74 protein-coding genes and 1 tRNA gene are annotated in these 50975 nt (G+C 63.3%); 47 read left to right on the top strand and 28 right to left on the bottom strand.

The window, feature by feature from the left end:
- The first annotated feature begins 28 nt into the window (after positions 1-28).
- The 7 genes from frr to IQ24_RS13295 all read left to right on the top strand — a co-directional run bounded on the left by frr (position 29) and on the right by IQ24_RS13295 (position 7878).
- Entirely contained in the window at positions 29-595 is a 567-nt protein-coding gene (gene frr, locus IQ24_RS13320; protein ID WP_145398607.1) for a ribosome recycling factor, read from the top strand.
- Between the two features lie 3 nt (positions 596-598).
- Positions 599-1336 (top strand): polyprenyl diphosphate synthase, encoded by a 738-nt coding sequence (gene uppS / locus IQ24_RS13315; protein ID WP_145398605.1) that lies wholly within the window; start codon positions 599-601, stop codon positions 1334-1336.
- Positions 1333-2175, top strand: a complete 843-nt coding sequence (locus IQ24_RS20265) for a phosphatidate cytidylyltransferase (RefSeq protein WP_199756576.1) — start codon at positions 1333-1335, stop codon at positions 2173-2175. Before uppS ends, IQ24_RS20265 begins: the two co-directional genes overlap by 4 nt.
- A gap of 3 nt (positions 2176-2178) precedes the next feature.
- Positions 2179-3351 carry a 1-deoxy-D-xylulose-5-phosphate reductoisomerase gene (gene dxr, locus IQ24_RS20260; protein WP_199756575.1) on the top strand — a complete coding sequence of 391 codons (1173 nt, stop codon included), beginning with the start codon at positions 2179-2181 and terminating at the stop codon, positions 3349-3351.
- The gene (gene rseP, locus IQ24_RS13305; protein ID WP_145398603.1) at positions 3351-4673 is read left to right on the top strand and encodes an RIP metalloprotease RseP; all 1323 of its coding nucleotides are present in this window, start codon (positions 3351-3353) and stop codon (positions 4671-4673) included. Before dxr ends, rseP begins: the two co-directional genes overlap by 1 nt.
- A gap of 101 nt (positions 4674-4774) precedes the next feature.
- Positions 4775-7135 (top strand): outer membrane protein assembly factor BamA, encoded by a 2361-nt coding sequence (bamA, locus tag IQ24_RS13300; RefSeq protein ID WP_145398601.1) that lies wholly within the window; start codon positions 4775-4777, stop codon positions 7133-7135.
- A 2-nt stretch (positions 7136-7137) separates the two neighbouring features.
- Positions 7138-7878 (top strand): OmpH/Skp family outer membrane protein, encoded by a 741-nt coding sequence (locus IQ24_RS13295; RefSeq protein ID WP_242008168.1) that lies wholly within the window; start codon positions 7138-7140, stop codon positions 7876-7878.
- Between the two features lie 3 nt (positions 7879-7881).
- Here the strand turns inward: IQ24_RS13295 and IQ24_RS13290 are convergent, their stop codons facing one another.
- Positions 7882-8832 (bottom strand): nucleoside hydrolase, encoded by a 951-nt coding sequence (locus IQ24_RS13290; RefSeq protein ID WP_145398597.1) that lies wholly within the window; start codon positions 8830-8832, stop codon positions 7882-7884.
- A 74-nt stretch (positions 8833-8906) separates the two neighbouring features.
- Positions 8907-11366, bottom strand: coding sequence for a penicillin acylase family protein (locus IQ24_RS13285; RefSeq protein WP_145398595.1), 2460 nt, complete (start codon positions 11364-11366; stop codon positions 8907-8909).
- A gap of 129 nt (positions 11367-11495) precedes the next feature.
- On the opposite strand from IQ24_RS13285, the gene IQ24_RS13280 reads away from it, so the two are divergent.
- Both IQ24_RS13280 and IQ24_RS13275 read left to right on the top strand, forming a co-directional pair.
- Complete coding sequence (locus tag IQ24_RS13280) at positions 11496-12362, top strand: NAD(P)-dependent oxidoreductase (protein ID WP_145398594.1); 867 nt, start codon at positions 11496-11498, stop codon at positions 12360-12362.
- A gap of 52 nt (positions 12363-12414) precedes the next feature.
- A tRNA-Val gene (locus IQ24_RS13275) sits at positions 12415-12490 on the top strand.
- Positions 12491-12566: 76 nt separating this feature from the next.
- Here the strand turns inward: IQ24_RS13275 and IQ24_RS13270 are convergent.
- The 21 genes from IQ24_RS13270 to IQ24_RS13180 all read right to left on the bottom strand — a co-directional run bounded on the left by IQ24_RS13270 (position 12567) and on the right by IQ24_RS13180 (position 21844).
- Entirely contained in the window at positions 12567-13346 is a 780-nt protein-coding gene (locus IQ24_RS13270; protein WP_422386279.1) for a tyrosine-type recombinase/integrase, read from the bottom strand.
- A gap of 101 nt (positions 13347-13447) precedes the next feature.
- Positions 13448-13720, bottom strand: a complete 273-nt coding sequence (locus IQ24_RS20605) for a helix-turn-helix domain-containing protein (RefSeq protein ID WP_145398590.1) — start codon at positions 13718-13720, stop codon at positions 13448-13450.
- Positions 13721-13804: 84 nt separating this feature from the next.
- On the bottom strand, positions 13805-14149 hold the full coding sequence (locus IQ24_RS13260; protein ID WP_145398588.1) for a DUF968 domain-containing protein: 345 nt from the start codon (positions 14147-14149) through the stop codon (positions 13805-13807).
- A complete protein-coding gene (locus IQ24_RS13255) occupies positions 14146-14334 on the bottom strand; it encodes a hypothetical protein (RefSeq protein WP_145398586.1) in 189 nt (62 codons plus the stop codon). Before IQ24_RS13255 ends, IQ24_RS13260 begins: the two co-directional genes overlap by 4 nt.
- The gene (locus tag IQ24_RS13250; RefSeq protein WP_145398585.1) at positions 14331-14753 is read right to left on the bottom strand and encodes a hypothetical protein; all 423 of its coding nucleotides are present in this window, start codon (positions 14751-14753) and stop codon (positions 14331-14333) included. The genes IQ24_RS13255 and IQ24_RS13250 overlap by 4 nt, the downstream gene beginning before the upstream one ends.
- On the bottom strand, positions 14753-14929 hold the full coding sequence (locus IQ24_RS20135) for a hypothetical protein (RefSeq protein ID WP_158637526.1): 177 nt from the start codon (positions 14927-14929) through the stop codon (positions 14753-14755). Before IQ24_RS20135 ends, IQ24_RS13250 begins: the two co-directional genes overlap by 1 nt.
- A 559-nt stretch (positions 14930-15488) precedes the next feature.
- Entirely contained in the window at positions 15489-15782 is a 294-nt protein-coding gene (locus IQ24_RS20255; protein WP_199756574.1) for a hypothetical protein, read from the bottom strand.
- On the bottom strand, positions 15782-16426 hold the full coding sequence (locus tag IQ24_RS13235) for an RAD52 family DNA repair protein (protein WP_145398583.1): 645 nt from the start codon (positions 16424-16426) through the stop codon (positions 15782-15784). The genes IQ24_RS20255 and IQ24_RS13235 overlap by 1 nt, the downstream gene beginning before the upstream one ends.
- Entirely contained in the window at positions 16426-17112 is a 687-nt protein-coding gene (locus tag IQ24_RS13230) for a hypothetical protein (protein ID WP_145398581.1), read from the bottom strand. The genes IQ24_RS13235 and IQ24_RS13230 overlap by 1 nt, the downstream gene beginning before the upstream one ends.
- A complete protein-coding gene (locus tag IQ24_RS13225) occupies positions 17109-17312 on the bottom strand; it encodes a hypothetical protein (protein ID WP_145398579.1) in 204 nt (67 codons plus the stop codon). The genes IQ24_RS13230 and IQ24_RS13225 overlap by 4 nt, the downstream gene beginning before the upstream one ends.
- The gene (locus IQ24_RS13220; RefSeq protein WP_145398578.1) at positions 17309-17656 is read right to left on the bottom strand and encodes a hypothetical protein; all 348 of its coding nucleotides are present in this window, start codon (positions 17654-17656) and stop codon (positions 17309-17311) included. The genes IQ24_RS13225 and IQ24_RS13220 overlap by 4 nt, the downstream gene beginning before the upstream one ends.
- 63 nt (positions 17657-17719) lie before the next feature.
- Complete coding sequence (locus IQ24_RS13215; protein WP_145398576.1) at positions 17720-18055, bottom strand: DUF7296 family protein; 336 nt, start codon at positions 18053-18055, stop codon at positions 17720-17722.
- Positions 18055-18180, bottom strand: a complete 126-nt coding sequence (locus tag IQ24_RS20515) for a hypothetical protein (RefSeq protein ID WP_277872886.1) — start codon at positions 18178-18180, stop codon at positions 18055-18057. Before IQ24_RS20515 ends, IQ24_RS13215 begins: the two co-directional genes overlap by 1 nt.
- Positions 18177-18431, bottom strand: a complete 255-nt coding sequence (locus tag IQ24_RS13210; RefSeq protein WP_145398575.1) for a hypothetical protein — start codon at positions 18429-18431, stop codon at positions 18177-18179. Before IQ24_RS13210 ends, IQ24_RS20515 begins: the two co-directional genes overlap by 4 nt.
- Positions 18428-19168 carry a hypothetical protein gene (locus IQ24_RS13205; RefSeq protein ID WP_145398573.1) on the bottom strand — a complete coding sequence of 247 codons (741 nt, stop codon included), beginning with the start codon at positions 19166-19168 and terminating at the stop codon, positions 18428-18430. The genes IQ24_RS13210 and IQ24_RS13205 overlap by 4 nt, the downstream gene beginning before the upstream one ends.
- 61 nt (positions 19169-19229) lie before the next feature.
- On the bottom strand, positions 19230-19457 hold the full coding sequence (locus IQ24_RS13200; RefSeq protein WP_145398572.1) for a hypothetical protein: 228 nt from the start codon (positions 19455-19457) through the stop codon (positions 19230-19232).
- Positions 19454-19636 carry a hypothetical protein gene (locus IQ24_RS13195; RefSeq protein ID WP_145398570.1) on the bottom strand — a complete coding sequence of 61 codons (183 nt, stop codon included), beginning with the start codon at positions 19634-19636 and terminating at the stop codon, positions 19454-19456. The genes IQ24_RS13200 and IQ24_RS13195 overlap by 4 nt, the downstream gene beginning before the upstream one ends.
- Positions 19636-19809, bottom strand: a complete 174-nt coding sequence (locus tag IQ24_RS20130; RefSeq protein WP_158637525.1) for a hypothetical protein — start codon at positions 19807-19809, stop codon at positions 19636-19638. The genes IQ24_RS13195 and IQ24_RS20130 overlap by 1 nt, the downstream gene beginning before the upstream one ends.
- Positions 19810-20148: 339 nt before the next feature.
- The gene (locus IQ24_RS20600; protein ID WP_145398569.1) at positions 20149-20952 is read right to left on the bottom strand and encodes a DUF3800 domain-containing protein; all 804 of its coding nucleotides are present in this window, start codon (positions 20950-20952) and stop codon (positions 20149-20151) included.
- Between the two features lie 33 nt (positions 20953-20985).
- Positions 20986-21210 carry a hypothetical protein gene (locus tag IQ24_RS13185; protein ID WP_145398568.1) on the bottom strand — a complete coding sequence of 75 codons (225 nt, stop codon included), beginning with the start codon at positions 21208-21210 and terminating at the stop codon, positions 20986-20988.
- A gap of 247 nt (positions 21211-21457) precedes the next feature.
- Positions 21458-21844 carry a helix-turn-helix domain-containing protein gene (locus IQ24_RS13180; protein WP_145398567.1) on the bottom strand — a complete coding sequence of 129 codons (387 nt, stop codon included), beginning with the start codon at positions 21842-21844 and terminating at the stop codon, positions 21458-21460.
- Here IQ24_RS13180 and IQ24_RS13175 point away from each other — a divergent pair.
- From IQ24_RS13175 to IQ24_RS13065, 25 genes are all read left to right on the top strand, one after another.
- The gene (locus IQ24_RS13175; protein WP_145398566.1) at positions 21824-22132 is read left to right on the top strand and encodes a hypothetical protein; all 309 of its coding nucleotides are present in this window, start codon (positions 21824-21826) and stop codon (positions 22130-22132) included. The genes IQ24_RS13180 and IQ24_RS13175 overlap by 21 nt on opposite strands.
- Before the next feature lie 14 nt (positions 22133-22146).
- Positions 22147-22305 (top strand): hypothetical protein, encoded by a 159-nt coding sequence (locus tag IQ24_RS20125; RefSeq protein WP_158637524.1) that lies wholly within the window; start codon positions 22147-22149, stop codon positions 22303-22305.
- Positions 22289-22486, top strand: coding sequence for a hypothetical protein (locus IQ24_RS13170; protein ID WP_145398565.1), 198 nt, complete (start codon positions 22289-22291; stop codon positions 22484-22486). The genes IQ24_RS20125 and IQ24_RS13170 overlap by 17 nt, the downstream gene beginning before the upstream one ends.
- On the top strand, positions 22483-22857 hold the full coding sequence (locus IQ24_RS13165; protein ID WP_145398564.1) for a hypothetical protein: 375 nt from the start codon (positions 22483-22485) through the stop codon (positions 22855-22857). Before IQ24_RS13170 ends, IQ24_RS13165 begins: the two co-directional genes overlap by 4 nt.
- On the top strand, positions 22854-22991 hold the full coding sequence (locus IQ24_RS20120) for a hypothetical protein (protein ID WP_158637523.1): 138 nt from the start codon (positions 22854-22856) through the stop codon (positions 22989-22991). The genes IQ24_RS13165 and IQ24_RS20120 overlap by 4 nt, the downstream gene beginning before the upstream one ends.
- Positions 22984-23469 (top strand): hypothetical protein, encoded by a 486-nt coding sequence (locus IQ24_RS13160; protein ID WP_145398563.1) that lies wholly within the window; start codon positions 22984-22986, stop codon positions 23467-23469. Before IQ24_RS20120 ends, IQ24_RS13160 begins: the two co-directional genes overlap by 8 nt.
- Positions 23466-24287: a hypothetical protein gene (locus IQ24_RS13155; protein WP_145398562.1), complete on the top strand. Its 822-nt coding sequence runs from the start codon at positions 23466-23468 to the stop codon at positions 24285-24287. Before IQ24_RS13160 ends, IQ24_RS13155 begins: the two co-directional genes overlap by 4 nt.
- Positions 24280-24630: a hypothetical protein gene (locus IQ24_RS13150; RefSeq protein WP_199756573.1), complete on the top strand. Its 351-nt coding sequence runs from the start codon at positions 24280-24282 to the stop codon at positions 24628-24630. The genes IQ24_RS13155 and IQ24_RS13150 overlap by 8 nt, the downstream gene beginning before the upstream one ends.
- Positions 24627-26075, top strand: a complete 1449-nt coding sequence (locus IQ24_RS13145) for an AAA family ATPase (protein ID WP_145398560.1) — start codon at positions 24627-24629, stop codon at positions 26073-26075. Before IQ24_RS13150 ends, IQ24_RS13145 begins: the two co-directional genes overlap by 4 nt.
- Positions 26072-26440, top strand: a complete 369-nt coding sequence (locus IQ24_RS13140; RefSeq protein ID WP_145398559.1) for a helix-turn-helix domain-containing protein — start codon at positions 26072-26074, stop codon at positions 26438-26440. Before IQ24_RS13145 ends, IQ24_RS13140 begins: the two co-directional genes overlap by 4 nt.
- 70 nt (positions 26441-26510) lie before the next feature.
- Complete coding sequence (locus IQ24_RS13135) at positions 26511-26864, top strand: hypothetical protein (RefSeq protein ID WP_145398557.1); 354 nt, start codon at positions 26511-26513, stop codon at positions 26862-26864.
- Positions 26861-27214 carry a hypothetical protein gene (locus tag IQ24_RS13130; RefSeq protein WP_145398555.1) on the top strand — a complete coding sequence of 118 codons (354 nt, stop codon included), beginning with the start codon at positions 26861-26863 and terminating at the stop codon, positions 27212-27214. The genes IQ24_RS13135 and IQ24_RS13130 overlap by 4 nt, the downstream gene beginning before the upstream one ends.
- Positions 27211-27756, top strand: coding sequence for a hypothetical protein (locus IQ24_RS13125; RefSeq protein ID WP_145398553.1), 546 nt, complete (start codon positions 27211-27213; stop codon positions 27754-27756). Before IQ24_RS13130 ends, IQ24_RS13125 begins: the two co-directional genes overlap by 4 nt.
- 569 nt (positions 27757-28325) lie before the next feature.
- The gene (locus IQ24_RS13120) at positions 28326-28814 is read left to right on the top strand and encodes a helix-turn-helix domain-containing protein (protein WP_199756572.1); all 489 of its coding nucleotides are present in this window, start codon (positions 28326-28328) and stop codon (positions 28812-28814) included.
- Positions 28795-30258 (top strand): terminase large subunit, encoded by a 1464-nt coding sequence (locus IQ24_RS13115; protein ID WP_199756571.1) that lies wholly within the window; start codon positions 28795-28797, stop codon positions 30256-30258. The genes IQ24_RS13120 and IQ24_RS13115 overlap by 20 nt, the downstream gene beginning before the upstream one ends.
- Positions 30258-30722: a phage adaptor protein gene (locus tag IQ24_RS13110; RefSeq protein WP_145398551.1), complete on the top strand. Its 465-nt coding sequence runs from the start codon at positions 30258-30260 to the stop codon at positions 30720-30722. The genes IQ24_RS13115 and IQ24_RS13110 overlap by 1 nt, the downstream gene beginning before the upstream one ends.
- Positions 30719-32290 (top strand): hypothetical protein, encoded by a 1572-nt coding sequence (locus tag IQ24_RS13105; protein WP_145398549.1) that lies wholly within the window; start codon positions 30719-30721, stop codon positions 32288-32290. Before IQ24_RS13110 ends, IQ24_RS13105 begins: the two co-directional genes overlap by 4 nt.
- Before the next feature lie 33 nt (positions 32291-32323).
- Complete coding sequence (locus IQ24_RS13100; RefSeq protein WP_145398548.1) at positions 32324-32971, top strand: hypothetical protein; 648 nt, start codon at positions 32324-32326, stop codon at positions 32969-32971.
- Positions 32971-34437, top strand: a complete 1467-nt coding sequence (locus IQ24_RS13095; RefSeq protein WP_145398546.1) for a hypothetical protein — start codon at positions 32971-32973, stop codon at positions 34435-34437. Before IQ24_RS13100 ends, IQ24_RS13095 begins: the two co-directional genes overlap by 1 nt.
- The gene (locus tag IQ24_RS13090; RefSeq protein WP_145398544.1) at positions 34434-34664 is read left to right on the top strand and encodes a hypothetical protein; all 231 of its coding nucleotides are present in this window, start codon (positions 34434-34436) and stop codon (positions 34662-34664) included. The genes IQ24_RS13095 and IQ24_RS13090 overlap by 4 nt, the downstream gene beginning before the upstream one ends.
- Positions 34661-35050: a hypothetical protein gene (locus IQ24_RS13085; RefSeq protein WP_145398542.1), complete on the top strand. Its 390-nt coding sequence runs from the start codon at positions 34661-34663 to the stop codon at positions 35048-35050. Before IQ24_RS13090 ends, IQ24_RS13085 begins: the two co-directional genes overlap by 4 nt.
- Positions 35022-35510 carry a hypothetical protein gene (locus tag IQ24_RS13080; protein ID WP_145398540.1) on the top strand — a complete coding sequence of 163 codons (489 nt, stop codon included), beginning with the start codon at positions 35022-35024 and terminating at the stop codon, positions 35508-35510. Before IQ24_RS13085 ends, IQ24_RS13080 begins: the two co-directional genes overlap by 29 nt.
- Positions 35510-36547 (top strand): hypothetical protein, encoded by a 1038-nt coding sequence (locus tag IQ24_RS13075; RefSeq protein ID WP_145398538.1) that lies wholly within the window; start codon positions 35510-35512, stop codon positions 36545-36547. Before IQ24_RS13080 ends, IQ24_RS13075 begins: the two co-directional genes overlap by 1 nt.
- Positions 36547-38148 carry a hypothetical protein gene (locus tag IQ24_RS13070; protein WP_145398536.1) on the top strand — a complete coding sequence of 534 codons (1602 nt, stop codon included), beginning with the start codon at positions 36547-36549 and terminating at the stop codon, positions 38146-38148. Before IQ24_RS13075 ends, IQ24_RS13070 begins: the two co-directional genes overlap by 1 nt.
- Entirely contained in the window at positions 38145-39818 is a 1674-nt protein-coding gene (locus IQ24_RS13065; protein WP_145398534.1) for a hypothetical protein, read from the top strand. The genes IQ24_RS13070 and IQ24_RS13065 overlap by 4 nt, the downstream gene beginning before the upstream one ends.
- A 142-nt stretch (positions 39819-39960) precedes the next feature.
- On the opposite strand, the gene IQ24_RS13060 is transcribed toward IQ24_RS13065, so the two are convergent.
- Together IQ24_RS13060 and IQ24_RS13055 are read right to left on the bottom strand one after the other, a co-directional pair.
- Positions 39961-40323 carry a hypothetical protein gene (locus tag IQ24_RS13060; protein ID WP_145398532.1) on the bottom strand — a complete coding sequence of 121 codons (363 nt, stop codon included), beginning with the start codon at positions 40321-40323 and terminating at the stop codon, positions 39961-39963.
- A 21-nt stretch (positions 40324-40344) separates the two neighbouring features.
- The gene (locus tag IQ24_RS13055) at positions 40345-40656 is read right to left on the bottom strand and encodes a hypothetical protein (RefSeq protein ID WP_145398530.1); all 312 of its coding nucleotides are present in this window, start codon (positions 40654-40656) and stop codon (positions 40345-40347) included.
- A 79-nt stretch (positions 40657-40735) separates the two neighbouring features.
- Between IQ24_RS13055 and IQ24_RS13050 the strand changes: the two genes are divergently transcribed.
- The 13 genes from IQ24_RS13050 (at position 40736) to IQ24_RS20110 (ending at position 49547) form a co-directional block, all read left to right on the top strand.
- On the top strand, positions 40736-42796 hold the full coding sequence (locus IQ24_RS13050; protein ID WP_145398528.1) for a portal protein: 2061 nt from the start codon (positions 40736-40738) through the stop codon (positions 42794-42796).
- Positions 42796-43047 carry a hypothetical protein gene (locus tag IQ24_RS13045; RefSeq protein WP_145398526.1) on the top strand — a complete coding sequence of 84 codons (252 nt, stop codon included), beginning with the start codon at positions 42796-42798 and terminating at the stop codon, positions 43045-43047. Before IQ24_RS13050 ends, IQ24_RS13045 begins: the two co-directional genes overlap by 1 nt.
- Entirely contained in the window at positions 43034-43960 is a 927-nt protein-coding gene (locus IQ24_RS13040; protein ID WP_158637522.1) for a hypothetical protein, read from the top strand. The genes IQ24_RS13045 and IQ24_RS13040 overlap by 14 nt, the downstream gene beginning before the upstream one ends.
- 13 nt (positions 43961-43973) lie before the next feature.
- Positions 43974-44951, top strand: coding sequence for an SU10 major capsid protein (locus IQ24_RS13035; RefSeq protein ID WP_145398523.1), 978 nt, complete (start codon positions 43974-43976; stop codon positions 44949-44951).
- 49 nt (positions 44952-45000) lie between these two features.
- Positions 45001-45159, top strand: a complete 159-nt coding sequence (locus IQ24_RS20115) for a hypothetical protein (RefSeq protein ID WP_158637521.1) — start codon at positions 45001-45003, stop codon at positions 45157-45159.
- Between the two features lie 66 nt (positions 45160-45225).
- Positions 45226-45495 carry a hypothetical protein gene (locus IQ24_RS13030; RefSeq protein ID WP_145398521.1) on the top strand — a complete coding sequence of 90 codons (270 nt, stop codon included), beginning with the start codon at positions 45226-45228 and terminating at the stop codon, positions 45493-45495.
- A 1-nt stretch (position 45496) separates the two neighbouring features.
- A complete protein-coding gene (locus IQ24_RS13025; protein ID WP_145398519.1) occupies positions 45497-46492 on the top strand; it encodes a hypothetical protein in 996 nt (331 codons plus the stop codon).
- Entirely contained in the window at positions 46489-46818 is a 330-nt protein-coding gene (locus tag IQ24_RS13020; RefSeq protein WP_145398517.1) for a hypothetical protein, read from the top strand. Before IQ24_RS13025 ends, IQ24_RS13020 begins: the two co-directional genes overlap by 4 nt.
- Positions 46815-47234 (top strand): hypothetical protein, encoded by a 420-nt coding sequence (locus IQ24_RS13015; protein WP_145398515.1) that lies wholly within the window; start codon positions 46815-46817, stop codon positions 47232-47234. Before IQ24_RS13020 ends, IQ24_RS13015 begins: the two co-directional genes overlap by 4 nt.
- Positions 47224-47514 carry a hypothetical protein gene (locus IQ24_RS13010; RefSeq protein WP_145398512.1) on the top strand — a complete coding sequence of 97 codons (291 nt, stop codon included), beginning with the start codon at positions 47224-47226 and terminating at the stop codon, positions 47512-47514. Before IQ24_RS13015 ends, IQ24_RS13010 begins: the two co-directional genes overlap by 11 nt.
- Before the next feature lie 292 nt (positions 47515-47806).
- The gene (locus tag IQ24_RS13005; protein ID WP_145398510.1) at positions 47807-48403 is read left to right on the top strand and encodes a glycoside hydrolase family 108 protein; all 597 of its coding nucleotides are present in this window, start codon (positions 47807-47809) and stop codon (positions 48401-48403) included.
- Between the two features lie 3 nt (positions 48404-48406).
- Entirely contained in the window at positions 48407-48805 is a 399-nt protein-coding gene (locus tag IQ24_RS13000; RefSeq protein ID WP_145398508.1) for a hypothetical protein, read from the top strand.
- 583 nt (positions 48806-49388) lie between these two features.
- Positions 49389-49547: a hypothetical protein gene (locus IQ24_RS20110; protein ID WP_158637520.1), complete on the top strand. Its 159-nt coding sequence runs from the start codon at positions 49389-49391 to the stop codon at positions 49545-49547.
- A 293-nt stretch (positions 49548-49840) separates the two neighbouring features.
- On the opposite strand, the gene IQ24_RS12995 is transcribed toward IQ24_RS20110, so the two are convergent.
- From IQ24_RS12995 to IQ24_RS12985, 3 genes are read right to left on the bottom strand one after another with little or no spacing between them, the layout of a single operon-like run.
- On the bottom strand, positions 49841-50029 hold the full coding sequence (locus tag IQ24_RS12995) for a hypothetical protein (RefSeq protein WP_145398506.1): 189 nt from the start codon (positions 50027-50029) through the stop codon (positions 49841-49843).
- On the bottom strand, positions 50026-50256 hold the full coding sequence (locus tag IQ24_RS12990) for a hypothetical protein (RefSeq protein WP_145398504.1): 231 nt from the start codon (positions 50254-50256) through the stop codon (positions 50026-50028). The genes IQ24_RS12995 and IQ24_RS12990 overlap by 4 nt, the downstream gene beginning before the upstream one ends.
- Positions 50253-50804: a hypothetical protein gene (locus IQ24_RS12985; RefSeq protein WP_145396112.1), complete on the bottom strand. Its 552-nt coding sequence runs from the start codon at positions 50802-50804 to the stop codon at positions 50253-50255. The genes IQ24_RS12990 and IQ24_RS12985 overlap by 4 nt, the downstream gene beginning before the upstream one ends.
- Positions 50805-50975 lie beyond the last annotated feature (171 nt).

Genomic DNA, 50975 nt, shown 5'->3' with positions numbered 1-50975 from the left:
ATACACAACATAGAGGCCATGAGCGAGCATGTCCGACGACATTGAAATCGACACTGACGATCTTGAACGGCGCATGAAGGGGGCGATGGATTCGCTGCGACACGAATTCGCCTCTCTCCGGACGGGCCGCGCATCCGCCAGCATGGTCGAGCCGATCATGGTCGAAGCTTACGGCTCTCCCACGCCGATCAACCAGATCGGCACGGTGAACGTGCCCGAGCCGCGCATGGTCACCATCAACGTCTGGGACAAGGCGCTGGTCGGCAAGGCCGAGAAGGCGATCCGCGAATCGGGGCTGGGCATCAACCCGCAGACGAACGGCACCATCATCATGCTGCCGATCCCGGAACTGAACGAAGAGCGTCGCCGCGAACTCACCAAGGTCGCTGCGCAATATGCCGAAAGCGCCCGCGTCGCGATCCGCAACGTGCGCCGCGACGGCATGGACCAGATCAAGAAGGCCAAGACCGGCGGCGGCATGTCGGAAGACGACCAGAAGTTCTGGGAAAGCGCCGTTCAGGACCTGACCGACAAGATGATTTCGCACGTGGACCAGGCGCTTGAGAGCAAGCAGGCCGAGATCATGCAGGTCTGATGAATGGCAGAAAGTGCAGCGAATCTGTTCGGTTTCGCGGGCCAGGAAACGCGCCCCCGTCATGTCGCCATCATCATGGATGGCAACGGCCGATGGGCCGTCAACAAAGGCTGGCCGCGGCTGGTCGGCCATCGTCGCGGCGCTGAAAGGGTCAAGCAGATCGTCCGGGCCTGCCCGGATCTGGGTGTGAACTGGCTGACGGTCTATGCCTTCTCGACCGAGAACTGGAAGCGCTCGACCGAAGAGGTGCTGGGCCTGATGGGCATCTTTGCCCGCTATATCGAGCGTGAGGCCGATGGCCTTTCCGCCGAAGGGGTGCGCCTGCGCTTCATCGGCGGGCGCGAGAAGCTTACCGCCAAGCTGCGCCGCCTGATGGAGGGCATCGAGACGCGCACGGCCATGAACACGCGGCTGAACCTGACCGTCGCCATCAACTATGGTGGCCGGGATGAGATCGTCCGCGCCTCGCGCCTGCTGGCCGAGCGGGTGGTGAAGGGCGAAGTGGCCGCGCCGCCGACCGAGGCGGATTTCGTGCAATGTCTGGACACCGCAGGCCATCCCGATCCGGATCTGGTGATCCGCACCTCGGGTGAGACGCGGACCTCGAATTTCCTGCCGTTTCAGGCCGCCTATTCGGAATATGAGTTCACCCAGACCCTGTGGCCGGACTTCACCCCCGAACATCTGGCCGAGATTCTGGATCGTTTCGGTCTGCGCGACCGGCGTTTCGGCGGCGCATGACGGGCGACGGCCACTCAGCGCAGAAGCGGGCTGCGGGCTCGGTCAAATGGGCGGATCTGGGCCGAAGGTTCGGCTCGGCTGTCGTGCTGGTGATTCTGGCGACGATTCTGATCCTGTCCTCGGGGCTGTGGCTGCGCTTCGGCATTTCCATCGTCGCGGGGCTGCTGATGTGGGAGCTGGCGCGGCTGACCGGCTGGCGTCACCCTGAATATCACAGCCCCCGCCACCCCGAGCTGATCGGGTTTCTGGGCGGGCTGACCGCGCTTGCGATGCTGACCCTGCCGGGCGACTGGCCAATGGCCTTGGTTCTGGTGCCGGTTCTGGCCGGTCTGCCGGGCACCAACCGACACGAGCGTGTGGCCTATGTCGCCTTCACCATCGCCATGTTGGTCGCCCCCTATGCTTTCGTCGTCATTCACGAGGTGATGGGCCTGCCCACGATCCTCTGGATCGTCGGCACGGTGATCCTGTCGGATGTGCTGGGCTATTTCGTAGGGCGCCGTCTGGGCGGCCCGCGTTTCTGGCCGGCCATCAGCCCGAAAAAGACCTGGAGCGGTACGATTGCCGGTTGGGTTGGGGCGGTTCTTCTGGCGCTGGCCCTCTGGGCCACGGGCCTTGCGGGCTGGGGCGTGCTGATCGCAGGGCCACTGCTGGCCGTCGCGGGTCAGTTCGGCGATATTGCGGAAAGCTGGCTGAAGCGCCGGGTCGACGTCAAGGACAGCTCGAACCTGATCCCCGGCCACGGCGGCGTCATGGACCGTTTCGACGCCATGTCGGGGGCGCTGCTGGCCGCCTTGATCATGATGATCGCGGGCCTGTTGCCGGTGATCGGAGGCTAGAGAATGCGCACCGTTTCTGTCTTTGGCGCGACCGGTTCGGTCGGTGAAAGCGCGTTCGATCTGTTGATCCGGGCCGGTGGCCCCGCGACCTATCGCACGGTCGCCTTGACCGGGGGCCGCAACATCCGCCGTCTGGCCGAGATGGCGAAGGCGCTGCGGGCCGAGATCGCCGTCACCGCCCATGCAGAGCTGCTGCCCGACCTGCGCGAGGCGCTGGCGGGAACCGGGACCGAGGTTGCCGCCGGGGCCGAGGCCATCGCCGAGGCGGCCGAGCGTCCGGCCGACTGGAACCTTTCCGCCATCGTGGGCGCGGCAGGGCTGCCGCCCGGGCTGCGCGTGCTGCGTCGGGGCGGCATGCTGGCGCTCGCCAACAAGGAAACGCTGGTCGCGGCGGGCCCGCTTGTGCGCCGCACGGCGCGCGAAGGGCAGGCGACGATCCTGCCCGTGGATTCCGAACATTCCGCCATTTTCCAATGCCTTATTGAGGCTGATCTCGAAACTGTCGAGCGTGTGACCATCACCGCTTCGGGCGGGGCATTCCGTGACTGGCCGTTGGAGCGGCTGGCCCGCGCCACCGTGGCCGAGGCCTCGTGCCATCCGAACTGGGACATGGGTCAGCGGATCACCATCGACAGCGCCTCGATGTTCAATAAAGCTCTTGAAGTCATTGAGGCGCATGAGCTTTTCGGGATCGGCCTGGATCGCCTGAAGGTCGTGGTGCATCCTCAATCGATCATCCACGCCATGGTCACGCATCGCGACGGCGCGACGATTGCGCATCTGGGGCCGCCCGACATGCGCCATGCCATCGGATTCGCGCTGAACTGGCCATCACGCGCGGCCTTGCCGGTGGCGAAGCTGGACCTCGCCAGCATTGGCAGCCTGACCTTCGCCGAGCCCGATGAGACGCGCTGGCCCGCGCTGCGTCTGGCCCGCGAGGTCATCGCGGCGGGCGGGGCGGCGGGCGCGGTCTTCAACGCCGCCAAGGAGCAGGCGCTGGATGATTTCATCGCCGGGCGCATCCGCTTCCCCGATATGGCGGCGGCGGTCGAGCATGCGCTTTCGGTCGCGGCGGGTCAGCCGGGCTTTGCCCAAAGCCCCGAGAGCCTTGAGGATGTGCTGGCCTGGGACGCGTTGGCCCGAATGAATGCGGCGGAATGGAAAGGAGCGGCCTGATGGAGATGCTGGCAAATCTGGGCGGTCTGCTCTGGACGGTTGCGGCCTTTCTGGTGGCGCTGTCGATCATCGTCGCCGTGCATGAATACGGCCATTACATCATCGGTCGCCTGTCGGGCATCAAGGCCGAGGTGTTTTCGCTGGGCTTCGGGCCGCGCATCTTCTCGCGCCGCGACCGGCGCGGCACGCTGTGGCAGGTCGCGCTGCTGCCTCTGGGCGGCTATGTCCGCTTTCTGGGCGACGGCAATGCCGCAAGCGCAGGGGCCGGGGAAGAGGTCGATCCCGCGCTGCGCAGGCAGACGCTGTCCGGCGCGCCGCTTTGGGCGCGGTTTGCGACGGTGGCGGCGGGTCCGGTTTTCAACTTCATTCTTTCGATCCTCGTCTTCGGCGCCATCCTGATCTGGCAGGGCGTGCCGGTCGACCGGCTGGAGATCGGGCGCATCTCCGCCATGCCGCCGCAGGTCGTCAACGAATTGCGCGAGGGCGATGAGATCCTGGCCATCGGCGGCCAGCCGGTCACGACCTACCGGGAACTGGGCGAGGTCGCCGACAAGCTCGAGGCCTCGGCCCAGCAGCAATGGACCGTGCGCCGCGACGGGCAGGAGGTCACGCTGACCGGGCCCGAGCCGATGCCGCCCATGGTCAGCGGCGTCGCGCCGCGCAGCCCGGCGCTTGCGGCGGGGCTGAAGGGCGGCGACGTGATCGAGGCCATCGACGGTCGCCCCGTGACGCGCTTTGCCGATCTGCGCTCCGCCGTTGACGCGGCACAAGGACGCCCGGTCCTGCTGACCATCTGGCGCGAGGGCGAGGGCAGCGCCGATTATGCGCTGGTCCCGCGCGAACAGGACCTGCCGACCGAGAACGGGTTCGAAAAGCGCTGGCTGATCGGCGTGACTGGCGGCAGTTTCTTTGACCCTGCAACCCGCCCGGCCGGTGTGGGCGAGGCGCTTGGTGCAGGCGTCCAGCAGACCTGGGGCGTCATCAGCTCTTCGGTCAGTGGGATTTGGGCGATGGTCACCGGGCAGATCGGCTCGTGCAATCTGGGCGGGGCCATTTCCATCGCCGAGACGACGGGGCAGGCGGCTGCGGCGGGCGGCGCGAATTTCCTGTGGTGGATCGCGGTCCTCTCGGCCGCCATCGGTTTTCTGAACCTGCTGCCGATCCCGGTTCTGGACGGCGGGCACCTGATGTTTTTCACCTATGAGGCGATTTTCCGGCGTCCCGCCTCGGAACGGGTGATGAACCTGCTCAGCATGCTGGGCCTTGCTATGGTGCTGTCACTGATGATTTTCGGTCTCTCGAACGATCTTTTCTGCCCATGACGGCCCTTCTGTTTTGACACTGCCGCCGCGTTCGCTGTATCCATCCAAGCAAACCCGGCGGGATGAATCTGCCGGGACTTCACAAGTTCTGAGGGGCGGCCATGAAGGACCGGAAACTGGGCAAGGGCGCGTTGGCGCTGATTTCAGCGCTGGCGGTGGCAACACCCGTTGGCTTCGTGGCAACCTCGGCTTCGGCCTTCGTGTTCAATAACGTCCGGATCGAGGGCAATCAGCGGATCGAGCCCGAGACGATCCTGTCCTATCTGAACCTGCCGCGCGGCAGCAACGTCTCGGCAGGTCAGCTGAACGACGCCATGCAGCGGCTGCAAAATTCCGGCCTGTTCGAAACGGTCGAGGTCGCGCCGCAGGGCGGCACGCTGGTCGTGCGCGTGGCCGAATATCCGACCATCAACTCGGTCGTGTTCGAGGGCAATCGCCGCGTCAAGGACGAGCAGGCCTCCGAGATCGTGCAGTCGCGCGCGAACCGCGTCTTCTCGCCCGCGCAGGCCGAGGCGGACGCCGCCGCGCTGTCGCAGGTCTATGCCTCGCAAGGGCGTCTGGCCGCCCGCGTCGACCCGCGCGTCATCCGCCGTCCCGGCAATCGCGTCGATCTAGTCTTCGAGGTCCGCGAGGGCAAGGCGACCGAGATCGAGCGTATCGGTTTCGTCGGCAACCGCGCCTTTTCGGATCGCCGTCTGCGCAACGTGCTCGACTCGAAACAGGCGGGCCTTCTGCGCCAGTTCATCCGCCGCGACACCTTCGCGCCCGAGCGGATCGCCGTCGACGAAAAGCTGCTGACCGATTTCTATCGCGCGAATGGCTATGCCGATTTCAAGGTGCAGACCATCGCCCCCGAGGTCGCGCAACAGCGTGACGCCTTCTACATCACCTTCCAGGTGCAGGAAGGCCCGCGCTTCAAATTCGGCAATGTGACCACCATCAGCGAGATCCCGGGCGTCGACGCGACCGAGTTCCAGCAGCAGAACCGCGTCCGCCGTGGCGAGATCTACAACCCCACGATCATCGACACCTCGATCCGCCGGATGGAGGCGCTGGCGCTGCGCAAGGGTCTGGACTTCGTCTCGATCGAGCCGCGCATCACCCGCAACATGCGCGACCAGACGCTGGACCTGACCTTCGCCCTGACCCGCGGTCAGCGTGTCTTCGTCGAGCGTATCGACATCGAAGGCAACACGACCACGCTGGATGAGGTGATCCGGCGTCAGTTCTCGACCGTCGAAGGCGACCCCTTCAACCCGCGCGAGATCCGTAACGCCGCCGAGCGTCTGCGCGCGCTTGGCTATTTCGCCGATGTGCAGGCCGAAAGCCGTGCGGGCACCACGGGCGAGCAGGTGATCGTCGACGTCAACGTCGAGGAACAGCCGACCGGCTCGCTGAACTTCGGCGTCAGCTATGGCGTGAACGCCGGTGTCGGCTTCAACATGTCGCTGTCGGAAAAGAACTTCCTGGGCCGTGGCCAGCAGGTCGATCTGTCCTTCTCGACCGGCAAGGGCAACCAGCAGTCGGGCCTCACCTTCATCGAGCCCTATCTGTTCGGCCGCGATCTGAAGGGCCGTTTCCAGACCTGGTACAACACCACCGACCGTCTGAACTCGGATTACAACACCCGCAGCATCGGCATCCAGACCGGGCTGGAGTTCCCGGTGTCGGAAAACGGGCGGCTGGAGCTGCGCTACAAGCTGAGCAAAGACACGCTTTATGACGTCGACGGGATTCATGTCGACGATGAGATTGACGAGCTGGTCGGCTCGTCGCCGATCCTCGTGGCCGAGCAGGGCGGGTATTTCACCTCCGCTTTGGGGTATACCTATACCTACGACAGCCGGATCAACGGGCTGGATCCGCTGACCAGCTATCGTCTGCGCTTCAGCCAGGATTTCGCCGGGCTGGGTGGCGACGTCGACTCGATCACCTCGTCGCTTTACGCGGGGATCGAAAGCAACGCCTGGCGCAAGGAGGTCACCTTCCTCGCCGAATTCGAGGCTGGTGCGGTTCACATGCTGAACGATCAGAACAGCCGTTTCCTTGATCGCTTCAGCGGCAACGGCAAGATCCGTGGCTTCGATTCGAACGGCTATGGTCCGCGTGACCGCAACGCGCCGAACGAGGACGCGCTTGGCGGCAACTACTTCTGGGCGCTTCGGACCGAGATGCAGTTCCCCATCGGCCTGCCCGAGGAATATGGCGTTAAGGGCGGCCTTTTTGCCGATGCCGGTTCGGTCTGGGGGCTGGACAACAAGATTGGCCAACCAGGGCCCTACGGTGACGGTGCCAACGGTGAGATCGTCGACGACAGGATGCATGTGCGTGCGGCGGTCGGGGCATCGCTCTTCTGGACGACGCCGATCGGTCCGCTGCGCTTCAACTTCTCGAAGGCGGTCGTCAAGGAAGACTATGACGAAGAGCAGAACTTCGACCTGACCATCTCGACCAAGTTCTGATGATGCGGCGCGCGACAGCGGCGGTTCTGGGGCTGATGATGCCCTGGGCCGCAGCGGCTCAGGATGCGTCGTCGACGCCAGAGCCTCAGCCAGTGGCGCCTGCGGTGCAGGTGCCGTCGCAGCCGTCTTCGAACAATGCGGCCACCGCGATCATGACGATCAATCGCGATGAGCTGTTCATGAACTCGGCCTGGGGCAAGCGTGCGCAGGTCGAGATCGAGGCGCGCCGCACCGAGATCGAGGCCGAGAATGACCGTCTTGCCGATCTTCTGGCCACCGAGGAGCAGGAGCTGACCGGCCTGCGCCAGACCCTGCCACCAGAGGAATTCCGCAAACGCGCGGATGAATTCGACAAGCGCGTGATCGAAGTCCGGCGTGAGCGGGATGTCGTCGTGCGCGAGTTGCAAAGTCAGGCGGATGAAGAGCGGACGGCCTTCTTTCGCGGCTTGCTGCCGGTGTTGACCCAGTTGATGGATGAACGCGGCGCGGTCGCGGTGCTTGATCAGCAGGCGATCTTTGTCGCGGCGGAATCGATCAATGTGACAGATGAGCTGATCCGGCGCGTTGACATCGCGCTTGGGGCAGGGCCCGCCGAGCCTGCGCCCGAGGGGACGGTACCCCCGCCCGTCGAGACCATGCCTGCGCCCGAAGGGGCCGAGCCTGCTCCGCAAGATCCGCTGCCGGAAGGGACGGCACCCGCACCTGTCGAGCCGGTCCCCGCGCCTCAGCCGGACGCGAACTAGGGCCTAGCCGGTCACCCTGCGATCAAGCTGGGTGATCCGCTGCGTCAGCAGGTCGAAGAACGCGCCCGCATCGACATCGCGAATGAACAGCGCGTTCGGCTTGCGGTCGGTGACGCGCCACCAGTCGGCCACGGTCATGCCGGTGGTGTACTGGCCCGCAGTCTCGATGACGACGTTGATTTCCCGACCCGAGAAGATCTGCGGCGCCAGCAGCCATGCAATCGTGCAGGGGTCGTGCAAAGGCGCGCCTTCGCTGCCATATTTCTCGCGGTCGAAGCGTTCGAAGAAATCCGTCCAGCTGGCGACAGCCTGACCGACCGGGCCAAGCGCCTGCATTTTCCCGACCCAGGCGCGGCTGGTCAGCACCTTATGCGTCACGTCCAGAGGCATGACGACCAGCCGCACGCCGCTGTCGAAGACGATCGCTGCGGCCTCGGGGTCGACATAGATGTTGAACTCGGCGGTGGGGGTGATGTTGCCGACCTCGAAATAGGCGCCGCCCATCAGGACGATTTCCTGCACGCGAGGGATGATGTCGGGGGCTTTCTGGAAGGCGGTCGCGATGTTCGTCAGCGGCCCGATGGGGACCAGCGTCACCGTGCCGGCAGGCTCGCGGCGCAGCGTCTCGATGATGAAATCGACGGCATGGCCGGGCGTCAAGGTCATGGTCGGTTCGGGCAGGTCCACGCCGTCAAGCCCGGTCTTGCCATGCACATGTTCGGCCGTGACGAGGGGACGGCTGAGGGGCGCGTCGCAGCCCGCGATGACCGGCAGGTCGGGGCGCCCGGCCAGTTCCGCCAGCATCAGCGCGTTGCGCTGCGTGTGGGGCAGCGGGACGTTTCCGGCCACGACCGTCAGGCCCAGCACCTCAAGCTCGGGGCTGGCCAGCGCCAGCAGGATCGCCACGGCGTCATCCTGACCGGGATCGGTGTCGATAATGATCTTGCGCGCCATGCTGTTCCCCTGATTGCCTTTGCGGCAGGGAACCCTGTTCCGCCCGGTTGCGCAAGCCCCTCGGGCGGAACGGATTACTCGGTGCGGGGCAGAAGCTGCGTGACGCCCGCTGCCGCCGCGCGTGCCAGCGCCGGGTCCAGCGACATGCCCACATATTCGCCCCGCCGCCACAGCTCGGCCATGTCGTCATAATGGCGCGAGAGCGGATGCCCGGACTGACCCGTCGAGATGATGAAGACCGAACTGTCGGGATCGGCCAGATCATAGACGCCGCGATAGACCGCGCCCGTCACGTTGAGCCAGGGGTTGCGGCCGTGGCCCAGCAGCCCCGCCCGCGCCACGGTCGAGCCATCACCGGAAGTCGATTGCAGCAGATTCACGATATAGGAGAGCCCGCGCATATCCCCAAGCGCCGGATGGACGTGACGTGCGTGATGCAGATCGCCCCACCGCCAGCTCGCAAGATCGGGGCCATAGCGGCCGCTGAGGTCCAGAATCGCCTGGTCGAGCGCCTGCCGGGCGATGACGTCGCAGGTCTCGGTCTGCGCCGATTGCACCACGTCGCACCAGGCCCCCGCGCCGTTCACATCGCGGAAGACCCGCTCGATGAACTGCGGGAACAACTCGTCAAGGTCATCGGCCAGCGGGCCAAGCTCATCGCGGACGATGCGGTCCTGAAGCGCGCGCATCCAGGCGGCATAGATCAGCGGCTCGGGCAGGTGCTCGCTCATCGCGCCGTCCCATTTGCCGAGCAGCGCAAGGGCGTCCTGACGCTGACGTTCGGGCGTGCCTGCGGCGGCGGGCTCGCCCGAATACCACAGGTTCGCGCCGACCAGCGGTAGCAGCGCGCGCGCCACCGGGCTGACGATGTCGTTCTGGGCGGCGATGAAGCTGTCGCGGGAATGCACCTCTCGGCTGTCGAGCTGATGGCGCAGACGGTCCAGACGATAGGCGCTTTGCCAGTCCTGCCCCATGGGGCTGTCGAGACCGGGCAGCGCGGCCCCGGTCGTCGCGACCACGCCGCTGGCGGGGGACAGATCCGAAAGCGTCGCGGGAATGGGCTGGATGCCGGTCCATGCGGCCTCGGCCAGCCAGCCGGGGGTCGGCACGCGGCCCTGCGTCGGGCTTTGAGGGTTGCGGATGGGCTGGCTGCCCGCCAGCACCTGCGCCACGCCCTCGCGATCGGCCAGCGTCACGGCGACGGTGGGCGCGGTGACATCGGCCAGCGCCGTCGCGGCGGCGCGGCGGTCCGTGGCCGTCATCAGGCCCATCAGTGCGCTCATCGTGCGGTCACCGGCATGGCCGCCGGTCCAGGAGAGGGTCGCCACGTGACCGGCAGGCAGGATCGCTGCAATGTCCATCTGGGCACCGGGGATGACCGGGCCGTTCGCGGTTTCATGCAGCGTGATGGTGCGGTCGTCGGCACCGCGAATGCGCAGCACCTCTTGCCTTGTGGTGAAGGGCACCCAGCCGGTCGGGCTGCGATAGCGCGTGGCGTCGCCCGGCTGGACTTCCTCGATGAACAGGTCCTGATCGTCGATCTGTGCGGGCGTGATGCCCCATGCCAGCCCGGTGTTGCGGCCCGACAGCACCAGCGGCAGGCCGGGGATCGTGCCCCCGATGACCCCGCCCGACGAAAGATCGATCCGCGCCAGATACCAGAGGCTGGGCGCGGTCAGTGCAAATTGCGGGTCATTGGCCAGAAGCGCGCCGCCTGCCGCCGTGCGCTGGCCCGCTGCGGCAAAGCCATTGGCGCTGGAGCCTGCGCCGGGGGCCAGAAAGCCCGCCAGCGCCGTTTCCCAGCGACGCCCGGCCGAGGTGCTTTCGGTCGGCAGGAACCGCGCGCCGGGGAAAAGCGAAGTGTAGTTTGGCACCCGTGCCCCGGTGCCGGCCGAAATCAGATCGCTTCCCCGTTCAGGATAGGCCATCGACAGCCGGGCGCGCAGCACCTCATGCCGGATCTGCGTGGTCGAGGTTGCGGCGATCAGCTTCAGGATGGCCAGCGAATCCGCAGGCTCCCAGTACGAGATATCGTCGGGATAAAGGAAGAATTCGGGCGCGCCGCGTCCGCGTGCGCCCAGGTTGATCTGCTCGATCCAGGCGTTGACGCCATTCGCATAGGCCTTGAGCGCGGCCTGCGTCTGAGGCGTCTGCGCCTCCAGCGAATCGCGAGCGTTGCGGTAAAGGCCCAGCCTGCGGGTCAGGTCATCGGCGCGGACCGCGCCGGGGCCATAGATCTCGGCCAGCTTGCCCTGCGCGGCGCGGCGCAGCACCGTCATCTGGAACAGTCGGTCCTGCGCATGGGCAAGGCCCAGGGCGAAGAAGGCGTCCTCGTCAGTCTGGCCGAAGATATGGGGCACGCCCTCGGTGGTGCGCACGATCTCGACCGGGGCCGAGATGCCTTGCACCGCATAGCTCGCCTCATAATCCGGCAGCGAGCGGATGGCGAAATACCAGGCCAGCGAAACGATCGCCACGCCGACGAGAATCAAGGCGACCGTCAGCCGCACCAGCCAGCGAAAAAATGTCAGCATGGTCCCGGCGCATTTCCCGAACTTGAGCGCAGAGGTTGACCCTAGCGGCGCGTGATGAAATTCATCGGGTTGATAGGGCAGCGCGCGCGCCGGATCAACGCGCGTTTCGCAACAAGGGGGGACAATCCGATGGCGAAAGTGGCATTTCTGGGACTGGGCGTGATGGGCTTTCCCATGGCGGGGCATCTGGCGGCGGCCGGACATGAGGTCACGGTCTGGAACCGCTCGCCCGCCAAGGCCGAGGCCTGGGTCGCAAAACACGGGGGCCGCAGCGCCCCGACGGCGGCGGAAGCGGCGCGGGATGCCGAATTCGTCATGGCCTGCGTCGGCAATGACGATGATTTGCGGCAGGTCTGCCTGGGCGAAAGCGGCGCATTTGCAGGCATGGCGAAGGGCGCGATCTTTGTCGATCACACCACCGTTTCGGCTGCCGTGACGCGCGAGCTTTCAGCTTTGGCCACGAAGGCGGGGTTCGGCTTTGTCGACGCGCCGGTCTCGGGCGGGCAGGCGGGGGCCGAGAATGGACAGCTGTCGGTGATGTGCGGCGGCGCCGAGGCCGACTATGCCAGAGCCGAGCCGGTGATCGCCGCCTATGCCAAGATCTGCCGCTTGATGGGCCCCTCGGGTGCCGGGCAGATCACCAAGATGTGCAACCAGATCGCGATTGCCGGGCTGGTTCAGGGCCTCTCGGAATCGCTGCATTTCGCCGAGAAGGCCGGGCTTTCGATCCCCGAGGTGGTCGAGGTGATCAGCCAGGGCGCCGCGGGCAGCTGGCAGATGCAGAACCGCTATCAGACCATGGCCGAGAACCGCTTCGACTTCGGCTTCGCCGTTGACTGGATGCGCAAGGACCTTGGCATCTGCCTGGCGACCGCAGACGAGACCGGCGCGAGCCTTCCGGTCACCGCGCTGGTCGATCAGTTCTACAAGGATGTGCAGGGCATGGGCGGCGGTCGCTGGGACACCTCGTCGCTGATCGCCCGGCTGCGGAAATGATCGCCCGAGGTTCTTGCCAAGGCGAATGAAAGCGCGCTATCAGCGCTGAGGCGGGCGGTTAGCTCAGTTGGTAGAGCGCTTCGTTTACACCGAAGATGTCGGGGGTTCGAGTCCCTCACCGCCCACCAGTCTTTTCGTAACTATTACAATCCGTTGCCTCTGATTATACCATCTGTTTACGTTATGCGCTACAGTTCATTGAACCTAACGCGACTTTTCCGAACCGACTGAGAAGTCCAGAATCGATGCCGCGCGGCGCAGGTGCGTTGGTGAGTACCGGGCGTAGACGCGGAATGTGATCGACGGGTTCGAGTGCCCGAGAAACTGCGCAACCTCGGCAATGTCCGTGCCTCCCTCGACCATGTGCACAGCGGCTGTGTGGCGCAAGGTGTGCATGCCCACGTCCTTCAGCCCGGCATTCGCAACCGCGCGCGAGAAGCCCTTTCGGATGCTCTGCACCTTCTTGCCGTGCCACTCGATCACGTAGTCTGACAGCGCCGCTGCCTTGGCCTCGGTGAGCGCCTCGTGCAGCATTGGATTCATCGGGACCAGCGCCCGGCCCTTTCGGGGGCCGCCGCCCTCGACGCGCAGGTCAATGGTGTGACGGCGGAAGTCCACCCGGTCCCATGTCAGGTCCAAGATGGCACCCTGCCGCCCGGCGGTGCCCAGCATGAGCTTGATCGCCAGTTGTACATGCGGCTCGGCCTCCGCGTTCACCAGCCGGATTGCCTCGGCGCGCGTGAGGTACCGATCCTTCGGCGCGGGCTTCGGCGGTAACTCGATCAGCGGGGCCTTCTCGATCAGCCCTTTCTTCGCCGCCCAATTCAGCACGATCCGAAGGTGCCCAAGCTCGGTCCAGACCGTACCCTGAGATTTGCCCGCGTCCATCCGCTGCTGCCCGTAGTCCCGGCAGTCCTGCACGGTGATCTGATCCGGGCGCAGGTGGCCGAATGCGGGCAGCAGGGTCTTCCCGGTCGAACGCATTGTAGACGATGCGCTGCGGCCCTCGCGTTCAGCGAGATAGAGCGGCCACATATCAGCAACCGTTCCCTCGCTGGCTGTCATCGTCTCTTTGCGAATGACGTCTAGTGCTTCCGCCTCAGCTTCCTTTCGTGTGCGTGCTTCAAGACGAAATCGCCGCCGCCGACCGTCCGCGAGGTTCCAGGCAACGGTGTAGCGCCCGTTGAGCCTGCCAATTCTGAACTGTTGCATTCGTATTCCTCAACTGCGTCCACGGGGATGCGGTAGTGCTTGCCAATCTTGAAGTAGCGTAGCGTCCCGGCGTTGCACATCTGCCGGATCTTTTCGTCGCTGCATCCCCAATGCTCTGCAAGCCCTGCGGGGGTGTACGGCCTCATTCATCCCTCCTTAAAAGCGCCCCGATGGCCGAAACCACCGGGGCCAGTTGTCCGCGCCCGAGACAGGCAGGGCGCGGCGAGCAATCAAAACCAATGGCTCAAGCGGTCGTCCTCGTCCGCTCGCAGCATCTTCGACACCCGCAGCAGCAGGGCCTCGCTCGATCCGTGGGCGGCGTAGAAAGCGCCCTTGGAATAGTGATATGCGCCCGGCCCGTATTCGCGGCGATGGTGGCGCGGGCAGAGAGGCAGGACGCGCATGTTGCTGCGCGGTGTCCCCTCGTGGTGGACCTCCACCGGCCACGCCCCGCAGACCAGGCAGGGCAGCCCGGCAACCGCCTCCATGTGCTTGCGTTCGGCCCGCGTCTTGGGGTCGCGGCGGGTCTTGCCTTTGCCCTCTTTCAGCCCGAGCGGGACGCGGTGGAAGCTCATGCGGGCCTCCCGATATGGTAAGCGCGGCAATAGGGGCAACGGTAGACGTCCTGCGGGCCTTTCAGCCGCCGCCGGCGCTTGCAGACCTCATGCGCCAGCTTGGGGCTGTCGAACGCCTCCTTGCCGACGCAGGCCGCCGCGATGGGCGCTGGATCTTCGACATGACGCGACGGTCGGGGCATCATGCTTCTTCCATCCATGCTAGGGCGTCGTACCCGATTGCTTCTGAAAGCGCGGCCATCGCCTCATCGAAGAAGCCGCGAAACTCTTGCTGTGTCATTGCGTCGAAAGCCGTGCTGTCTGGCTTCATGCCGATGACATTGCCGCGCAGGTCGAAGATCGGCTCCACGCGCCCCAGCTTGACCTTTAGCGCCGTGTGCAGGGCCTCCCGCGACTGCCAGCGGCCCGTTGCCTTGACGGCCTTGTCGAGCGCCCGCCAATAGGTCCGGTGATGCGGCAGACTGCGCTTGGTATTCGCGGTCAGCGTGAACTCTGTGCCCTGCGGAAACGCCCCCAATGCCTCAGCGTCGAAAGCCGTCAGGGGCATCAGCCGACCAGCGAAAATGTGGGCCATTGGCTTCGGGGGCGCGTCCATGCGGGCCATCAGCACGCCCCCGAGATACGCAGGCGCTGGTCATAGACCCGGCGCGCGGCCTTGGGATCGATGCCATGCGTGTCGCCCGCCTCGGCGGCCAGCCAGTCCACATCGTCGGCCCGCTCGGGATACATCGCGATCAGCCCGTGCAGCACCTGCAGGATATCGTCGGTCTTGTGGGTCATTTGGAAAGCCTCTTGTTCGAGCCTTCAGTCTCGGGAAAAGCGGCATGCAGCCGGTGGTGGCACTTCGGACACAGCCAGATCACATCCAGCGGGCGCGCATAGTCCCGGTGATGGGCGTGCACCCGATCCGTGCCGCAAAACAGGCAAGGCTCACGCTTCAATCTTCCGTCGCGAATAGCGTTAGACACAGCGCTGTGGGCCTTGTACCCATCCGGGTTCTGCGCCCTCCAACGGCTGGTGACGTTGGTGCTATTCTTGCGCCTGTGGGGCAACTTGGCGCGCTGCCGGTCGTACTCTTGAACGGAAGGGTTGGTTCTCGCACGCTCTCGGACGCGCGCCTTTACGCACTCTTTGCACTGAGTCTTGCTAGACACATAGAAGTCTTCGGGCGCGCAGTCCCGTTCGCACGTACGGCATTGATAGGAAACCCGGTGTTCGGGTATCTGGCGATTAGCCATGGTCGATGCTCCAATCATCGTGTCTGTGGTCAGGCAAGCCTTGGTGCTGGTAACACCTTGGCTTGCCGTCATATTTTGCCACAAGTTCACGATTCAGTCCATCAAAAAGGTATGGAATCGTCCAGATCCCGCCCCTGCATCCCGCCCCCTGCGCCGCCGCCGTACCCGCCAGACTGGCCGTAGCCCGACGATCCGCCGCGCTGCTGCTGGCCATCCTTGGGCAGCGGTTCCGTCATCAGCACCGTCACGCGCCCCTCTGCATCCGGCAGGGGCAGGCTGTCGAAAATGAGGCTGAACCCGCCCTTGTCGCGCGGGAACGCCGATCCAATCGTGTGCCAATGGGTTTTCCCGTCCTTGCGGGGGCGGGGGGAAATCAGGTTGTAACGATCGGCCATTATGCGGCACCTTTCATTTCAGGGGTGAGTTCGGCCTTGCGGGCCTTGAATGCGTCGGTGATGCGGGCCTCGCCCTCACCGCCGATCTGCTTGATGGTGGCGGCCTCCCGCTTCCACAGCTTGACCAGATCGCCCTCGGTCGCGGCGCGACCAATGGTGGCGGTGATGCGGGCCTCTGCGGCGGCGGCGTCGAACGGCGGTTCATCGACCCCCACATTCTCGCGGCTCTTGTCGTAGAGAGCCAAGCCGAACGGGTTGCCGAAGCCACGCAGCGCGCGCTTCAAGCTATCCGTGACGGCCTCCTTGATCGCGCTTTCGTGGGCGAGGCCGCAGTCCACGTCATAGCCGTGACCAGCGCCAACGTCCTCGCGAACCACATCGCCAATGGTGACTCGCACCGTTGCGGTATAGGTCACTCCGAAGCCGGGGGTCTTGTTTTGCCCGATCTCGCGCGCCCGCTCGGACACGCATTTGCATTCGGTGACGGTGTAGGACCATGCGCCGAACCCGAAGATCCGGTTTGCCTCGGCCATAACGTGCCAGCCTTCCAGATAGTCGCCTTTCGGCCCGAATTTCTTCGGCGGCCTGACGTGCGCCGGGTCCAGCTTCTTTGCCAGTTCGGCGGATGCCTTTTCCCAATCCATCACACGGCCCTCCGTTCCTGCCGCGTCTCGACCACGCCAGGAATGTGCAGCTTGTTGCGGCGGGCGTAGTCGCCCATCCACTCTGCAAGATCGTCCTTGCGGTTCTTGGCGATCCAGTTGATCAGCCCGCGCGGGTCCAGCACTTCCGTGACCTCGAACGTGCGCAGGCCCTTCACGGTGTCCTTGCTGGCTGCCACGGCCCGGCGCTGCGCTTCCTCGGCTGCGAATTGGGCGGCGGCGGCTTCGCGCTGCGCCTCGATGTTGCTGGCGTCTGCGGCGCGGGCGGCTTCCTCTGCGGCGCGGCGGGCAGCGGCGGCTTCTGCGCGGGCTTTCCGCTCGGCTTCGGCTTTCTCGGCAGCCAGCTTGCGCTTGAAGCTGTCGACCAATGCAACCAGCCCCTTTTCGATGCGCTGCGCGTCCTCAAGGGTGGGCTTCCAGCGGCCATGCTCGGCCTTGTAGGCGTCATATAGCGGCGCGCTGGACGACTTCTGCCCGGCCTCAAGCGCCATGCGAAACTCGCGCATGTCCTTGCGCAGAGCGTCGACGGCCTTCATCTGGCCTTCGGTCTGCACCTCGTTCCCGTCCAGCCAATTCTCAGCCTCGGCCCGGGCGTCGTCAAAGCGGGCGGTGATTTCGTCAATCGCATCCGGGGGGTTGTTGTGCCCGATGGGGCTGATCGCGTTCATTCTGCTGCGACTCCGTATTGGGGTTGGGGCAGGCGAAAACCGCCAGCCGGTTCGTCGGTCCAGTCTCGGGCGGGAACGCCGATCTGGTGCTGGTGCAGCTTCCACGCGGCCCGGCTGCGATAGAGCCAGTCGGGCGATGCTGCGGGGAACGCCTCGCGCTCGGCCATCAGGTCGGCAATGGCATTGCTGTGGTCGATCATTCCGCCGCCCACCACATTTCCTCGCGCATGCCGCTGCGATATTCGGCCAGCTCATGCTCTGCGTCCTCGAAGGCCTCGTTCACGTCGAAGGTCTCCGCGAATAGTCCCTCCTGGCGCGCTATCTCGGCCTCGCCGTCGATCTTCACCGCGTCCTCTCTGGTCCGGTCGGTGGAAAATCGAACCAGCGTGGCGCTGATCTCGGTCTCGTAACCGCGTGACTGGCCCCACGAATAAGGCTCCAGCGGGTACGTCTCGGCCTCGACGCGAAAGATGGCCTCATGCTCCATTTCGATGCCGTTCGGGTGGAGGTAGAGCCAGCCCTTGGGGTAGAACGTCTCCTTCATCGCATCCTCCATCGGTTGCTATGGATGGCAGCCCCGCGAGGCTGCGCACCGTAGGAGCCGGGGTTAGAACCATTCGGCTGGCTTGCCTTCGTGGTGGACGACAATCTCTTTCCCTGCTGGCATCCACCTTTTGGAGTATTCGCCAGCGTCGTAGTCTCGGGGGTGTCGGTCATAGACCTCGGGTGCGTCGCTACCTTCACCCTCGCGCGCCGGATACCAGCGGTCACCGCAGCACCAGCAGTCGCGACCGATGCTGCATCCATCGAAGTAACCTCCAAGGGCGATCAACTTCGCGTTCGCCTCATCGGCGCTTTCGGCCTCGACAATCACGAAATGCGTAAGCGCTTCGGTAAGGTCGAAAGCGCCGCCTGTATTGTTCTGATTGAACGTGTAGAACATCATACCCATCCGTTCTTGCCGTCAGCGCTTCCACGCTCGGCGGTGAACCAGTCGCCCAATCGGCGGCTGGCGTTGGTCAGGCGATCCGCGAGAAGGATCGCAGCGAAGGCGGAAAGCGTGGTCATGGGGTGGCCTCGCGGGCCACGAGCATGGCGTCGGCATATTGGTAAGCCAGAACAGGCCCACCCGTGCGGATGGGAAGGATAAGTGTCCCTTCTTCGGTGTGGACGCGCACCTCACACCCGGACTGGATGAGAGCAGCCAGCGCCTGGCCCGCGAACCAGTCGCGCAGGGTCATACCTGTCGCATAGACCTGCTGGCCAGCCGTGACGGGGAACGCGGGCGCATCGTTGACTTGATCGTTCTTCCCGCTCATTTCCGACAACCTTTCTCGGGAACGTAAACAGGATGACTGGCGGGGCAGGTCAGTCGGCCCGTGGGCTGCTCGACCGTCACCCGGCGCGGCATGTTGGGGTCCATGCGCTGAAGGTAGCCAACCGCCATTGCAGGTCCGCCGATGGCATAGGCGGCGCAGACGTTGCTTGCCTTGCTGCTGTTTGCCGAGACGCCCCAGCCAAAGACCTGCATGGACGCACCGAACTGGCCCGAACTGTTGGTATCCCCGAAGCAGTTTTGCTGACCATAGCCGCCCAAGATCACGGGTGCGGCCTGCGCTGCCGACTGCCTGGTGCGGTTGTCGATGCGGATCGAGTTGTTGGCGCTGGCCTGCTGGTATTGCCCCTGCTGCTGGCCTTGCTGGTTCGTGTTGGCGATATCGTTCCTGTTCGTCACGTTGTTGCGCACGTCCGAATTGCCGGATCCGGTCACGCCAGAGTTCGAGGTGCTGGGGCCGGTGCTGACGTTGATCGGTCCAGTCGTCGCGGTCCCGCCGCCAACATCGCCAATCGTCGCGGTGCTGGACGAGTTGCCGCCCGTCGCCGTCACATTGCTCGGGGGCTGCGAGGGATTGGGTGACCAGCACTGGCCGTTGTATTCCTCGGACCCAGCCGGGCAGTTCAGGTTTGCCTGCGCCGGGGCGCTCCACAGCATCGCTGCGGCAAGCGCCATCGAGGGCAGGGCAAGGCTCTTGAAAATCATCGTGGTCGTGCTCATAATCAGATCACTCCATTTCGTAGGGTGGGGTTTAGCGGCTGCCCTCCAACGGCAGCCGTTTTCATTCCTGAAGCAGCGCCACGCAGTCCCAGGCATTGGTCATGCCAGCGCATGCCTTCGGCAGTTCGTCGGATGCCTGCACAGCGTCCCAGATCAGCCACAGCACAAAGGCCAGCATGATGAAGAAGGCGGCGACGATCAGCAGCACGTCGAGGCGGTTGCGGTTCACCGGCTCCTGATGCTCGTGCCAGAAGTCGTGCAGTTCGTCGTGGCGGGGGTGGATGCTCATTTCGACGCCTCCCATTCAGCGGTGATGCGGGCCTGTTCTTCAGGGGGTGCCCATGCCAGCAGTTCGAGGATGAGGCGTTCAGCGAGGTCGAGGCGGGCGGCAATGACCGCTGCTTCCTGTCGGAAATCGCGCACCGCATCGAGGACGCGCTCCATTCGCCGGGCACGATGAAAGAACATCACCGGCCCTCCGGCTTGAACGCGCCCGTCTGGATCGCGGCCAGCGTGGCGGGGTCCATCTGCGGCAGGGCGTCAGCCAGCGTCACGCGCAGAGGGCGGAACGTGGCGTTGATGCGGTTAACCTGCGCCAATCGCGGGCAGGGGGCCGGGTCGAGGTCGAAGTGATGGTCCATTTGCTCATATCCGTTTGTTATGGTTGCCGAGCCTCATCCGCGCTGCCGTTCAGGCGATCCGGGTTCGTCGTCGGTATGGGATCAATATGAGCTAAGAAAATTAGCAATGCAAGCACAAAATGCTAAACCATTTGGCTTTGTGGTTTAGCACCTGCTATCCTGCCCCTGCCAGCGCTGTGCTGGCGGCATGAAAAAGCCCGCCGAGTCGGGCGGGTCAGAATCGTTGCGCGAGCGTGGTGAGTGATATAGAATCCCTAAGAGAGCGGGTGCCCTACCGGGTTGTCCCACCGTCGCTCGCGGGCGACTTGAGGGCACGGGAAAGAAGGAACCGGCCCGCTCCTATTTCTTCATATAGTGAGACCTGACCCACCTGAAGCGGTCCTCCGACAGTAGGGCCGACGAAGCGTCGGCGGGGTAGAGTTTAAGTCCATTATTCAGGGCCGATCCCCCCGATGGTTTGTAGCACCTTCCAGCTAAAGGCAGGAGGTAGCGGTCATCAAGCAATCCGTATTTACGGTTCATCTCTATAGCTGACGCGATTGATCCGGCGATGAAGTCGGCGGCGTCAAGAGGGCCACAGATATGGTGAGGTATCTGCTTAATCTCGGCAAGGTCGATGTGCGACCATTCAGTGTTAGACAGTCGTGGGCCGCAGCCGCGCTTAACGCTGGATGAATATCCGATTAGTTTGTCATATGCAGTATTCTTTCGTTCTGAAAATACTATCCTGACGCGCGGATCATCTTCGGCGCTAAGCCGTTGGCCGTCTCGGACTATCCAGCTGATCCTCTCTAGGAGCAGTTGAGTCGCGTAGAAATATAGATCGCCATGCTGCGCCTTGTGGTCTAGTCGATGCAGACTCGGCTTGTGCACAATAACTGCGGAAAATTGAAATGGCTGGCCAGCCAACAGTTCCGACGCTAGGTATTTGGATGCATCTGAATTTGTGTCTTTGAAACCTCGCCACCTCCAGGCAGAGGGCTTGCGCTCAATCCTTGCGTGGCGATCCCAAATTTCAGTTAAGCACTGCAGGTTTCGCCTGCGAACTACCACAGCAACAAGGCTCAGAAACTCGAATCCACCGATTTTTTGCGGGTCCCCCTCACATCCAGATTCATCGACAAAAGCAATATACCCTGTCAAGCGGCACCCCCTATCCCCTTCGTCAGGTTGCCCTCACGCCTTCCAGTCCCGCAGCATGTCCGCCCACTCGCAAAGCATCCGCTCAGCTCCATAATCGCCCTGCCTGTGGCGCTCGTCTGCGGCCATCAAGAGCATGTGCGGAAGGTCTTTCATTTCGACCGCGCCAGAATGCTCGGTTTGCTGCCGCAGCAGCCCAAGCACCACCCGAGCGGCAATCGAAATTTGCTCGGTTTCCTCGAATTTCGGGTTGTCTGTCATGCCCCTATCCCTTTCGCCAGGTCACCTTCACGCGCCCGTGATTCCCAGCCCACATCTTGCCCTGCCGCCGCAATCTTGCCGAGTCCAGATCGCGCGCTACCACACCTTGCGGTTGCCCGTTCACGATCCGTTCTGCTAAGCATGAATTGCCGTATGGTGAGGGTGAGATGACGGAAGAACGACTGAGTGCGCTGATCGAGGCCGCGAACGCTTCAAACTTGACGATTGACCTCCTGGAGGCGTTGACTCAGGGCCTGTCGCGCCAGGCGTTTCTGAGGGTCATGGGCAATGCGTCATCAATGCCTTCGTACATGAAGTCGAGTGACAGCCCGTATTTGGCGCGCAAGGCTAAAGCTCCGTCCAGAGAAAGCCTGTGAGTTCCAGCCTCCCATAGGGAAAGGGCTGACCTCTTGACGCCGATGCTATCTGCATAGTCCTGCTGCCGACCGATGTTGAGGATCGTTTCGCGGTGCCATTTTAGGCGCTCTGCGATGTCGGCGTACGGTCTGGGCTTGTCCTCTTTCATGTGCACGATGGTATCGTGCCAATTCATTTGGCGCAGCAAGCTACTGTTGGCTTGACGAATGCTAAATAGTTTAGCATTATCGGCTGCATGAACAAGCCCGCAGTCCATCAAATCACCGACACGCTCGGAGCCGACGCTATCTGCGCCGCCCTCAACGTCACCTCGCACTCCGTTCGCGGGGCGCGCACGTCGGGGGTGTTCCCGGCGAGCTGGTACGACGTGCTGCAAAGCATGTGCATCGAAATGGGCATTCCTTGTCCGCGCAACGCCTTCAACTGGAAGGGCCTTGCTAAAATATCTGGCAACTATCCTTCACATGCGAACGCCGCCCGCCAACATCAAGGAAAGCTTGCCGAAAAAGCCAAGTCGACACCCGCGCGACACGGTGCGGCATGAGGTGCCCGTCATTCGTGGCACCGGACCCGCGCCTCGCCGCGCTGGCCCGCATCACCGCCCAGATCGCCAGCGGCAAGGTCTGCGACACCCGTCGCCGGTTCCTTGAGGGTCGCGCCTACGAGATCCGCCATCAGCTTATGGTCGAGGGGTGCCTGCATGACGCCGACGCCTGACCAGAAGCGCGCCTTCATTGAGGCGGCACGTGCCGATCAGCGCATGTTCCGCGAGATTGCCGACGCGGCCCGGCTGCCGTTCGCGGTGGTGCTGGAAATCTGGGCCATCGGCAGCGCGGCGGGCAAGCTGCGGATTGCTGACGATGCCCCCGGCTCTCGATGGATCGAGGTGCTGGCATGATGCTGCCACAGCTCCAGCTTCCGTGGGCGAAGACGTCCGAGCTATCGGCTAACAGCCGCCTGCACTGGCGCAAGCGCCACCGGCTGGTCCAGTCCCAGAAGATCAATGCCACCGCCTTGGCGCGAGAGAAGGGCCTGCATCTGGCCCGCATCCCAGAGGGCGCAGCGATCCACGTCACGCTGACGTTCTGCCCGCCGTCGAGGGTCAGCAGCTTTGACGACGACAATGCCGTCACGGCCCAGAAGGGCGCGCTGGATGCCATCGCGGCAGTCCTGCGCGTGGATGACAGCAGGTTCCGCCTACAGGCACCACAGCGCGGCGAGAAGTGCCGGGACGGCGGCGTCATCGTGAATATCGAGGTGATGGAATGAACGCCCAGACACCGCAGACGAACTGGCAGAGCATTGGCGATCTGGTCGCCGCTCTCGCCCAGAAAGAAACCCGGCAGCGCGCCAACGCTCCGGGTGATGACCGCCAAACACAGAAGGAAAATGGCGATGAGTAATGATATGCCACCGCTGAACAAGCTTTTCAACATCCCGGTGCAATCCACCGGCGAATATATCGTCCAGAATATCCGATCCTACATCGAGGCAAACGGCCCTCTGCGTGAGGGCGAGGCTTGGATTCAGGTCAGGGAATGGATCGTCGGGCTTTCGTACTGCCCTGAGTCTGATGAGGATATTTTCGGCGGTCCCCGCAGCGATCTTACGAAGGCGTACATCGAAAGCGCAAACGCGCAATTCGCGGCGGTCAGGAAGATCGCCCATGCCATGACAGCCGCCGAGGCCATCGCCCGCCAGGAGGGGCCGTTGGCATCAAGCGGGATGGGGGTTCTGCCCCTTCACTTCATCCTGACTGCCATCGACCTCGTTGGGGCCACTACGGGCGAGGGCCTGTCGGCAGAGGTGATCGTACACATGGCGTCCGACTTCACCGCCCTTGGGCGTGCCGTTGCGGGGTTCATGGAGGTTGCGGCATGAGCGGATGGATTTGCAGCTTCCGTCAGATGTGGGATCACGCTCTGTTCAAGGGTGATGGCCTGCGCGTCGGAGTTTGGCATTGGCTGCTTCACAATGCAGCGTGGAAAGAGACGAAGTTCCGGGTCAAGGGCGATGTGGTCACCTTATCTCGGGGTCAGGTTTGCCTATCGCATCGGCAGGTCGAAGAAGCTACGGGCATGGGCCGGAAGGCCCTCAGCACGTTCCTAAAAGCGCTCGAAAACGAAGGTGCGATTCTCGTAAAAACGCACCACGACGCGCGCCAAGGAAGAACCATCGTAACCATTTGTAATTACGGTAAATATCAGGTCGGCACCGAAGCCACCGCGCCAGAGACCGCGCCAGAGCCGCGCCAGAGCCGCGCCACTAAAGAACAAGGTAAACAATTAAACAATACCCCCAAACCCCCAGAGGGGGCTGGGGAGTTCGATGAGTTCTGGTCCGAATACCCCCATCGCGGCGGCCAGAAGAAAAACCGCAAAGGCGCTGTTGCGAAATACCGCGCCGCCATCAAGGCCGGTGTCGAGCATGAGCAGATCATGATGGGCGTTCGGGCGATGCGTCGCTTCCCCGACGTGGCGCGCGGCTTTGCCCGAGACCCTGCCGTTTGGCTGAACCAAGAGGGCTGGACGGATGAAGCCCCATCTCAAGCCCACCTCTCAACGGTTCATAGCCGCAGCAAGTGGCAGCGTGGCGAAATCCGCGTCCTGACGAACGGGCGCGTCCAGGAATACGACGGCTACCAGTGGGAGTTTCGCAACGACCTGACCCCCGACGATGTGGCGGTGGCCCATGCTTGACCTTGGCCAGTACGAGGAGCGGGCGGCGATTGCCGAGTTCGACGGCGGCATGACCCGGTTTGATGCAGAGACGATGGCGGCGAAAGAGCAGGGCATGGCCCGCTGGCAGGCCGTCCAGATCGCAAAGGAGGCTGCCCATGCGCAGCGAGTCGGAATTGCTGGCGGACATGGGCATCAGGCCGACGCGCTGGCACGGGGATCACATGCGCTGCACCTGCCCGGAGTGCAGCCCGCATCGGAAGAAAAAGCACGATCCATGCCTGAGCGTCAGCAGAACACCGGACGGGATCGTAGCACACTGCCATCACTGCGGGGCGGGCATGGGTCGGAGGTTCAGCGATGACCGACCCGATCAAGTACCTCACCGTCGACCGGAAGCTGGATGCGGAATTGCTCGTGGCGATGGGCGTTCAGGCCGTCGATCACCCGCAAATCGGTCGCGCGGTCGCGCTGCCCTACAGGCGTGACGGCAAAACATACGCCTGCAAGTTTCGCGGCATCGACAAGAAGGAATGGCGGTCCAGCCAAGGCGTGACGCGCTGCCTGTTCAACGAGGACTGCCTGCGCGGTGGCGACAGCCCCGTAGTCATCACCGAGGGCGAGATTGACGCGCTGAGCGTCATTCAGGCGGGATACAGCCGGGCCGTGAGCTTGCCGGACGGATGGACCGAGGAAGGCGGCAAGCGCCAAGTCCTGATCGACGCCGAGGCACAATTCCGGGCCGCCCCCTACGTCATCGTCGCGGGCGATGCTGATGCGGTTGGGGCCGGTCTGCCGCGCACGGTGGCAAATATCCTGGCCGGACATGATGTGCGGTTCGTGACGTGGCCGGAAGGCTGTAAGGACGCAAACGACGTGCTGGTGAACTTTGGCGAGGGCGAGCTGTCGAAGCGGCTTACCGAGGCCAAGCGAATGGACCCGTCGGGCGGGTTTATCACCGGGGTTTCCGACCTGCCGCCGATGCCGTCGCGCCGCGTTCTGCGGGTCGGCATGAAGCCCTACGATTACGTCCTGGCATTCGAGCAGGGCACCATGTCGGTCGGCACCGGCACGCCCGGATCTGGCAAGTCCACCTTCACGACCTTCGCGGCCTATCACGTCGCACAGCATGAGCAGATCCGCGTCGGCATCATGGGCTTTGAAACCCATCCCTACCGGACCCGCGACCAGCTGGCGCGCCTCTATGCCAAGACGCCGTGGGACCAGCTTTCTGCCCGGCAGCGCGAGGATTTCACAGCCTTCGCGGATGAGCATTTCCGCATCGTTCACCGGACCTTCGACGGCGACGACAAGCACAACCTGGGCTGGCTGCGCAGCATGATCTACACGCTGGCGGTCCGGGATGAGTGCAAACTCATCATCATCGACCCGTGGAACGAGCTGGAGCATTTGCCCGAGCCGGGCGAGTCGATGACCAGCTACATCAACTTCGCCTTGCAGCAGATCCGGCAGTGGGCAGCGCAGTTCGACACGCATATCTGCCTGATCGCGCATCCCCGCAAGATGCCAACCGATAACGGCAACATGCGCTGCCCGACCGGATACGACATTGCCGATAGCGCCGCATTCTTCAACAAGCCCGCCCTCGGTTTCAGCGTTCACCGCGAGATTGACGAGGATGCAGGGCTGTCATGGGTCCGCATCCAGACATGGAAGGTGCGGGAAACCCAGCTTTACGGGTTCGAGACGGGCAGCACGCGGCTGACCTTCCACGGCGAAATGATGACCTACAGCAAATTCGAGGACGACAGCGCGTTCAAGCGCCCGAAGAAGGGAGTTCCAGCATGACCAAAGTCACTGCCTGGCATCACATGTCCACTGCCCGCCGCATCGAGGTGCTTGAAAGGGCAGCCCACGAGGGCCTGACCGTCCCCGAGGTTGCGGAACGTCACGGCACGACCGCCAACCGCGTCGGGGCCGTTGTGGCATACTACCGCCGCGAGAAGGGCATTGACCTGCCGTTCGTGAAGGCGCGCCCTGGCTTCTCCGCGAACATCGACCGCACCAACGCTGTCTCGGCGCTGTTTTCGGCTGGCTTCACCGCAGAGCAGATCGCATCGGCGTTCGGCATCAAGGCCAAGGCGGTCCACAACATCGCCTACCGCGCCCGCCTGTCAGATCGCGGGGCTTTCGGCAGCACGGGGGTGGCATGAAGCCCGCCAGCCACGACAGCGCCACAGGACGCCGCAAGCGCAAGCAGAACAACCACAACATGACGAGGGAATGGCGATGACGGACAGGACAGCAGCGCTGCGGGCGCTCATCGAGGCGGTGGAGGCGGGGCGGGATGAGGACATTGACCTTCTCGCCTGCGAGATCTGGCATATGGACGGTATGTGCCGCGAGCCGCTGGACGCTTACAACGGCTCTCTAGACGCGGCCAAGGCGCTGCATCAAGCGCTGTTGCCGGGGTGGGATTACACCGTCGGGTGGGCGACAGGGCGCAGGCATCCCGTGGCAAGCGTTTGGCCGCATGACGATAATCACGCTGAGATTAACGTCGAGTCTGACACCCCAGCCCGCGCGTGGCTGATCTGCATCCTCCGCGCCTGTCTCTCACAGCAGGAGGCGGCATGAGCGCGGATCTTATTTTTCTGCTGGTGATCGCATCCCTTCCTTTCCTGTTCCTGCTGGGGTCGGGTGTGGCTGTTACCGTAGGGTATTTTTTCTCATACGACCGGCAGTATGACCGCATGGTGAATGCGCTGATCGACGGTGGAATGATCGAGCTGGTCGACAATTACACCGTGAGGTCGGGCCTGTTGGTCATGTGGATCCAGAACTACCCGTATGCCTATGGACGTCCCTACAGCTGCGGAGTCAGCGAGAGCTTGACGCTTTCCCCGTGGACCAAACGCCGGTTGCGCAACCACGTCCGCGACCTGTCAACACTTCGAGCACTGGAAAAGGTTAGGGGCGCAGCATGACCAGCAAAGCAGCCAAGCGCAAATCCGGGCGCAAGCGCAACAACCCCGTTAGCCTCCCCGCATGGGACCATGGCGCAATGGGCGCGGCCAACCGTATCGGGCTGGTGGTCGAGGACCGCGGCGAGGTAGACGCCCGCACGGGCAAGGTGCAGAACCCCAACGGCGTGACCGGCGTTCGGCGCGTGGATCTGCTGGAGTTCTGGCTCAAGCGCGGCAGCATATCGCAGGAAGGGCATGCAGCCGCTGTGAAGTTGCGTGACGCCTTCGAGGCAACCATGCGCTCCAAGCCCGCGCTGCCCGACAATGACCGCGTGCAGTCCAGCCCCAAGCCCGACCATGCCGTGACGATCCAGATTGACCGGATCAGCCGGTTTCAGGCGATAATGCGGCACGTCCAGGACAGCGACCGCGCCATTGTCCGGGCCTGCGTCATGGAGGGGCGGCACCCGTCCAGCATCTACGGCGCGCTGCGGGTCCGTGAGGGGTTTGAGCATCTGCGCAACGCTCTGGACTCGCTGGCCGATTCTCTCTTGCGGAGGTGATGTGAGGGATTGTCAAGCACGAGAATGTGCTGTAAATATAGTTTCGCGGGCGACTGGTGGATACGTTCATCTTTCGCCCGTTCTGATTCCGCTCTTTGGCGGATGTGCTGCCAAGTTGCAGACCTTCGGGCAGGCTGGTGCAAATCCAGTCCGGCACATCCACCTGAGCGCGGACGGTCAAGCACATCGCGGCGCTGGTGCACACAGCCGCGTAACCGTGCAGGGTGTTAGCTGCGATCCACGCTCAACAGGTGCCCCATGACAGTCAACCCGCATGGGAACGAACGCTGCTGATCGGTCATGAGGTTTCGCGCTCGGGCGGAACGGAAGCTGCAGCACCCGGCATAATTCACGAGCCCGCCACGCCTCTCAACGATGCGCACCCGGCGGGCCTCTATCGGCCCGTCAGCTTCGGTTGGCGGGCTTTCCCTTTCCCGCGAGCAGCGGCAGCGTTTTCGGTCCTCCCCCGATCTCGCGCTAACGAATGCGCCAAATCATTCTCGCCGCTGTTCACGAGAGAGGGGCAGCAAACACCGCAAAGGGCCTCGACGTCGAGAGACAGAGGCAGCGTGACGAATATGGCCGCCAAGAAATCTGGACGACCGACCGACTACAAGGACAGCTATGCCAAGCAAGCTGAGAAGCTTTGTGCCTTGGGTGCGACTGATCAAGAGATTGCTGACTTCTTCGACGTGCACGTCAGGACGATCTACCGCTGGAAGGCGGATCACGACGCATTTTGTCAGTCCCTAAAGGCAGGCAAGGATCAAGCTGATGATCGCGTCGAGCGCAGCCTGTACCAGAAGGCCATCGGCTATGAGCAGGACGAGGTGAAAATCTTCATGCCTGCTGGGGCGGAAGAGCCGGTATATGCGCCGTACCGCGCCAAGATTGCGCCCGACACGACGGCAGCGATATTCTGGTTGAAGAACCGCCGCAAGGCCGACTGGCGCGACCGCCAGGAGGTCGACCACAGCAACAGCGACGGAACGATAGCGGCGCTATTCGCCAGCATCAGTGCGGGCGGTCGGACGATCAATGACGATCCAGATTCGTGACCAGCTGCATGACCCGATCTGGCGGCTGAACAACCTCTACACGATCCAGGACAAGACTGGGAACCGCGTTCCGTTCAAGCCGAACGTAGCGCAGTTGGCTTATCTGCGGGACAATTCCAAAAGCGATATCATCCTGAAGGCCCGCCAGCTTGGCTTTACGACGCTGATGTGCCTGGTCGCGCTGGATGAGGTGATCTTCCTGAACGACTGGCGCGCGGCCATCATCGCGCACACGGTCAACGACGCGAACGAGATATTCGAATCCAAGGTCAAGTTTCCTTACGACAACCTGCCTGATGCTATCAGGGACGCACGGCCAGCCAAGAACGACCGGGCGGGCATGCTGCGGTTTGAGCATGGGTCAAGCATCCGGGTTGCAACATCGGCCCGGTCTGGCACGCTTCAGCGCCTGCATGTGTCCGAGTTCGGCAAGATCTGCGCCAACTACCCCAAGAAGGCGCGCGAGATTGTAACCGGCGCGTTTCCGGCTGTCGGCCAGAATGCCAAGACCATCGAAAGCACGGCTGAGGGGCAGGAGGGCTATTTCTTCCAGTTCTGCCAGGAAGCGCAGCGCGGGGCCGGTCAGTTCAAGTTCCATTTCTTCCCGTGGTGGAAAGAGCCGGGCTATGTCTGGCGGCCTGATCTGGTCGTGGAAACGGCAGAGGACAGGGCCTATTTCGAGGCGCTGGAGATTGACCACGGCATCAAGCTGACGCCTGAGCAGCGCGCTTGGTGGCTGCAGCAGGAAATGACGCTCGGCGGCGACATGAAGCGGGAAAACCCGTCGACCGCCGATGAAGCATTCGAGCAAGCGATTGAGGGCGCGTACTTCGCGCCGCAGCTTGCGCACTCTGACAAGCACGGGCTGATCGGGCGGTTCCCGTATGACCCGAAATACCCGGTCAACACGTTCTGGGACTTGGGTCGCAACGACATGACGACGATCTGGTTTCACCAGCGCATCGGCACGCGCGACCGGTTCATCGGCTATTACGAAAACAGCGGTGAGCATATCAGCCATTACGCGCGGTATGTCAGCGATTGGGCGCGACAGCGGAATGCGTCGTATGCCGATCACTACTGGCCGCACGACGGCGACCGCGAGGACCTGTTCCTTGAGGATGGGCGCTTGGCTGAGGCAGAGAAGCACGGCTTGAGTCCCCGCATCGTCCAGCGGGCGCAATCCAAGATGCACGCCATCGACGCGGCACGGGCGCGGTTTTCTAACTGCGACTTTGACGCGGCGGAATGCGCAGTCGGCATCAAGCACCTGCGGCATTACCGCAAGGAATGGGACGAACATCGTGAGGTCTGGAAGGACCGCCCGCTGCACAACACGGCAAGCCACGGGGCCGACGGCTTCATGACCTTCGCCTGTGGGTATCAGCCGGTCAGCAGCGATTGGGACAAGCCCTTGAGGCGCGGAATGAAGGGTATCGCCTGATGGACTATGCACAGCTTCAGCAGGCGGTGGCTGACTTCCTGAACCGCAACGATCTTTCCGCGCAGATCCCGACGTTCATCGCGCTGGCCGAGGCGCAGATGCAGCGCGAAATCAGGACGTGGTGGGGCGTGGCTCCGCAGCTTCATGGTGGCATTGGGGTTGATCCTGAGCCTGACCTCGTTCCGCTGTCTGGGGCCGCCCCGACGAACTGGCTTCTGGCCCGCGCGCCTGATGCATACCTCTACGGCTCGCTGATGGCGTCGGCCCCGTTCCTTATCGAGGATGAGCGGCTGGCCGTTTGGTCGCCGCTTTACGTGGCCGCGATGGACAAGCTGCGCGAGGAAAACGAGTGGCTGAAAAACCAAGGCCCGCTCGTGATGCGCAGCCCGCAGCAGCGCCGCGAATTGGACGGCCAATCGACGGGCACTGACTACACGGCGATCTATGAGGCGGCCAAGCAATGACCTATGCTTTCGACAAGGATGTGCGCGGGCTGGCGCAGGCGTTCGGGCGCGACATGGGCGCGGCGACTGCGCGGATTGATGCGATTGACGTTCCGAGCCTGTCATTTTTGATGCAAAGCACACGGGGATATCTCCCGGTCGGCACTTCACTTTTGACCCGCGCCGAGGGATTTAGCTATGAGGTTGTGTCGAGCGACCCCGATCTGACAACGGCTGGCGGTATCATGTTGCGCGTCCGGCCAAGCGCTGACGGGCTGATCCTTCTCGCGGCATGGGGCGTGGATGCCACCGGGGCTACTGATTGCAGCATCGCTTTTCAGCAGGCATTCAATCGCATCCCCGGCCCCGAGGGCGGAACGATTGTCCTGCCGCGAGGTCGCGTTCTGCTGAATGCTATGGTTTGGCGCAAGTTGAACGCAGGCGGGGCACTCGGTCGTGCGATTGCCATCGTCGGGTCGGTCTGTGGAAACACCACCGTAGTCGTGGGCCACGCTAACGCGGGGATTTACCTTGAAGGCCCGACCGGTTCGTTTGCCTCTGGTGTTGAGTGCTACGGCTTTCGCATGGAGGCCGCCACGCCCGGCATCGGAACCGGGCTTCGGCTGACCGGCATCGCGCGATCAGACATAAGTGTTCAGTTCCGCAACCTGAATGTGGGTTTGGAATGTGAGGCGGCGCTTATCAGCAAATTCCACATCCGCGCCGAATACTGCAACATCGGCGTCTATCTGCGTAAAGAGGGACACTTCGGCGGCGATTGGGGTGTTTCGGGCTGCAACGAAAACCATTTCTCCGGCGACCTCGGCATGTGCAAACGCTATGGCATGATCGCTGACACCATTCGCGGCATCACGCTCGATATGCACGTCGAACGGTGCGGCGATGTGGATATTGCTGGCGGCGGCGTCCACAATACGTCACGCGGCGGCGTGTGGTTCATCAACCCGGCAGGAACGCTGCGCATGCGGGGTTCGTCTGAGGATTGCGGGCGCACCATTGCCAGCAACGCGGGGACGGGTGTCGTCTATGCCTACACGGATGGCACTTCGGCAGAGCGCTGGACGCTCGACCTGCAAGGCTGGAACTTTTTCGGCACCCTTGGCCGACCCGATCACTTCGTCACAGTCGGACAGCACGCCTCGGCGGGATACGGTTCCGTTGTTATGTCCGGGGTGACATTCCGGGATAACGCGGCCTACACACCGGCTGCTGCCCGAGACAAAATCAAGATCGGCGCGACAGCGGCCAATATGCGCTGCGTTCTTGAGGGCGTGAGCATGACCCACGCCTCAACGGAAATGAGCTGGAATGCAAGTACCGATTATGTGGTCATCAACAGCCCGGATATCGGCCCTGACTCGCAGATCTATGTGCGCGGCTCGGGGGCGTTCGGGCAGGTGATTGAAGGCACGTTCAGCGACGCCTCCCTGACGCTACCCGCCAACACAAAGGTAAGCCTTTCGGGGGTTGCTTCCACAGGTTGCTGGATACGTTTCAGCACCGCCGCGAACGCCTTCCAGATTGGCACTGGCGCGAGCGACATCAAGCACACGTTCAGTCTCGCTTAAATGCAACCGGACAAATGATGGTGGTCTACTGATATGGCTGATACGACAACCCCCCGCCTTGAGCTTGTGAAGCCCGAAATCGGCTCGTCCGAAAATACCTGGGGCACCAAGCTCAACGCGAACATGGATCTCATCGACGGCAACGTGATGCTCGCGCTGGCCGCCACGGTGGGCGACATCAACGGCATCACCGCGACCGGTTCATACCGATACAGCGGCTCGCAGGCCCCTTTGCCCCCCTGTGTCGTGGACCACCGGCAGCTTGCCGATGGCACGCGCGTGCAGATGGCCTACGGGATGGGTGGCAGCATCAATGATGCGCTTTGGGTCCGGCGTTACAGCGGGGCTTGGTCGGATTGGTCGCGGGTCATGCCCGATCGCGGGGCCAACGCGAACGGCGAATATGTGCGGTTCCCCGATGGAACCATGATCTGCACCATGATTGGCACGACAAACGGCTCATATGCCGCTGGCGCGCTGTTCGCTTCGAACCAGCAGGCCTGGACTTTCCCGGTTCCGTTTGTGTCGACGCCGACCGTCAGTATGTCCGTCCTGCGGGTCAATACGTGGGGTGATGGGTTCAGCGCATCTCTGGTTGACGCAATGCTTTCCGTGGTCGGTGTGCTGGCCATTCCAAACGGCACATCCTATCGCGCAATGGCCGTGGGGCGCTGGAAGTAATGCTCGTTCCCTTCGATCTGCCCCCCGGCTTCTACGCCAATGGGACAGAGACGCAGGCAGCCGGTCGCTGGCATGACGGCAATCTGGTGCGCTGGCGCGACAAGGCGCTGTCGCCGGTGGGTGGCTGGCGTCAGAGGCGCGTCTTGAGCCTGACGACCACTCCGCGCGCTGTGCTGGCGTGGTCTGACCTGTCGTCGGACAAACGGTTTGCAGTCGGAGCGGCGGATTCGCTGACAGTCGTGGCTGCCAACGGCACGATGACCGTTGCAACGCCTGCTGGATTGGCTGGCGGCAGGGTGGATGCGTCGGCCAACCAGGGTTACGGCGGCGGGTTCTATGGCGCTGGCACATACGGAACGCCACGGGCTTATTCAGCGACTATTCTCGACGCCGACACATGGACATTTGACACCTGGGGCCAGAACCTCATCGCCTGTTCAACGGCAGATGGCAGGATCTTCGAGTGGAAGCCCGGCGACACGGCGGCGACCGTCGTTGCCAACGCGCCGGTAAACAACCGCGCAATCATGGTGACGGCTGAGCGCTTCCTGTTCGCGCTGGCGGCCTCGGGCAATCCCCGGCTGGTGAAATGGAGCGACCGCGAGGCCAATACGGTCTGGGCAGCGGCGGCGACCAATGAAGCCGGGGATATGGAACTGCAATCGGCGGGCCGGATCATGTGCGGCCTCAAGACGCGCGGCCAAACGCTGATCCTGACCGACGAAGATGCGTGGACTGCGACCTATCAGGGGCCGCCCTATGTCTACGGCTTCCAGCAGGTCGGCAGCGGCTGCGGTATCGTCTCGCGGCATGGGGCGATCAGCACCGACGCGGGCGTGTTCTGGATGGGCGAGGATGGGTTCTTTGCCTATGCCGGGCAGTCAGTCCAGCGGATGCAATGCGATGTTGCGGATCGTGTCTTTTCGGGTCTGAACGCGGCGCAGCGGTCGAAGATCAGCGTGGTTCACATCCCGGTCGAAGGCGAAGTCTGGTGGTTCTACCCGACTGGCATGGAGTGCGGGGCCTATGTCTCGTTTAACTACGTGACGGGATGGTGGGCGACGGGCGAGTTGGCGCGGACGGCAGGCACCACCGGCGACGTGTTCGACAACCCGATCTGGGTTTCACCGCAGGGTATCGCTTATGACCACGAATGGGGCTTTGACCACCGTGAAGCCACGCCTTGGGCTGAAACCGGCCCGCTCCAGCTTGGCAACGGCGATCAGGCGATGAGCGTGATCCGGCTGGTTCCAGATGGCGGCGCGCCCGACAGCGTGACGGCGAGCGTCAACGGGCGGATGTACCCGAACGATTTCGGCTATGGCGTCGGGCCATACTCGATCAGCAACCCGGTTTCGCTTCGCTTGACTGCTCGGCAGATGACGCTTCGGATTGACGGCGCGACGAATACAGACTGGCGAGTGGGGCCGTTCCGCATCGAGGCGCGGGCGAGGGGGCAGCGATGAAGCGCCCGTTGCTTGGGTCTGTCAGGCTGCCGGATGCGCCTCCTGCCTATTCGCAGATGGCAGAGATTGCCCGCAACCGGGTGATTGAGGCTGAGTTTGCCAAGACGTTCCGCAAGGGACGGGACACTGAGATTGGCGAGGGTCGGCTGATCCTGACCGTGCCGAACGGAACGCGCTGGCAGGTGACGGTCAGCAATGCGGGGGCGCTGTCGGCGGTGGCGGTATGAACCATCTGCTTGAGCATTGCCGCCCCTTCATCGAGGCGGCTTTGCGCGAGTGCAGCGGAACCCACAGCTTTGACGACGTGGCTGAGGGCATCGCATCCGGCAAGATGCAGCTCTGGCCCGCTGAGGACGCCTGTGCAGTCACGGAAATCGCCGTCTATCCGCAGCGCACGATGCTGAACTGCTTCCTGGCCGGCGGGTCAATGGAACGGCTCAAGGACATGGCCCCAGCAATGGAAGCATGGGCCGAGGCGCAGGGCTGCGACGGAACGGAACTGACAGGGCGTCACGGATGGGCGCGGGCACTATCGGGCATCGGCTACAAGCCCGCCGCTGTCGTAATGCGAAAGGACTTCGGAAATGGGCGGCAAGCAGACGACGAAAAATGAGATCCCGAAATACTTGCAGGAGGCCAGCCAGGACGCCATCGCGCGCGCTGGCACCGTCGCGGACCTCGGGTACACGCCATATTACGGCCTCGACGTGGCAGCCTTCACGCCCCAGCAGAACGCGGCCTTTCAGGGTGCAAATGACGCTGCGGCGGCTTTCGGGATGGGCGGTGGTGCGGTGAACATGCCGAACTCGACCACGCAGGGCGGTATCAGCGGCTATTCGTCGGGCGGCCTGTACGATGCTGCGCTGGCTGAACTGAAGCGCCGCCAGCCGGGCCTCTATGACGCGCTGCGGGGCGTGTCGATCAACCCGCAGACCGGGGCGGCCCCGACGGCTTTTGCCAAGCCTGAGCAGCCGCAACCGACGCAGCCTACCAAGCCGGTATTCCCGTGGACGCCGGGCGGGCAGCTGGTCAACGGGCCTAACGGGTTCGGCGGTTTCGGGAGGAATTACTGATGCCCAACGTGTTCCAGACCTCCGCGAACGCGCTGAATGGCGCAATCGACGTCTCGCGCCAGATCGCCCAGGGCGGCAACCTCGGCTTTGCAGCCCCGCAGATGAACAGCGTCTATGCGCAAGGCGGCGGCAACCTCGGCGGCACGAACCTGCAGCCGTATATGAACCCCTACACGCAGGGCGTCATCAACCGCACGATGGGCACGCTGCAGGACCAATACAAGCAGTCGGTCAACAACCTCGATGCGCAGGCCACGGCGGCGGGCGCGTTCGGTGGGTCGCGTCATGGCGTGGCGCAGGCGCAGGGCGCGCAGAACTATTACGACACGGTGGCCAACACCGCAGCGGGCCTGAACCAACAGAATTTCAACCAAGCCCAGCAGGGCGCGATGTTCGATATCGGCAACCGCCAGCAGTCCAACCAGTTCAACGCTGGCCAGATGCAGCAGGCGAACCAGATCAACGCCGGGAACCAGCTTCAGACGCGCTTGGCGAACCAAGGCGCTGCCGGGAACATGATGAACACGCAGCTGAGCGCGGCGGGTCAGCTCGGCAGCCTGTCGAACCTCGGCTTCGGCATGGGGCAGCAGGTCAACGCCGGACTGGCGCAGGCGGGCGCGCAGCAGCAAGGGCTGTTGCAGCAGCTTATCAACGCCGGGCGCGGGCAATATGGCGGCTTCACGGGCGCGCCGATGGCCGGGCTGGGGGCGATCATGTCGGCGGTCGGAGGCGCTCCGGGCGGCGGTGGCACGCAGACGCAGAGCAGCAGCCCCGGCCTGCTGGGTATGTTCTCGGGTGTCGCCTCGGGCCTTGGCGCGCTTGGGTCGGCTGGCCTGTTGTGCTGGGTGGCGCGCGCGTCTTTTGGGGAGGATGATGGGCGTTGGCTGAAGGTTCGGCAGTGGATGCTGACCAAAGCGCCGCTCTGGCTGTTCCGCGCCTATGTCAAGCACGGGCCGAAGCTGGCTGAGTGGATCGAGCGCCACCCGGCATCCAAGCCGGTATTCCGCCGCGCTCTGTCGACGCTGACGGGTGCGTGATGAGCATTGTCGACGGCATCAAGCAATCGGCTGCGGCCCTCGGGATTTCGCCGCTCGATCTCGCTACGGCCATCAGCTACGAGACCGGCGGCACGTTCGACCCGACGAAACGCGGTCCGACGACGCAATGGGGCCAGCATCGCGGCCTGATCCAGTTCGGGGAGCCGCAAGCGCGGCAATACGGCGTCGATTGGAGCGACCCTGTAGGCTCTCAGCTTGGCGCACAGGGCGCTGTCGTGAAATACCTACAGGGTGCAGGCGTGAAGCCGGGCATGGGCCTGCTGGACGTGTACAGCGCGATCAATGCGGGCAGCGTGGGGCGCTACAACGCGTCGGACGCGAACAACGGCGGCGCGCCTGGCACTGTCCGCGACAAGGTCGAACAGCAGATGGGCGGCCACCGGCAGAAGGCAATGGCGCTGCTCGGCGGCGACTATCAGCCCGACATGAGCCAGACCACGCCCGTAGGAGGCAATCAGATGCAAGGCATTCTCGGCATGGTTGCCCCGCAGCAGCAGGAAGACACCCGCACGTTCACGCAGAAGCTGGCGGACGGCGCGCGCGATGGCAGCCTGTGGGACGCGCTGGCGATGGGCTTCAACACGATGCGCGGCGATGAGGCTGACGCAGGCCTTGCGGCTTCGGTGCAGGGCCGCATGGACCAGCGCGCGGACGGCAAGCGCCGGAACCAAACGGCGGAATGGCTGCGCCAGAACGGGCACGACGATCTGGCCGCCGCGCTGGATCAGGGCGTTGTGGACGGCAGCAGCGCCATGAGCATGATCATGCAGCGCCAGCAGCAGCAGCAGGAGCAGAACACAACGATTGACTGGCTGGCCGCCAATGGCCGCTCGGATCTGGTTGAGGCGGTGCGCGCGGGCGTGCTGCCGGTGGATCAGGCCTTTGCGCAGGCGACGGCCAAGGCTGACCCGTGGGGCGGCGTCAAGGAGGTCAACGGCCAGCTTGTGTCGATGGGCGAGGGTGGGCCACAGGTGATCGGTGATTATCGCACGCCGGATGAGCCGGGCGCGCCAACGACCAAGAACGTAACCTTGCCCGATGGCTCAGAAGTGATGGTCCAATGGAACCCCACCAGCCAAGTCTGGGACGCTGCGCCGATCCCGCAGGGCGGCACAACTGGGACCGGTACACCGGCTGTGAAATTGACCGAGAGTGAGGGACGAAACACGGGGTTCCTGATCCGCTCCCAAGAAAGCAACGCCATCCTTGACCAGATGGAGGCGCAGGGCACGAGTTTGTCTGACCGTCTTGCGTCTGGGGTTCCTGTGCTGGGGAACTACATGGTGTCGGACGACTATCAAAAGTTCGACCAAGCCAAGCGCGATTTTGTCAACGCGATCTTGCGCCGTGAATCCGGTGCGGTCATCAGCCCAGAAGAGTTCGACAACGCGGATAAGCAGTATTTCCCGCAGCCCGGTGACGGGCCAGAGGTGACAGCCCAGAAGCGGCGAAACCGCGCGGCGGCCATCTCCGGCCTGCGTGTTGGTTCTGGTCAGGGCGCGCAACTTCCTGAAGTTTCTCCGCGTCAAGAAGCGCCCGTTCGACGCCGCTTCAACCCACAAACAGGTGGTTTCGAATGATCGAGATCGAAGGCCCCGATGGCGTGATCTACGAGTTCCCGGAAGGGACCGACGACGCGACGATGGCGAAGGCCATGCAGCAGGTCTACGGAGCGCCGCAGCCTGCGCAGCCCTCTGGCGTTCCTGATGACGTGCGTGCCCGCTGGCAGGCGGCCAAGGCGGGCACGCTTGAGGTGTCGCCGGAAAGCGCCGCGCGCCACGAGGCGGCAAGCCAGATGACCGGGCAAGGGGGTTTGAACAACGCGGCCCAAGCGGCTGGCGACGGTCTATTCTTCGGCTTCGGTGATGAGATCAGCGCCCGCCTGAACGCGCTGACCGGCTATGACGCCAACTCCGGCACCTATGGCAACCGCACGAATTACGACGACCAGCTACGCGCTGTGCGCGGACAAGAGGATCAGTTCCGCCAGGATCATCCCGTTGCCAGCATCGGTGCGGAGTTCGGCGGGGCCATGATCCCGGCAGCGTTCGGGGCGGGCCTGCTAGGGCAGGCGGCATCGTGGAAAGGCAAAATCGCGTCGGGCGCGGCGGCTGGCGGGATGATGGGGGCCGCATACGGGTTTGGTGAGGGTGAGGGCGGCTTAGCCAATCGCGTAGAACGCGGGTACCGCGATGGAATTTTGGGGCTGGCATTGGGTGCCGCGCTTCCGGCAGCCACGGGCGCGGTGCGATCCGTCGCGCAAGGCCGGGCCGCGAAGAAGGCACTGAACGAAGCGGCCAAGAACGCCCCGACCAGCGCGGAACTGCGGGCGATGGGCAACGCGCTCTACAAGCAAATTGACGACGCTGGGGTGCAGATCAAGCCGGAGGCGTTTGACGACATGCGGGGCGGCCTGCTGGACTACCTGCGTGCGAATACTGGCTTCGATGAACTGCCGGGGCCGGGCAGCCTGACGCCCAACACTGGGCGCGTCATGCAAATCATGGACCAGGCCGGGGAACGCATGGCGGCAGAGCCAACCGCAGCCCTGCCGTTCCGCAGCCTCGACCAGATGCGCAGGCAGGCAGGGGCGGCAGCGGGCAACGTCGCCAACAAGACCGACCAGCGCGCGGGGGTGGCTGTGATCGAGCAGCTTGACGATTTCGTGCAGAGGCTTGGGCCGGATGACGTGCTTGGTGGTGATCTGGATGCGCTGAAAACGGCCATCCCGAAGGCGCGCGAGGTTTGGTCGCGCATGTCCAAGTCGCAACTGGTCGATAACGCGATGGAGCGGTCAGAGAACTATCTGAGCGGCGCGGCCAGCGGTGTGCGGAACCAGTTCAAGAACATCTTGCAGAACAAGAAACTGGCGTCACAATTCACGGCAGCAGAGAAGGCCGCACTGCGGTCGGTCACCCACGGTTCGGCGCTGGATCAGATCATCAATTTGGCCGGTGGCGGCTTGGCACAGATGGGATCAATCGGCGGCGGCTTCGCGGCGGGTGGGCCTCTCGGCGCGCTGGCAGGGACCGGACTGGCCGCAGGGCAGCGCAAGCTTGCGGAGGCCGTTACCATGCGTTCCGCAGAGCGGGCGCGGGCGGCTATCGCTTCCGGTGCGCTGCGCCAGCAGGGCGTCCTTGATGCTCTGGCTATCGCCGGTCAGAGGCCGGAACGGCTGACTGGTACGGGGCTGCTTGGGATGCTTCCGCAAAGCGCTGACGCTCTGCAAACACTGTTAACAGGACGATAGCCAGCAGGACAAGAATCCCGATGTATGCCCGGCTATCGCTCTCGTTTTTTCCGATGCGCCACATGTAATAGGCAAAGGCTGCGGTGAGCGCATTCGCCACCAGAACGCCGACGATGACGGTTAAAATGCTCATCCGCTCAATCTAGCGCTGCGGTGGCGTTTGGGAAGGGGGTTCGAGCGCCCGCACGATGCGCATTGTATGCTTCCCGCGCGCCATCTCAGCAGTGTCCCAGAGCCTCAAGGCAACAATCTGATCGCGCGCCTGGCTGATGCGCATCCGGTAAAGGTGGTCTTTGATGCCAACCAGAAGAAAAATCGCCGCGCCGCAGGTGACCGCCTCTGGGCGGCTTAGAGCCAACTGGTAGAAAACGGACAGTAGCAGAATGGATGCAGTGCCTAGCCAGACGGTCCATTTCTGGTCCCTCTTGGCGTCATCGATCTCGAGTTCGCGCGCCGAAATCTCGAGATCTGTGTCAATCGCATCGGCCTCATCGCCATCCCGCATCACAACCTCCGCTCGAACCGCTCAATACGAGGAACAGCTGACCATTTGACCGAAACGATTGCAGGTCGTGTAGGTCGGCTGCGAAGCCTGATAGCTTGCCGCCGCTGCCGCGCCTCGCGCGCGAATGTTGCCGGTTTCGGTCTGGATGCACTGCGCCATATGCGGCGTGCCGGGCTGGAACCCATAACCAGAGCAAACCTTAGTGAAGTAGGCCGTCTTTGCCTCCTGAGAGGCCGTGCTGAGCCATACCGGGCTGCCTTCTTGCCCTAAAGACCCGTCCTCTGAGCAGGCGGACAGGCCAATAACAATCAGAGATAGAGCGATCCGACGCATTTCGCCTCCATAGAGAATCGTTCACGCCACCGTTACCACACCAGCCGTCCTTTGGGGCGGCTTTTTTCATGGGGATTCCATGGCAAAGCCCACCCGAATGACCGACGACGATATCCAGAAGATCGTGGCGAACGCGATTGAAGCCGCTGTCGACTTCATCACCTCCGATATCGAGCCTGACCGCCAGCTTGCGCAGCGCTATTTCAACGGTGAGGTCGATATCGGCCATGAGCCGGGCCGGTCGAAGGTCGTGGCGACGAAGTGCCGGGACGCGGTTCGGCAGGTCAAGCCATCGCTGATGCGGGTGTTTATGACCTCGGCCAAGCCGGTGGAATACGTGCCGACCGGGCCGGAAGATGTGGCCGTTGCCGAGCAGCAGACGAAATACGCGCAATACTGTTTCACCAAGGCGGGCGGGTACAAGCTGCTGAACTCGGCATTTCACGACGCGATGGTCAAAAAAACCGGCATTCTGAAGGGCTGGTGGGACGAGACTGAAACCGTCGAGATCGACAGCTACAGCCAGTTGACGGACGAGGCCTTCGCGCTGGTCGCCGGTGACGATGAAGTCGAGGTGCTGGAGCATACGCCATCCGTGCAGATGGTGGACTTGCCCATGGGTCCGCAGCCGATCACCCTGCACGACGCCAAGGTGGCCCGCACCAACACCAAGGGCGAACTGGCGATCAAGGCCATCGCGCCCGAGGATTTCTTTGTCGACAGCAACGCGACGTGCCTTGAGGACGCGTATATCTGCGGGCACCGGGCGGAGAAGCGCGTGGGCGATCTGGTCGCCATGGGCTTCGACTTTGATGAGGTTTTCGACCTCGGGCAGGGCGATGACGACGATGAGGCCGAGAGCAATCGCCGTGGCTTCACGCCCGATGATGAGGAAGGTTCTGCCGACCCGTCTATGAAGCCGGTGACGGTGTACGAAGCCTATATGCGGGTGGATATTGAGGGGGCCGGCATCCCGCGCCTCTATTCGTTCATCCTCGCGGGCGGCAAGAAAAAGCTGTTGCATTACGAACTGGCCGACATGGTGCCGTTCGCCGTGTTTGAGATCGACCCGGAGCCGCACGCGTTCTTTGGCCGGTCGCTGGTCGATATCCTGATCGAGGATCAGGACGCCGGAACCGCCATGCTGCGGGGCCTGCTGGACAACGTGGCTGCCTCCAATGCGCCGCGTCTTGCCATCGACACCAGCAGCGGCGCAGTCAACGTCGAGGACGTGCTGAACAACGAAATCGGGGCGGTGATCCGCACGAAGGGCACCCCGATGGACAAGATCATGCCGGTTGTCGTGCCCTTTACGGGCGATGCGGCGATGGGGGCGCTGCAGTATTTCGATGGCGTGATTGAGGGCAAGACGGGCGTTTCCCGCGCCTCGCTGGGCCTCGACGCGGACGCCCTGCAATCCACCACAGCGGCGGCGGTCAATGCCACCGTCAGCGGCGCAGAGGGCCAGGTCGAGGTCATGGCCCGCAATCTTGCCGAAGGCGGCATGAAGCAGCTTTTCCGGCTGATCCTGCAAATCGTCAGCCAGCACGTCGGGCCGGGTGAAATGATGCGGCTGGACGGGCAATTCGTGTCGGTCGATCCGCGTTCATGGCGGCTTGGCATGGACATGCAGGCCAACGTGGGCCTTGGCTCTGATCGGGCCGAGCAACGCGTGGCAACCCTGCAATTCACGCTCATGCAGCAGATGCAGATGATGGGCATGGGCAGCCCCCTGGTGACGCTGACGAATATCCGCAACACGCTGGCCGACATTCAGGCGGCGGGCGGTGTGCATAACGCGGATCGGTATTTCCAGCCGATGAACCCGCAGGTCGAGCAGCAGTTGCAGCAGCAGGCCGCAGAAGCCCAGCAGGGCGCGCCGCAAGACCCGAACGCGATCCTTGCGCAGGCCGAGGTGCAGAAAGCACAGATCAGCGCCCAAGCCAAGCAGCAGGGCGACGTGATCCGGGCGCAAACAGACCTGCAGAAAGCGCAGATGGCCGACGATCTGAGGCGCGATGAGATGGAGCAGAAAGCCATCATCGACGCGGCCAAGATCTATGGCGAATTTGCCTACAAGGCTAACGCCGCCGACGCCGAGAGCATCCGCGCGATGCAGGCAGAACCCCGGAATTACTGATGCCAGACACCATCAAGGCAATCGCCGCTCGGGCCAAGGCTTTGAGCGAAGACCCGACGTTTTTGGACGTCATGCAGCGAATTCGGGAGCGGCAAATCGCCGTGTTCCTGGATGCGTCATCCACACCGGAGGCGCGCGAAGAAGCCCACGTCCTGATCAGGGCGCTTGAGGCAATCACCAACCAGCTCAAGTCCGATGAGGACGACTGGGCTTTTGAGCAAAAGAAAGGTCAGCACCGTGGAAGCGACTGACAGCATGGACGATCTCGCAGCCAGCCTGATCGTGGACGTGACCGAGGCACCTGAAGATCAGACCGAGGTCGAAGAAGAAGCCCCCGAGGTCGAAGATACCGAGGAAACCGGCGACGAAGAAGTCACCGGCGAGGATGACGACGAACCTGAAGAGGACGAAGTTCCGCAGGAGCCGTCGCGCTTTAAAGTCAAAGTTGACGGCGAAGAACGCGAGGTGACCCTGGATGAACTGACCCGTTCCTATTCTGGGCAGGCGTACATTCAGAAGGGGATGCAGGACGTTGCAGCGGCCAAGAAAGAGGTCGAGGCGGCGTATTCCGAAATCCTCGAAGGGCGCGCAGCAATCGCGGCGCTCTACCAGCAACTCAGCAGCGGCCAGATGGTCGCCGCGCCGACGCCCCCGAACCCTGAGACCGCGAAAACCGACCCCATGCGCTACATGCAGCAGCGGGCCGAGTTCGAGCAGAAGATGGGGGCGTATCAGCAGCAGCAGCGCCAGATCCAGCAGGCCATGAGCCAGCAGGCCGAGGCGCAGGAATACCAGCAGCGCGTGTACATGGCCGAGCAGGCCCGCGAACTCGCGCAACGCATCCCTGAACTGGCCGACGCCGAGAAGGCAGGCGAGATCCGGGGCAAGCTGGTCGCTGCCGGTCAGCACTACGGTTTCACGGCTGATGAGGTGGGCGGGGTGATGGATCACCGCGCGCTGCTCGTTCTGCACGACGCGATGAAATACCGCGCGCTGCAAGCCGCAAAGCCCGCTGTCGCTGACAAGGCCAAGGCCGCCCGCCCGGTGGTCAAGCCCGGCGCGAAGCAAGCCGAGACTGGCAAGAACGCCGAGGCCGAGAAGATCCGCGCCCGGATGAAAAAAACGCGCAGCGATGCTGATTTCGTTGCGCATCTCCTGACCTGAAAAGGAAAACATCATGGCAGTTACCGCCAACACCGCGCTGACCTACAACAACAAGGTCATCCGCGAAGACCTCAAGGAAATGTATGCCCTCCTGACGCCCGACAAGACGGTTTTCCAGAACCTCGTCGGCAAGGGCAAATCGGAGGCCGTTCTGCACGAATGGCACGAGGTGGACCTCGCCGCTGTGGACAAGGCCAACCGCGTGCTGGAAGGCGAGGCCAACCCGGCGACCGACGCACCCACGCTGTCGGTCCGCAAGGGCAACTATTGCCAGCTGTCGGACAAGGTTGCGACGGTTTCCAGCACGTCCAACGCCTCGAACTCCGCTGGCGACACCGGCAAGATGGCGAAACAGATCGTCTTCAAGACCAAGGAACTGAAGCGCGATATCGAGTCGATGCTCCTGGACAACGTGGCGGCGAACGCTGGAGGCGCGGGTGTCGCGCGTGCATCGGCTGGCCTGCCCGCGTTCCTGACCACGAACGTCTCTCGCGGGGCTACCGGCGCGAACCCGACGACCTCGGGTGGCGCGGGCGGCGCGGGTTATCCCAACGCCGCTGCGACCGATGGCACGCTGCGGGCACTGACCGAGGCCATGCTGAAAGGCGTGCTGCAGTCGTGCTGGCAGAACGGCGCTGAGCCGCGCACGATCATGTGCGGCGGTCTGGTGAAGCAGAAGATCTCGACCCTGACCGGCAACGGCATGGTGCGGAACGGCGTGGCCGATGAGGAAACGCTGTACACCGCAATCGAGGTCTATGTTTCGGACTTCGGCACGCTGCAGGTGCTGCCGAACCGCTTCCAGCGTGCGCGCGACGTGTTCATCCTGGACCCCGACTATCTGTCGGTGGACTGGCTGCAGACCGTCAAGAACGAGGAACTGGCCAAGACCGGCCACGCCTCCAGCCGCCTGATCTCGGGGGAATATACCCTGATGGTCGAGAGCGAGAAGGCCAATGGCATCATCGCCGATATCGACGGCGCGCTGTAAGCAAACCGGGGCGGGCTTTGGTCCGCCCCTCCAATCAGGAGGCCATGACATGGCAGAGAAAACCGTTGAAATCGTCATCGTGACCGACCGCCAGCCGTGGGTGAACGACGCCCCCGCCGAGGCAGGCGAGATCCTCAACGCCAGCGAGGCCGACGCGGCCCGGCTGATCGAGCTGGGCTTTGCGAAGCCGGTGACGAAAAAGGGCTGATCGGCCCGACAGACTGAACGCGAGGGGTGGCTTAGGCCGCCCCTTTTTCTTTTTGCGAGGGCTGCCATGATCCGCGAGACTTTCCACCACGACGGCGACAATACCACCATTCAGCGCGCGCAGGACGTGAGTGCCGATATCAAGCACGCGGCGATGATCCGCGACAACCTGCGGCCCGGATCGGAAATGCGGCACGTCGGGAACATCCCGTTTGTCGTTGCCGAGCAATGGGCGCGTGAGTGCGGCGCTTCAATCGGCACGGCTGAGTTTGCCGAATACGTCAAGCGCAAGCTGATGGACGGCGAATTCGCGAAGTTCGCAACCGGGAAATTCTGACATGTTCAACGCGCCGTTTATCGGGCGGGGCCTCTCGCCAATCATTTTCGGGAATAGCGGGGCGGGTGGCACGCCGGTCATTCCTGCGCCTTCTCCACTGACCGCCCCCAGCATCGCCGTCAGCGGAAATGACTGGACCGTCACGCCCGGCACCTACAGCGGCGCGGATAGCGTCTCTACTGTCGTTCGGCTAGGAGGGGTTATCGTCGGCCTGACAGGCACGCTGGCGGCAGGCGACAACGGCAAGACCCTGACCGTTGATGAGACCGCCACAAATGCGGGCGGGACCGCGACACAGACGGCCTCGCGGGTGATGCCGTATGATGCGCTTGCCCCCTATTACGCCAGCGGCACCATCGGGATTCACTTCGCCACCGATGCTGTCACGACCAACGCGGGCGGGCAGGTCACGGGGCTGCGCAACAAGGGCGCGCTTGGGGCCGCCTTCAACGCCACGGTCTCGGGCGAGCCGATTGCCATATCCGGCAACGCGCTGAACCTGACCAGCACGTCAGGAACGATCACCACGGCAACCGCTGCGGCGCTGTCCGGCGTGCGGCTGATGTTTGTCGTAGGGCTGGATCAGATCGTCAACGGAACGCGGTTCTTTGGCCATGTGAATGGCGCGGTCACGTGGGACGTTCACACCAACACCAATGCCAGCGGCCTGATCGTGCAGGGCCGCTATGTCAGCGGCACAGCAACGGTGCTTTCTGGATCTCCGCGCATCCTGACCGCCGCGACCGGGTTTGCGCTCATCGAGGTCGAATTCAGCGCGACGCAATGGCTGACATGGATCAACGGGACGGCAACGACTGGTGCCAACGCCTCGGTGCCTGAGTTCTATATCTCGACGGTCGGGACCGGCACGTCCGGCGCGCGGATGCTCGGGGCCATGGGCGACGTTGCGGGCGTGCTGACCGGGCGCGCGGACACGGCAGCAGCCATCGCTGCATTGAAAACCCTGCTCAACCAGAAATTCGGGACGCCAGCATGATCCGATATCTTCTCACCCCCGAGGCTCACCGCGACCCGTACGTATGGGCCGCCGTGCTGATGGCCCATTTCGCTATCGGGGCGATGCTCTGGCCGCTGGTCGGCTGGTGGGTGGCGCTGATCTATACCGCGTTCGAGGCGGTTCAAGCGACCCGCGTGCGGCTGCTGGCATGGGACAGCGTGCTGGACTGGTGCGGCGTCATGCTCGGCGCGGCCTTCGTCTGGCAGGTGGTTGCTGGCGATTACTGGATGGCCACGGCGGCGGCTGTCTGTGCGCTGTGTATCGCGGCAGTTGGCGCGGGAACCAGATGGAAGGAACCGGCATGAACGAGCGGCAGGCAATCGGCTGGTTGGCGAAGAACGGGCTTTCACGCTATCGCCCAATCTTCATGGTGGCACAGATCGGTCTGTTCATCATCGGGGCGATGTTCTGGATCGACACCCAGAGCGGAGGGCAAGCATTCACCGCCGAGGTCTGGGGTGATCTGGCCTATTCCATCCCTGCCGAGTTCTGGGCTTTCGCCAATATGTCAACGTCCGCGCTGACAGCAATAGGCCTGATGAAGCCGGTGAAGAACAAAATGGTTTCAGTAGGGGCGGGGCTGAGTTGCCTGCAATATCTGGTCCTGTCGTGGTCGGCTGTTTTCGATGGCGGCGCGGCGGTCATTGGAATGTACGCATCGGTGTTTTTTCTGCCTCTCCATATGTGGATTTTGGGTGAGGCGATTGGATATGACGGCTGATTTTTTCGACGCGCTGGTGGCAACCTACGGCCCGCCTGTCGCCCTGCTGATCGTGATCGCGTGGCAGCTTTGGCGCAACAAGGCGGCCCCTGATGCCGGGCGTGACCTGTTCCGGGTGCTGGACGCGCTGAATGGCAAGGTCGATGACCTGAGCGACCAGATCGAGGACCTGCAGAAGGCGCAGCAGGCCGACAGCCGCCAGCTCGACAAGATAGAGAACCGGCTGACCTACGGCATTCCGGTGCAGCACTGGAGCGACCGGACGCAGCCGCCGCGCTAGGCCCGCCAGTGCGTAATGCGGTCGCCTTCGGGTACGAAATCGCGACCGTAGTAAATGCCGACCCGGCCTTTGTCAGTTCGGAACCTGCGGCGATGCACGTTGATGTACGGATTTACGGCTGCGGCAGGCACCCATGCAGTGCCGGGCTGTTCTGGGGGCAATTCGGGCGGCATTGCCCGAGATGGAAGCCACCCGAAAGCCTGTGCGGCCAAGCTGCTGAAAACTGAACTGAACATCCTTCCAATATACCCTCATCCGCCCGCCTTGTCGCGGGCTTTTCCATAGGTGAAGCATGAAGGACAACTTCGATGCCTGCATGACGCAGGTCTTTCTGCATGAAGGGGGCTACGCCGACGACCCAGCCGACCCCGGTGGCGAGACCAATTTCGGGATCAGTAAGCGGTCGTATCCTGAGGAAAATATCAAGGGAATGACCCGCGCCCGTGCCGCGCAGATCTACCGGCGCGACTTCTGGGACGCGGTGTCAGGTGACAGCCTGCCTGCAGGCCTCGACCTCTTGGCTTTCGACCCTGCCGTCAACAGCGGCGTGTCGCGCGGCGCGAAATGGCTGCAACAGGCGCTTGGGGTGCCCGATGATGGAAAGATCGGCCCCAAGACCATTGCAGCAGCCCGCGCCGCGCATCCTGTCGCCGTGATCGACCGGGCGTGCGATCTGCGTCTGGCGTTTCTGCGCACGCTCAAGACGTGGCCGCGCTACGGCAAGGGCTGGACGGCCCGCGTCGAGAGCATCCGTGAGGTTGCGACCGCCATGGCCGCCAGCAAGCCTGCCGCGCCGGTCACCACCCCCACCACATCGCCCGCCGCGCCGGGCTTCATCGGCATTGCCCTGGCCATCGCCGCCGCTGCCGCATTCTTCCTCACGAGGTAACCCATGGCATTCGACTTCATCCAAGGGGCCGTGCAGCCCATCATCGTTGACGCGCTTCTCTGGGGCGCGCTGGCCGTCATCGCATGGCTGATGCGCCTCATGCCGGAGCGCTGGCGTGTCGAGATCGAGGAAAAACACCGGCTCGCGCTGCACAAGGCGCTGGATACCGCTGTCGGGCTGGTGCTGGACACAGCACAACGCCATCCCGGCATCGCCATCCCTGACGCAGCAATCACGCGCGGGCTGGGCTATGTGCGCAACTCAGTGCCGGGGGCGATCCGCAAGCTTGGCCCATCACAGCAGCAGTTGGAGGCCATGTTGCGCTCCAAGCTGCAAACGGCGCTGGATGAGGCGACCGGGCGTGACCGGCTGGCCGAGGCGCTGAAGCGAGCAGGGGCCTGATTCGGCGCTTGTCGAATCGCGAGTTCTCATTATGTTCCGACTATGCCCAGCTGGCTCCATCATCCGACATGGCCCGACCACAGCCACGACACAGATCGCACGATTACGCGAGACCGGCTGGTTGTGGGTCGCGTCCATGTGGTGCTGATGCCATATGGGCCAGATAAATGGGGCTGGGCAGTCCAGACGCATCCGGCATCGAGCGGCCTAGCCGACACGCTGGATGAAGGACTGGAGATGATCAGGAAGCTTGCAACCGATGTGTTTCTCACCAAGCCACAGAGGCGGAGGTAATAGTAGCGCGGGCAGACAGCCGAGGGAGGTGTTTGCCCGCGCCAAGAAACATGAAAACTGGTCACTTTGCGCGTATCTAAATACCGCAATACCGCCGAATTTCAGCTGTGGATACTGGTAAGATTGCCTATGCTCTGGAACACTGCCGAAACGAAAATGCTCACATTCTTTCGTGCAACAACAGCGGTCTGCACGAATGTCGTCGGTTACGGTTAGGTAAACCTTCAACAGAGTCCCATATAGATATCATCCAAGGCGTATCCCGCCGTGGACATATGGAGGGTCCCAAGTGAACCCCAACGACCAAGCCAACAACAGCAATGATCCGAAAACCCCGAAGCCCGGCGACGAGGCACCTCGGGAAGGTCGTTCGTCTGATCAGAAACAAGATCAGTCTGAGCAACGCGACCAGCACAAGGATCAGGGCAAGCAGGATCAGCGACGCTGATCGCCTGAATTTTCGGTGAAGTTGCGCGGACAAGGTCTTGCCCCTCGGGGGAGGCTGGCACCGCCATTTATTAGTAGCCGGAAGGCGAAGCGGCAGGGTGTGACCCCTGCCGTTTTGTCGTTTTATTTACCGCCGCAGCGGTGATCCCGCCCGGCGCGTGGGTCAGGGGCGAACCATTGCGGCGCAGTATGCGGCCACAAACGTTGGTATGACCCAATCCTGATGGCCGAGACGGATGCAGTTCGCTGCGTCAGCAAGGCTGATGATCGCACCCACAGTCCAAAGCGGCCATATCATCCCCGCTCCCCCTCATTGTCCCCTGCGCCCACCCGGCCATAGGCGAAGTCGATATGTTCCTCGACCTTGGCCCATGCCTCTTGGATGGCCGGTGAACCCTCGGCCGCAATGGCGCGGCGAAGGGCGTTGATCTCGGCGTACATCTTCGGGACGCGTCGGTTGCCGTAGCGGGCGGGCGCGGTCATTTTGTGGCGTCCAGAAAATCGGAAATTGCGGTTCTGATGCCTTCCCATTTGTCTGCAGCATCTTCGCCAAAATCACGGGCAACATCTTCGCGGGTCATGGGCGTATGCTCGTCATTTATGTACAGGCCCATGATCCGCGAATAGTGCGGCTGCGAGGCCTCCCTGATCGCAGCCTGAATCTTGGCGTTGCGGAACAAGGTTCGATACGGCTCTGCAATCCCGCTCATCCCCGCTCCCCCGCCAGTGCGCGCAGGGCGACAAGCCCCTCCGTTACAGTCTGGTCAATCAGATCGGAGTTCGCCCATCGGTGGCGGTCCCCATCGGTGGCCGTCATGTTCAATTCTCGGATTTCGTTCAGCGCGATTTTGACCCGCGCCGCCGCCTCGACGCTCACCGTGCCCGCGCTGGACTGGGTGCAGTCACGGCAGGGTTGGAGGGCGTGCTCATGGAGGCCAAAGTCGCTGCACGTTTTGCACGCCACCGGCTGCGGCTCGGGGTCGGCCTGGATCGCGGCGAGGATGCGGTCCTCGTAATCGGCCTGAGCGGCTGCATACGCCGCATCTTCGTTGCCGCCTTCATAGATCACCTTGCAGTCCGGGTACCTGATCACGCGGAACCACACTTCCGGGTCGTCTCGGTAGGTCCATGTGAGATTGTACTTTATCAGGCCAGCCGAAGCGTTCTCGCCCCAGCAACTCAAGTCGGCGCGCACCCACTCCAGCGTCCTGATCGTGCCGCTTACATGCTTGGGGGTGGCGGTTGAGGCGGTGGTCATTCGTCAAACCTTTTCCATTTCATCACCCACCTGAAACCATTTCGGTCCCATGAGGCGATCGTGAATACGCCTAAAGTTAGGCGCACCGGAAGGAAGATTGTTGAGGCTAAAATAAAGCCATATGCGAACTCCGTCATGCGCCCGCCTCCTTGCGCTGGTCGAGGCGGGCGA

The organism is Paracoccus sulfuroxidans (assembly GCF_007830335.1).
GTDB lineage: Bacteria > Pseudomonadota > Alphaproteobacteria > Rhodobacterales > Rhodobacteraceae > Paracoccus > Paracoccus sulfuroxidans.
The sequence above is the reverse complement of the archived record's forward strand: the minus strand, read 5'-3'. Positions and strand labels throughout refer to the sequence as shown.

Excerpts from the sequence above, each read along its gene's own strand:
- IQ24_RS13070 (WP_145398536.1), top strand. The coding sequence starts at position 36,547 with ATGAGCATTGTCGACGGCATCAAGCAATCGGCTGCGGCCCTCGGGATT.
- IQ24_RS12990 (WP_145398504.1), bottom strand. The coding sequence starts at position 50,256 with ATGAGCGGGATTGCAGAGCCGTATCGAACCTTGTTCCGCAACGCCAAG.
- IQ24_RS13175 (WP_145398566.1), top strand. The coding sequence starts at position 21,824 with ATGAACAAGCCCGCAGTCCATCAAATCACCGACACGCTCGGAGCCGAC.
- IQ24_RS13230 (WP_145398581.1), bottom strand. The coding sequence starts at position 17,112 with ATGAACGCGATCAGCCCCATCGGGCACAACAACCCCCCGGATGCGATT.
- IQ24_RS13110 (WP_145398551.1), top strand. The coding sequence starts at position 30,258 with ATGGACTATGCACAGCTTCAGCAGGCGGTGGCTGACTTCCTGAACCGC.
- IQ24_RS20605 (WP_145398590.1), bottom strand. The coding sequence starts at position 13,720 with ATGAGGCCGTACACCCCCGCAGGGCTTGCAGAGCATTGGGGATGCAGC.
- IQ24_RS13210 (WP_145398575.1), bottom strand. The coding sequence starts at position 18,431 with ATGAGCGGGAAGAACGATCAAGTCAACGATGCGCCCGCGTTCCCCGTC.
- IQ24_RS20115 (WP_158637521.1), top strand. The coding sequence starts at position 45,001 with ATGGCAGAGAAAACCGTTGAAATCGTCATCGTGACCGACCGCCAGCCG.
- IQ24_RS12995 (WP_145398506.1), bottom strand. The coding sequence starts at position 50,029 with ATGACCGCGCCCGCCCGCTACGGCAACCGACGCGTCCCGAAGATGTAC.
- IQ24_RS13035 (WP_145398523.1), top strand. The coding sequence starts at position 43,974 with ATGGCAGTTACCGCCAACACCGCGCTGACCTACAACAACAAGGTCATC.
- IQ24_RS13270 (WP_422386279.1), bottom strand. The coding sequence starts at position 13,346 with ATGCGTTCGACCGGGAAGACCCTGCTGCCCGCATTCGGCCACCTGCGC.
- IQ24_RS13180 (WP_145398567.1), bottom strand. The coding sequence starts at position 21,844 with ATGGACTGCGGGCTTGTTCATGCAGCCGATAATGCTAAACTATTTAGC.
- IQ24_RS13005 (WP_145398510.1), top strand. The coding sequence starts at position 47,807 with ATGAAGGACAACTTCGATGCCTGCATGACGCAGGTCTTTCTGCATGAA.
- IQ24_RS13155 (WP_145398562.1), top strand. The coding sequence starts at position 23,466 with ATGAGCGGATGGATTTGCAGCTTCCGTCAGATGTGGGATCACGCTCTG.
- IQ24_RS13045 (WP_145398526.1), top strand. The coding sequence starts at position 42,796 with ATGCCAGACACCATCAAGGCAATCGCCGCTCGGGCCAAGGCTTTGAGC.
- IQ24_RS13085 (WP_145398542.1), top strand. The coding sequence starts at position 34,661 with ATGAACCATCTGCTTGAGCATTGCCGCCCCTTCATCGAGGCGGCTTTG.
- IQ24_RS13090 (WP_145398544.1), top strand. The coding sequence starts at position 34,434 with ATGAAGCGCCCGTTGCTTGGGTCTGTCAGGCTGCCGGATGCGCCTCCT.
- IQ24_RS13015 (WP_145398515.1), top strand. The coding sequence starts at position 46,815 with ATGAACGAGCGGCAGGCAATCGGCTGGTTGGCGAAGAACGGGCTTTCA.
- IQ24_RS13280 (WP_145398594.1), top strand. The coding sequence starts at position 11,496 with ATGGCGAAAGTGGCATTTCTGGGACTGGGCGTGATGGGCTTTCCCATG.
- IQ24_RS13130 (WP_145398555.1), top strand. The coding sequence starts at position 26,861 with ATGAGCGCGGATCTTATTTTTCTGCTGGTGATCGCATCCCTTCCTTTC.
- IQ24_RS13290 (WP_145398597.1), bottom strand. The coding sequence starts at position 8,832 with ATGGCGCGCAAGATCATTATCGACACCGATCCCGGTCAGGATGACGCC.
- IQ24_RS20255 (WP_199756574.1), bottom strand. The coding sequence starts at position 15,782 with ATGGCCGATCGTTACAACCTGATTTCCCCCCGCCCCCGCAAGGACGGG.
- IQ24_RS13075 (WP_145398538.1), top strand. The coding sequence starts at position 35,510 with ATGCCCAACGTGTTCCAGACCTCCGCGAACGCGCTGAATGGCGCAATC.
- bamA (WP_145398601.1), top strand. The coding sequence starts at position 4,775 with ATGAAGGACCGGAAACTGGGCAAGGGCGCGTTGGCGCTGATTTCAGCG.
- IQ24_RS13105 (WP_145398549.1), top strand. The coding sequence starts at position 30,719 with ATGACCTATGCTTTCGACAAGGATGTGCGCGGGCTGGCGCAGGCGTTC.
- IQ24_RS20515 (WP_277872886.1), bottom strand. The coding sequence starts at position 18,180 with ATGACCACGCTTTCCGCCTTCGCTGCGATCCTTCTCGCGGATCGCCTG.
- IQ24_RS13220 (WP_145398578.1), bottom strand. The coding sequence starts at position 17,656 with ATGAAGGAGACGTTCTACCCCAAGGGCTGGCTCTACCTCCACCCGAAC.
- frr (WP_145398607.1), top strand. The coding sequence starts at position 29 with ATGTCCGACGACATTGAAATCGACACTGACGATCTTGAACGGCGCATG.
- IQ24_RS13030 (WP_145398521.1), top strand. The coding sequence starts at position 45,226 with ATGATCCGCGAGACTTTCCACCACGACGGCGACAATACCACCATTCAG.
- IQ24_RS13115 (WP_199756571.1), top strand. The coding sequence starts at position 28,795 with ATGACGATCCAGATTCGTGACCAGCTGCATGACCCGATCTGGCGGCTG.
- IQ24_RS13145 (WP_145398560.1), top strand. The coding sequence starts at position 24,627 with ATGACCGACCCGATCAAGTACCTCACCGTCGACCGGAAGCTGGATGCG.
- IQ24_RS13250 (WP_145398585.1), bottom strand. The coding sequence starts at position 14,753 with ATGGCCCGCATGGACGCGCCCCCGAAGCCAATGGCCCACATTTTCGCT.
- IQ24_RS13235 (WP_145398583.1), bottom strand. The coding sequence starts at position 16,426 with ATGGATTGGGAAAAGGCATCCGCCGAACTGGCAAAGAAGCTGGACCCG.
- IQ24_RS13065 (WP_145398534.1), top strand. The coding sequence starts at position 38,145 with ATGATCGAGATCGAAGGCCCCGATGGCGTGATCTACGAGTTCCCGGAA.
- IQ24_RS13140 (WP_145398559.1), top strand. The coding sequence starts at position 26,072 with ATGACCAAAGTCACTGCCTGGCATCACATGTCCACTGCCCGCCGCATC.
- rseP (WP_145398603.1), top strand. The coding sequence starts at position 3,351 with ATGGAGATGCTGGCAAATCTGGGCGGTCTGCTCTGGACGGTTGCGGCC.
- IQ24_RS13060 (WP_145398532.1), bottom strand. The coding sequence starts at position 40,323 with ATGCGGGATGGCGATGAGGCCGATGCGATTGACACAGATCTCGAGATT.
- IQ24_RS13055 (WP_145398530.1), bottom strand. The coding sequence starts at position 40,656 with ATGCGTCGGATCGCTCTATCTCTGATTGTTATTGGCCTGTCCGCCTGC.
- IQ24_RS13160 (WP_145398563.1), top strand. The coding sequence starts at position 22,984 with ATGAGTAATGATATGCCACCGCTGAACAAGCTTTTCAACATCCCGGTG.
- IQ24_RS13025 (WP_145398519.1), top strand. The coding sequence starts at position 45,497 with ATGTTCAACGCGCCGTTTATCGGGCGGGGCCTCTCGCCAATCATTTTC.
- IQ24_RS13135 (WP_145398557.1), top strand. The coding sequence starts at position 26,511 with ATGGCGATGACGGACAGGACAGCAGCGCTGCGGGCGCTCATCGAGGCG.
- IQ24_RS20265 (WP_199756576.1), top strand. The coding sequence starts at position 1,333 with ATGACGGGCGACGGCCACTCAGCGCAGAAGCGGGCTGCGGGCTCGGTC.
- IQ24_RS13225 (WP_145398579.1), bottom strand. The coding sequence starts at position 17,312 with ATGATCGACCACAGCAATGCCATTGCCGACCTGATGGCCGAGCGCGAG.
- IQ24_RS13205 (WP_145398573.1), bottom strand. The coding sequence starts at position 19,168 with ATGAGCACGACCACGATGATTTTCAAGAGCCTTGCCCTGCCCTCGATG.
- IQ24_RS20135 (WP_158637526.1), bottom strand. The coding sequence starts at position 14,929 with ATGACCCACAAGACCGACGATATCCTGCAGGTGCTGCACGGGCTGATC.
- IQ24_RS12985 (WP_145396112.1), bottom strand. The coding sequence starts at position 50,804 with ATGACCACCGCCTCAACCGCCACCCCCAAGCATGTAAGCGGCACGATC.
- IQ24_RS13255 (WP_145398586.1), bottom strand. The coding sequence starts at position 14,334 with ATGATGCCCCGACCGTCGCGTCATGTCGAAGATCCAGCGCCCATCGCG.
- IQ24_RS20120 (WP_158637523.1), top strand. The coding sequence starts at position 22,854 with ATGAACGCCCAGACACCGCAGACGAACTGGCAGAGCATTGGCGATCTG.
- IQ24_RS13020 (WP_145398517.1), top strand. The coding sequence starts at position 46,489 with ATGATCCGATATCTTCTCACCCCCGAGGCTCACCGCGACCCGTACGTA.
- IQ24_RS13125 (WP_145398553.1), top strand. The coding sequence starts at position 27,211 with ATGACCAGCAAAGCAGCCAAGCGCAAATCCGGGCGCAAGCGCAACAAC.
- IQ24_RS13095 (WP_145398546.1), top strand. The coding sequence starts at position 32,971 with ATGCTCGTTCCCTTCGATCTGCCCCCCGGCTTCTACGCCAATGGGACA.
- dxr (WP_199756575.1), top strand. The coding sequence starts at position 2,179 with ATGCGCACCGTTTCTGTCTTTGGCGCGACCGGTTCGGTCGGTGAAAGC.
- IQ24_RS13260 (WP_145398588.1), bottom strand. The coding sequence starts at position 14,149 with ATGAGCTTCCACCGCGTCCCGCTCGGGCTGAAAGAGGGCAAAGGCAAG.
- IQ24_RS13170 (WP_145398565.1), top strand. The coding sequence starts at position 22,289 with ATGACGCCGACGCCTGACCAGAAGCGCGCCTTCATTGAGGCGGCACGT.
- uppS (WP_145398605.1), top strand. The coding sequence starts at position 599 with ATGGCAGAAAGTGCAGCGAATCTGTTCGGTTTCGCGGGCCAGGAAACG.
- IQ24_RS13185 (WP_145398568.1), bottom strand. The coding sequence starts at position 21,210 with ATGACAGACAACCCGAAATTCGAGGAAACCGAGCAAATTTCGATTGCC.
- IQ24_RS13000 (WP_145398508.1), top strand. The coding sequence starts at position 48,407 with ATGGCATTCGACTTCATCCAAGGGGCCGTGCAGCCCATCATCGTTGAC.
- IQ24_RS20130 (WP_158637525.1), bottom strand. The coding sequence starts at position 19,809 with ATGGACCATCACTTCGACCTCGACCCGGCCCCCTGCCCGCGATTGGCG.
- IQ24_RS13100 (WP_145398548.1), top strand. The coding sequence starts at position 32,324 with ATGGCTGATACGACAACCCCCCGCCTTGAGCTTGTGAAGCCCGAAATC.
- IQ24_RS13215 (WP_145398576.1), bottom strand. The coding sequence starts at position 18,055 with ATGTTCTACACGTTCAATCAGAACAATACAGGCGGCGCTTTCGACCTT.
- IQ24_RS13150 (WP_199756573.1), top strand. The coding sequence starts at position 24,280 with ATGCTTGACCTTGGCCAGTACGAGGAGCGGGCGGCGATTGCCGAGTTC.
- IQ24_RS13295 (WP_242008168.1), top strand. The coding sequence starts at position 7,138 with ATGCGGCGCGCGACAGCGGCGGTTCTGGGGCTGATGATGCCCTGGGCC.
- IQ24_RS13010 (WP_145398512.1), top strand. The coding sequence starts at position 47,224 with ATGACGGCTGATTTTTTCGACGCGCTGGTGGCAACCTACGGCCCGCCT.
- IQ24_RS13165 (WP_145398564.1), top strand. The coding sequence starts at position 22,483 with ATGATGCTGCCACAGCTCCAGCTTCCGTGGGCGAAGACGTCCGAGCTA.
- IQ24_RS13050 (WP_145398528.1), top strand. The coding sequence starts at position 40,736 with ATGGCAAAGCCCACCCGAATGACCGACGACGATATCCAGAAGATCGTG.
- IQ24_RS13200 (WP_145398572.1), bottom strand. The coding sequence starts at position 19,457 with ATGAGCATCCACCCCCGCCACGACGAACTGCACGACTTCTGGCACGAG.
- IQ24_RS13195 (WP_145398570.1), bottom strand. The coding sequence starts at position 19,636 with ATGTTCTTTCATCGTGCCCGGCGAATGGAGCGCGTCCTCGATGCGGTG.
- IQ24_RS13285 (WP_145398595.1), bottom strand. The coding sequence starts at position 11,366 with ATGCTGACATTTTTTCGCTGGCTGGTGCGGCTGACGGTCGCCTTGATT.
- IQ24_RS13080 (WP_145398540.1), top strand. The coding sequence starts at position 35,022 with ATGGGCGGCAAGCAGACGACGAAAAATGAGATCCCGAAATACTTGCAG.